Source organism: Frankia umida, from assembly GCF_023242945.1.
Taxonomy (GTDB): domain Bacteria; phylum Actinomycetota; class Actinomycetes; order Frankiales; family Frankiaceae; genus Frankia; species Frankia umida.
This window is the reverse complement of sequence record NZ_JALKFT010000002.1, coordinates 275164-330444: the sequence shown is the minus strand read 5'-3', so window position 1 is coordinate 330444 and position 55281 is coordinate 275164. Positions and strand designations below refer to the sequence as shown.

At 71.0% G+C, this 55281-nt stretch carries 65 protein-coding genes and 1 riboswitch (1 of these 66 only partly in view); of the genes, 8 read left to right on the top strand and 57 right to left on the bottom strand.

All coding sequences use genetic code 11. The features are described from left to right. From MXD59_RS03715 to guaB, 4 genes are all read right to left on the bottom strand, one after another. Positions 1–1667, bottom strand: partial view of a hypothetical protein gene (locus MXD59_RS03715; RefSeq protein WP_248823416.1) — the 5' portion only. Its footprint begins 1168 nt before the window's first position; 1667 of the gene's 2835 nt are visible here — the first part of the coding sequence; the start codon lies at positions 1665–1667; its stop codon lies beyond the left edge, outside the window. Positions 1668–1902: 235 nt separating this feature from the next. Further along, entirely contained in the window at positions 1903–3315 is a 1413-nt protein-coding gene (locus MXD59_RS03710) for a hypothetical protein (RefSeq protein WP_248823415.1), read from the bottom strand. A 72-nt stretch (positions 3316–3387) separates the two neighbouring features. Next, positions 3388–4521: a GuaB3 family IMP dehydrogenase-related protein gene (locus MXD59_RS03705; protein ID WP_248823414.1), complete on the bottom strand. Its 1134-nt coding sequence runs from the start codon at positions 4519–4521 to the stop codon at positions 3388–3390. A 115-nt stretch (positions 4522–4636) separates the two neighbouring features. Beyond that, a complete protein-coding gene (gene guaB / locus MXD59_RS03700) occupies positions 4637–6232 on the bottom strand; it encodes an IMP dehydrogenase (protein ID WP_283096272.1) in 1596 nt (531 codons plus the stop codon). A gap of 488 nt (positions 6233–6720) precedes the next feature. Here guaB and MXD59_RS03695 point away from each other — a divergent pair, with 488 nt between their 5' ends. Next, a complete protein-coding gene (locus tag MXD59_RS03695) occupies positions 6721–7128 on the top strand; it encodes a DUF5319 domain-containing protein (RefSeq protein ID WP_163547526.1) in 408 nt (135 codons plus the stop codon). 574 nt (positions 7129–7702) lie between these two features. Then, the gene (locus MXD59_RS03690; protein ID WP_163547527.1) at positions 7703–8035 is read left to right on the top strand and encodes a WhiB family transcriptional regulator; all 333 of its coding nucleotides are present in this window, start codon (positions 7703–7705) and stop codon (positions 8033–8035) included. Between the two features lie 214 nt (positions 8036–8249). On the opposite strand, the gene groL is transcribed toward MXD59_RS03690, so the two are convergent. Together groL and groES are read right to left on the bottom strand one after the other, a co-directional pair. Further along, the gene (gene groL, locus MXD59_RS03685; RefSeq protein WP_248823413.1) at positions 8250–9896 is read right to left on the bottom strand and encodes a chaperonin GroEL; all 1647 of its coding nucleotides are present in this window, start codon (positions 9894–9896) and stop codon (positions 8250–8252) included. A gap of 129 nt (positions 9897–10025) precedes the next feature. After that, positions 10026–10331: a co-chaperone GroES gene (gene groES / locus MXD59_RS03680; RefSeq protein WP_009740479.1), complete on the bottom strand. Its 306-nt coding sequence runs from the start codon at positions 10329–10331 to the stop codon at positions 10026–10028. A gap of 370 nt (positions 10332–10701) precedes the next feature. On the opposite strand from groES, the gene MXD59_RS03675 reads away from it, so the two are divergent. Beyond that, on the top strand, positions 10702–10989 hold the full coding sequence (locus MXD59_RS03675) for a hypothetical protein (RefSeq protein WP_248823412.1): 288 nt from the start codon (positions 10702–10704) through the stop codon (positions 10987–10989). 169 nt (positions 10990–11158) lie between these two features. On the opposite strand, the gene MXD59_RS03670 is transcribed toward MXD59_RS03675, so the two are convergent. Further along, positions 11159–11728: a MarR family winged helix-turn-helix transcriptional regulator gene (locus MXD59_RS03670; protein ID WP_248823411.1), complete on the bottom strand. Its 570-nt coding sequence runs from the start codon at positions 11726–11728 to the stop codon at positions 11159–11161. A 222-nt stretch (positions 11729–11950) separates the two neighbouring features. On the opposite strand from MXD59_RS03670, the gene MXD59_RS03665 reads away from it, so the two are divergent. Further along, entirely contained in the window at positions 11951–12586 is a 636-nt protein-coding gene (locus MXD59_RS03665) for an FMN-dependent NADH-azoreductase (protein ID WP_248823410.1), read from the top strand. A 22-nt stretch (positions 12587–12608) separates the two neighbouring features. Here the strand turns inward: MXD59_RS03665 and rimI are convergent, their stop codons facing one another. The 5 genes from rimI to glyA form a co-directional block, all read right to left on the bottom strand. Continuing rightward, positions 12609–13145 (bottom strand): ribosomal protein S18-alanine N-acetyltransferase, encoded by a 537-nt coding sequence (rimI, locus tag MXD59_RS03660; protein ID WP_248823409.1) that lies wholly within the window; start codon positions 13143–13145, stop codon positions 12609–12611. 134 nt (positions 13146–13279) lie between these two features. Next, positions 13280–14047, bottom strand: coding sequence for a tRNA (adenosine(37)-N6)-threonylcarbamoyltransferase complex dimerization subunit type 1 TsaB (gene tsaB, locus MXD59_RS03655; protein WP_248823408.1), 768 nt, complete (start codon positions 14045–14047; stop codon positions 13280–13282). A gap of 51 nt (positions 14048–14098) precedes the next feature. Continuing rightward, entirely contained in the window at positions 14099–14623 is a 525-nt protein-coding gene (gene tsaE, locus MXD59_RS03650; protein WP_504858334.1) for a tRNA (adenosine(37)-N6)-threonylcarbamoyltransferase complex ATPase subunit type 1 TsaE, read from the bottom strand. 78 nt (positions 14624–14701) lie between these two features. Beyond that, positions 14702–15850, bottom strand: a complete 1149-nt coding sequence (locus MXD59_RS03645) for an alpha/beta fold hydrolase (RefSeq protein WP_248823407.1) — start codon at positions 15848–15850, stop codon at positions 14702–14704. A gap of 180 nt (positions 15851–16030) precedes the next feature. After that, positions 16031–17293 carry a serine hydroxymethyltransferase gene (gene glyA / locus MXD59_RS03640; RefSeq protein ID WP_248823459.1) on the bottom strand — a complete coding sequence of 421 codons (1263 nt, stop codon included), beginning with the start codon at positions 17291–17293 and terminating at the stop codon, positions 16031–16033. Between the two features lie 27 nt (positions 17294–17320). Beyond that, positions 17321–17406, bottom strand: a riboswitch (ZMP/ZTP riboswitch). A gap of 213 nt (positions 17407–17619) precedes the next feature. Between glyA and MXD59_RS03635 the strand changes: the two genes are divergently transcribed. After that, entirely contained in the window at positions 17620–18003 is a 384-nt protein-coding gene (locus MXD59_RS03635) for a hypothetical protein (RefSeq protein ID WP_248823406.1), read from the top strand. Between the two features lie 9 nt (positions 18004–18012). On the opposite strand, the gene alr is transcribed toward MXD59_RS03635, so the two are convergent. From alr to MXD59_RS26835, 4 genes are all read right to left on the bottom strand, one after another. Continuing rightward, entirely contained in the window at positions 18013–19167 is a 1155-nt protein-coding gene (alr, locus tag MXD59_RS03630) for an alanine racemase (RefSeq protein ID WP_248823405.1), read from the bottom strand. Positions 19168–19285: 118 nt separating this feature from the next. Further along, positions 19286–20851 carry an NAD(P)H-hydrate dehydratase gene (locus tag MXD59_RS03625; RefSeq protein ID WP_248823458.1) on the bottom strand — a complete coding sequence of 522 codons (1566 nt, stop codon included), beginning with the start codon at positions 20849–20851 and terminating at the stop codon, positions 19286–19288. A gap of 94 nt (positions 20852–20945) precedes the next feature. Next, positions 20946–21302: a holo-ACP synthase gene (locus tag MXD59_RS03620; RefSeq protein ID WP_248813337.1), complete on the bottom strand. Its 357-nt coding sequence runs from the start codon at positions 21300–21302 to the stop codon at positions 20946–20948. Between the two features lie 183 nt (positions 21303–21485). Continuing rightward, positions 21486–22025, bottom strand: a complete 540-nt coding sequence (locus tag MXD59_RS26835; protein ID WP_308301635.1) for a PadR family transcriptional regulator — start codon at positions 22023–22025, stop codon at positions 21486–21488. A 600-nt stretch (positions 22026–22625) separates the two neighbouring features. Between MXD59_RS26835 and MXD59_RS03610 the strand changes: the two genes are divergently transcribed. Then, positions 22626–23195, top strand: coding sequence for an SWIM zinc finger family protein (locus MXD59_RS03610; protein WP_248823403.1), 570 nt, complete (start codon positions 22626–22628; stop codon positions 23193–23195). Between the two features lie 44 nt (positions 23196–23239). Here MXD59_RS03610 and glmS read toward each other — a convergent pair whose 3' ends face one another. From glmS to rplM, 4 genes are all read right to left on the bottom strand, one after another. After that, a complete protein-coding gene (gene glmS / locus MXD59_RS03605; protein WP_248823402.1) occupies positions 23240–25129 on the bottom strand; it encodes a glutamine--fructose-6-phosphate transaminase (isomerizing) in 1890 nt (629 codons plus the stop codon). Positions 25130–25219: 90 nt separating this feature from the next. Continuing rightward, positions 25220–26587, bottom strand: coding sequence for a phosphoglucosamine mutase (glmM, locus tag MXD59_RS03600; protein WP_248823401.1), 1368 nt, complete (start codon positions 26585–26587; stop codon positions 25220–25222). 109 nt (positions 26588–26696) lie between these two features. Continuing rightward, positions 26697–27104: a 30S ribosomal protein S9 gene (gene rpsI / locus MXD59_RS03595; protein WP_248813328.1), complete on the bottom strand. Its 408-nt coding sequence runs from the start codon at positions 27102–27104 to the stop codon at positions 26697–26699. Between the two features lie 94 nt (positions 27105–27198). Next, positions 27199–27642 (bottom strand): 50S ribosomal protein L13, encoded by a 444-nt coding sequence (rplM, locus tag MXD59_RS03590; protein WP_163549192.1) that lies wholly within the window; start codon positions 27640–27642, stop codon positions 27199–27201. A 338-nt stretch (positions 27643–27980) separates the two neighbouring features. Between rplM and MXD59_RS03585 the strand changes: the two genes are divergently transcribed. Then, the gene (locus MXD59_RS03585) at positions 27981–29669 is read left to right on the top strand and encodes a hypothetical protein (protein WP_248823400.1); all 1689 of its coding nucleotides are present in this window, start codon (positions 27981–27983) and stop codon (positions 29667–29669) included. A gap of 47 nt (positions 29670–29716) precedes the next feature. Here MXD59_RS03585 and truA read toward each other — a convergent pair whose 3' ends face one another. The 36 genes from truA to rpsL all read right to left on the bottom strand — a co-directional run bounded on the left by truA (position 29717) and on the right by rpsL (position 53121). Further along, positions 29717–30619 carry a tRNA pseudouridine(38-40) synthase TruA gene (gene truA, locus MXD59_RS03580; protein WP_248813324.1) on the bottom strand — a complete coding sequence of 301 codons (903 nt, stop codon included), beginning with the start codon at positions 30617–30619 and terminating at the stop codon, positions 29717–29719. A gap of 183 nt (positions 30620–30802) precedes the next feature. Then, complete coding sequence (gene rplQ, locus MXD59_RS03575) at positions 30803–31378, bottom strand: 50S ribosomal protein L17 (protein WP_248823399.1); 576 nt, start codon at positions 31376–31378, stop codon at positions 30803–30805. A gap of 117 nt (positions 31379–31495) precedes the next feature. Further along, positions 31496–32545: a DNA-directed RNA polymerase subunit alpha gene (locus MXD59_RS03570; protein WP_248813320.1), complete on the bottom strand. Its 1050-nt coding sequence runs from the start codon at positions 32543–32545 to the stop codon at positions 31496–31498. Between the two features lie 201 nt (positions 32546–32746). Continuing rightward, positions 32747–33376, bottom strand: coding sequence for a 30S ribosomal protein S4 (rpsD, locus tag MXD59_RS03565; RefSeq protein WP_163549196.1), 630 nt, complete (start codon positions 33374–33376; stop codon positions 32747–32749). A gap of 95 nt (positions 33377–33471) precedes the next feature. Next, positions 33472–33876, bottom strand: coding sequence for a 30S ribosomal protein S11 (gene rpsK / locus MXD59_RS03560; RefSeq protein WP_011435061.1), 405 nt, complete (start codon positions 33874–33876; stop codon positions 33472–33474). 78 nt (positions 33877–33954) lie between these two features. After that, the gene (gene rpsM / locus MXD59_RS03555; RefSeq protein ID WP_248813318.1) at positions 33955–34335 is read right to left on the bottom strand and encodes a 30S ribosomal protein S13; all 381 of its coding nucleotides are present in this window, start codon (positions 34333–34335) and stop codon (positions 33955–33957) included. A 214-nt stretch (positions 34336–34549) separates the two neighbouring features. Beyond that, positions 34550–34663, bottom strand: coding sequence for a 50S ribosomal protein L36 (gene rpmJ, locus MXD59_RS03550; RefSeq protein ID WP_003956441.1), 114 nt, complete (start codon positions 34661–34663; stop codon positions 34550–34552). An 80-nt stretch (positions 34664–34743) separates the two neighbouring features. Further along, positions 34744–34965: a translation initiation factor IF-1 gene (infA, locus tag MXD59_RS03545; RefSeq protein WP_006541558.1), complete on the bottom strand. Its 222-nt coding sequence runs from the start codon at positions 34963–34965 to the stop codon at positions 34744–34746. A gap of 317 nt (positions 34966–35282) precedes the next feature. Beyond that, a complete protein-coding gene (map, locus tag MXD59_RS03540) occupies positions 35283–36128 on the bottom strand; it encodes a type I methionyl aminopeptidase (protein ID WP_163549198.1) in 846 nt (281 codons plus the stop codon). A 169-nt stretch (positions 36129–36297) separates the two neighbouring features. After that, positions 36298–36951 (bottom strand): adenylate kinase, encoded by a 654-nt coding sequence (locus tag MXD59_RS03535; protein WP_175084840.1) that lies wholly within the window; start codon positions 36949–36951, stop codon positions 36298–36300. Next, positions 36951–38243 (bottom strand): preprotein translocase subunit SecY, encoded by a 1293-nt coding sequence (secY, locus tag MXD59_RS03530; RefSeq protein ID WP_248823398.1) that lies wholly within the window; start codon positions 38241–38243, stop codon positions 36951–36953. Before secY ends, MXD59_RS03535 begins: the two co-directional genes overlap by 1 nt. 250 nt (positions 38244–38493) lie before the next feature. Continuing rightward, on the bottom strand, positions 38494–38997 hold the full coding sequence (gene rplO / locus MXD59_RS03525; protein WP_163547646.1) for a 50S ribosomal protein L15: 504 nt from the start codon (positions 38995–38997) through the stop codon (positions 38494–38496). 2 nt (positions 38998–38999) lie between these two features. After that, positions 39000–39185: a 50S ribosomal protein L30 gene (gene rpmD, locus MXD59_RS03520; protein WP_163547645.1), complete on the bottom strand. Its 186-nt coding sequence runs from the start codon at positions 39183–39185 to the stop codon at positions 39000–39002. Next, positions 39185–39802 carry a 30S ribosomal protein S5 gene (gene rpsE, locus MXD59_RS03515; protein ID WP_248813311.1) on the bottom strand — a complete coding sequence of 206 codons (618 nt, stop codon included), beginning with the start codon at positions 39800–39802 and terminating at the stop codon, positions 39185–39187. Before rpsE ends, rpmD begins: the two co-directional genes overlap by 1 nt. Before the next feature lie 80 nt (positions 39803–39882). Beyond that, positions 39883–40257 (bottom strand): 50S ribosomal protein L18, encoded by a 375-nt coding sequence (gene rplR, locus MXD59_RS03510; protein ID WP_163547643.1) that lies wholly within the window; start codon positions 40255–40257, stop codon positions 39883–39885. A gap of 10 nt (positions 40258–40267) precedes the next feature. Continuing rightward, entirely contained in the window at positions 40268–40804 is a 537-nt protein-coding gene (rplF, locus tag MXD59_RS03505) for a 50S ribosomal protein L6 (RefSeq protein WP_163547642.1), read from the bottom strand. 12 nt (positions 40805–40816) lie between these two features. Then, positions 40817–41227, bottom strand: a complete 411-nt coding sequence (gene rpsH / locus MXD59_RS03500) for a 30S ribosomal protein S8 (protein ID WP_163547641.1) — start codon at positions 41225–41227, stop codon at positions 40817–40819. Positions 41228–41353: 126 nt separating this feature from the next. Further along, positions 41354–41539, bottom strand: a complete 186-nt coding sequence (locus MXD59_RS03495; RefSeq protein WP_009740515.1) for a type Z 30S ribosomal protein S14 — start codon at positions 41537–41539, stop codon at positions 41354–41356. A 4-nt stretch (positions 41540–41543) separates the two neighbouring features. Further along, entirely contained in the window at positions 41544–42128 is a 585-nt protein-coding gene (gene rplE, locus MXD59_RS03490) for a 50S ribosomal protein L5 (protein WP_163547640.1), read from the bottom strand. A 42-nt stretch (positions 42129–42170) separates the two neighbouring features. Beyond that, positions 42171–42497 (bottom strand): 50S ribosomal protein L24, encoded by a 327-nt coding sequence (rplX, locus tag MXD59_RS03485; protein WP_248823397.1) that lies wholly within the window; start codon positions 42495–42497, stop codon positions 42171–42173. Positions 42498–42499: 2 nt separating this feature from the next. Beyond that, positions 42500–42868: a 50S ribosomal protein L14 gene (gene rplN, locus MXD59_RS03480; protein WP_136446648.1), complete on the bottom strand. Its 369-nt coding sequence runs from the start codon at positions 42866–42868 to the stop codon at positions 42500–42502. Between the two features lie 94 nt (positions 42869–42962). Beyond that, complete coding sequence (gene rpsQ, locus MXD59_RS03475; protein WP_372511889.1) at positions 42963–43280, bottom strand: 30S ribosomal protein S17; 318 nt, start codon at positions 43278–43280, stop codon at positions 42963–42965. Further along, positions 43277–43534 (bottom strand): 50S ribosomal protein L29, encoded by a 258-nt coding sequence (gene rpmC / locus MXD59_RS03470; protein WP_163547638.1) that lies wholly within the window; start codon positions 43532–43534, stop codon positions 43277–43279. The genes rpsQ and rpmC overlap by 4 nt, the downstream gene beginning before the upstream one ends. Continuing rightward, on the bottom strand, positions 43534–43950 hold the full coding sequence (gene rplP / locus MXD59_RS03465; protein WP_163547637.1) for a 50S ribosomal protein L16: 417 nt from the start codon (positions 43948–43950) through the stop codon (positions 43534–43536). The genes rpmC and rplP overlap by 1 nt, the downstream gene beginning before the upstream one ends. 3 nt (positions 43951–43953) lie before the next feature. Next, the gene (rpsC, locus tag MXD59_RS03460; protein WP_248823396.1) at positions 43954–44964 is read right to left on the bottom strand and encodes a 30S ribosomal protein S3; all 1011 of its coding nucleotides are present in this window, start codon (positions 44962–44964) and stop codon (positions 43954–43956) included. Beyond that, complete coding sequence (gene rplV / locus MXD59_RS03455) at positions 44964–45389, bottom strand: 50S ribosomal protein L22 (RefSeq protein ID WP_163547635.1); 426 nt, start codon at positions 45387–45389, stop codon at positions 44964–44966. The genes rpsC and rplV overlap by 1 nt, the downstream gene beginning before the upstream one ends. Beyond that, positions 45382–45663, bottom strand: coding sequence for a 30S ribosomal protein S19 (gene rpsS / locus MXD59_RS03450; RefSeq protein ID WP_009740524.1), 282 nt, complete (start codon positions 45661–45663; stop codon positions 45382–45384). Before rpsS ends, rplV begins: the two co-directional genes overlap by 8 nt. A gap of 81 nt (positions 45664–45744) precedes the next feature. Further along, complete coding sequence (rplB, locus tag MXD59_RS03445) at positions 45745–46578, bottom strand: 50S ribosomal protein L2 (RefSeq protein ID WP_163547633.1); 834 nt, start codon at positions 46576–46578, stop codon at positions 45745–45747. A gap of 61 nt (positions 46579–46639) precedes the next feature. After that, positions 46640–46936, bottom strand: a complete 297-nt coding sequence (rplW, locus tag MXD59_RS03440) for a 50S ribosomal protein L23 (RefSeq protein WP_163547632.1) — start codon at positions 46934–46936, stop codon at positions 46640–46642. After that, positions 46933–47640, bottom strand: a complete 708-nt coding sequence (rplD, locus tag MXD59_RS03435; protein WP_248823395.1) for a 50S ribosomal protein L4 — start codon at positions 47638–47640, stop codon at positions 46933–46935. Before rplD ends, rplW begins: the two co-directional genes overlap by 4 nt. Next, the gene (gene rplC, locus MXD59_RS03430) at positions 47637–48338 is read right to left on the bottom strand and encodes a 50S ribosomal protein L3 (protein WP_163547630.1); all 702 of its coding nucleotides are present in this window, start codon (positions 48336–48338) and stop codon (positions 47637–47639) included. Before rplC ends, rplD begins: the two co-directional genes overlap by 4 nt. 17 nt (positions 48339–48355) lie before the next feature. After that, positions 48356–48664, bottom strand: coding sequence for a 30S ribosomal protein S10 (gene rpsJ, locus MXD59_RS03425; protein ID WP_007514815.1), 309 nt, complete (start codon positions 48662–48664; stop codon positions 48356–48358). A 239-nt stretch (positions 48665–48903) separates the two neighbouring features. Continuing rightward, positions 48904–50097, bottom strand: a complete 1194-nt coding sequence (gene tuf, locus MXD59_RS03420) for an elongation factor Tu (protein WP_163547629.1) — start codon at positions 50095–50097, stop codon at positions 48904–48906. A 76-nt stretch (positions 50098–50173) separates the two neighbouring features. After that, positions 50174–52270: an elongation factor G gene (fusA, locus tag MXD59_RS03415; RefSeq protein ID WP_248811716.1), complete on the bottom strand. Its 2097-nt coding sequence runs from the start codon at positions 52268–52270 to the stop codon at positions 50174–50176. A gap of 6 nt (positions 52271–52276) precedes the next feature. Next, entirely contained in the window at positions 52277–52747 is a 471-nt protein-coding gene (gene rpsG, locus MXD59_RS03410) for a 30S ribosomal protein S7 (protein WP_101832667.1), read from the bottom strand. After that, positions 52747–53121: a 30S ribosomal protein S12 gene (gene rpsL / locus MXD59_RS03405; RefSeq protein ID WP_009740532.1), complete on the bottom strand. Its 375-nt coding sequence runs from the start codon at positions 53119–53121 to the stop codon at positions 52747–52749. The genes rpsG and rpsL overlap by 1 nt, the downstream gene beginning before the upstream one ends. Positions 53122–53798: 677 nt before the next feature. Between rpsL and mug the strand changes: the two genes are divergently transcribed. After that, positions 53799–54386, top strand: a complete 588-nt coding sequence (gene mug / locus MXD59_RS03400; RefSeq protein ID WP_248823394.1) for a G/U mismatch-specific DNA glycosylase — start codon at positions 53799–53801, stop codon at positions 54384–54386. Here mug and MXD59_RS03395 read toward each other — a convergent pair. Further along, positions 54368–55114, bottom strand: coding sequence for an RluA family pseudouridine synthase (locus MXD59_RS03395; RefSeq protein WP_248823457.1), 747 nt, complete (start codon positions 55112–55114; stop codon positions 54368–54370). The two genes, mug and MXD59_RS03395, sit on opposite strands and share 19 nt — an antisense overlap. Positions 55115–55281 lie beyond the last annotated feature (167 nt).

Below are 55281 nucleotides of genomic sequence, written 5' to 3'. Positions count from 1 at the left end.
GCCGGCGGGGCGGGCGCGCCCGGTGCCGAGCCACCGGGCCGGTAGAGCGGCCGGACCGACGTCATCGTCTCCTCGACCCGCCGCGGCGACGAGCCACCACGCTCCGGTGACACCCGCGCGCCACCAGCGTCGGCTCCACCCCTGCCCGACATCCGCCAGCCCGAGCCGGCAGCGGCAGCCGGGCTTCCCTGACCGCCGGGACTGCCCTGCCCGCCGGGACTGCCCTGCCCGCCGGGACCTGCCTGACCGCCAGCAAGGACGTGCCCACCCGGACTCACCTGGCCACCCGGACTCACCTGGCCGCCGGGGCTCAGGGCGGAGGCACCTGGGCCGAGCGTGCTTCCCCCGGGCCGTGCGGGCAGCCCGGGTAGCGGCCCGGACAGCGGATCCATCCGGTCCGAGGCAGGCGCGGGCGCGCCGGACGGCGGCAGCGGACGCACGAAGCTGCCCGTGTCGGCGAGCGGATTACGCCAGCCGGAGTCATCGGGACCAGGCTGACGGGCCCGGCCGCGCGGCGCCATCGAGGGCTCTCCAGGTGCGGCCGGTGCGCCAAGCCCCAGGGGATCGGCGGCGCGCCAGGCCCCGGCGCCGCTCCCGCGGGACACCTCGGGTGCCGAGTACTCGGGTGCCGAGTAGCTGTCCGGACCGAAGCCTCGGGGCGGTGTGGACGGATAGGCCGGCGGCGGCTCGTCCAGCGCACCGCCTGCTGCCCGGGCCGCGGCATCGCCGTTGGGAAGCGGGCGCAGCCGCGGGGCGCTGTGGCCGTTCCACGGATCGGCGCGGCGCCGGATGGCCGCGCCCTCGCGACCGCCACTCGGGTGCGGTGCCTGCTGGGACGCCCCCGACGCACCCGCGCGCGCCGAGGCGGGCGCCTGCACGGGTGCCGCCGTGGCCACCGGCGGGGAGGCGGAAACCTGCCGGGACGCCGGGAGCTGTCCGCCGGGTCCGCCGCGGCCGGTCGCCGGCACCGGACGGGCCGAGATCGGGAAACCGCCGGTGAACGGGTCGGAGTACGCGGAATCGGAACCGGACCTCGCGACCGGCGGCGGTGGCGCGGGCAACGAGTACCGCGGCCGTTGCCCCGGGTCCGCCTCGACCGCACGGGCCGTGGCCGGACCCGACGTGTCGTCCAACCGGGTGCTCTCCGCACGGATGCTCTCCGGGCGGATGCTCTCCGGGCGGATGCTCTCCGGGCGGTGGTCGAAGCCGTTCTCCCCGTGGCCGCTCGGCGCACCCACCCGGGTGGCGGGGTCTGGCCCGGTCGGCGAGACGGACGGCAGATAGGACACCGCCGGGACGGACCTGGGTGGGTCAGCGGTGGGCGGTGCGACCGAGATTCCCGACGCGGAGGCGGCGGTCGCCCCGTCCCAGGTGCTGGTGACATCGAACGGGTCCGCGTGCCGACGCGCCCCGCCCGACACCGTCCCCGGGGGAACCGGGCCAGCGGAAACCGGGCCAGCGGAAACCGGGCCAGCGGAGACGGCGCCGGCGGACCTCGGACCGGCGGCGGGCTCGACGGGAGGCGTCGGGGGCGAGGGCCACAGCGCCGGCTCCCAGTGGGACGCCGCGGGCGCCGGTTCGGGCTCGCCGACCCTCTCGACCGCGAAGAAGTCGTCGCCACGACGGACCGGGGCGGGCCGGTTGAGGTCGGCGTCAGACGTCGTCACCGGACGATCACCCGCCACGCCGCGCCGGGCGATCCGGCGGCCCTGAGGCCGCGGTCACGCGCGAAAGCCGCGGTGCGCTGTGAGACGGTGCGATACATGATCATCGGGCGGCATCTCCTGCCCCCCAGGTCAGCAAGAAGATCGAAAAAAGCGTGCCGGTGCCTCGTCAGGAACCGGTTGGTGCGGCAAAAAATTGTGCCAACGATGTTGTCGAACGATTTTACACGGGAGTCTGTCATCGCTTGTCTCGGCAGGCGGCATAGATCTCCCGCACGATCCGCTGCGACGACTCGGACTGCACGCTCGCGCTGAATCGCCGGTACTCCTCCTGGGTGTACGTGGCCTCCAGCTTGTCCAGCGTGCAGGTGCAGTAGCTCTCGTTTCCGTTGCTGACGTCCAGGCAGGATCCGAGGTAGGCGTTTCGAACGTCCTTGTCGTACTGGGCGTGCCCGGAGGTCGTGGCGCCCGCGGTCTGCCCGGTGCCCGAGTCGCCGCCACCCAGCGCAAGGTAACCGACGAGGGTGAGACCCAGGCAGACCAGCGCCACGGTGGCGACGATCAGCACGATGGGTCGCTGACGGGCCTGCCGCGTCAACGCGGACAGTCGGCCCCCGATCCCCGCATCCGGGCCGACGGCCCCGGGGCGCGCCGGCGGGGTTCCCCCGGGCACCCGCCCGTCCGCGCGCCCCCGCGACGGCGCCCAGCCGGATCGTCCCTCCTCCTCGTCGCGGCCAGGCGGGAGGTGCGAGTCGTCGTCGAGGTCGTCGTCCCAGTGCGCGACGCCCGCGGCCCGCAGCGGTGTCGCGCCGGTGTGCGTGGCGGCGCCACCGACACGACGGATCTCACCGGTCTGCTCGCTGTCGGCGTTCCAGGGACTGGCCGGCCGGTTACCGGCCCGTCCCACCGGACCGGTCGACCCGATGTCGCCCAGCGGCCCACCGGCCACCCCCAGCCCACCGGTCGAGCCCAGCCCACCGGTCGAGCCCAGCCCACCGGTCGTCCCTGGAGCGCCTGCCACACCCGGAGTGCCCGTCGCGCCCAGACCACCGACCGCACCGGGACCCGCTGACGCCCCCGGCCCACCGGCCGCATCCGTACCCCGGCCCGAGCCCGCTGGCCCACCAGAGGCACCCAGCCCGCCCGGCGCACCCGGCCCGGCGGGCATTCCCAGCCCACCGGTCGTGGCCAGGCCGCCGGCGGCCGCGAGCCCGCCCGGTGCCATCGGCCCGGCGGTCCGGGGCTGCTCGCCCATCCGGGTCTGGTCACCGGGCCGGGGCTGGCCGCCGGTCTGCGGCTGCTCCGTCGTGAGGGCGTGTTCGCCGGTCAGGGACCAACGGCCGAACTGGGTCGCGCTGCCGTAGGCCGGCAGCGCGCCCGTGGCGGTTGCCTCGACCGGGCCCGAACCGGACGCACCGGCACGGGAGGTACCCGTGCCGGAGACCGCCCCCGGGGCGCCGGCTGACCCACCCACGGTCGGAGCGCCGGAGTGGGCCGACGGCGCCGAGGGCGCGCTCGTGCCCGACCAGGACGGCGCCGCGGCGGGGCCGACTGGTGGTGCGGTGGATACCGACTGCCAGGTCTGGGCGGCCTCGTCCCAGACGTAGGCGCCGTCGTCACTGACCCAGCGGCCATGCTCGTCGAGGCGCATCGGTCGTCCTTCGTGCCGGAGACGGACGACCCCAGGGTGCCATGCCCGCACCCCACCGGATTCGACCGGGTGTCAGGGCCGGCCGGCAGTGACCATGATCTCGGCCTTCTGGAACTCCTTGAGGGTGGCGTATCCCGTCGTGGCCATGGCTGCCCGCAGGCCTCCGGCGAGGCTGCCCGCGGTCGCGCCCACGGGGGCGCCGATGCCGTGCACGATCTCCTCCAGGGTCGCCGTACCCGCCACCGGGGACCAGTTCCCGGCGGGCAGGTCGGAGGACAACACGTTCATCGGCCAGACGCCGCCCTGGCCGGGCGCGTCCTGTGCGGTGGCGAGCACCGCGTCGACCATCACCGCGTCCGCCCCGCAGGCGACCGCCTTGGCGACGTCCCCGCCGGTGCGCAGGTCGCCGTAGCCGATCACGTGTACGTAACGGCCGCCCGACTCGTCGAGGTAGCGCATCCGCGCCCCGGCGGCGTCCGCGATCGCGGTCGCCAGGGGGACGCCGACGCCGAGTGTCTCGTGGGTCCGGTCACCGAGACCGGAGCCGACACCGACGATCACACCGGCGGCACCGGTCCGCATCAGATGCAGCGCCGTGGAGAACGACGCGCATCCGCCGACCAGCACCGGTAGGTCGAGTTCGCCGATGAACCGCTTGAGGTTGAGCGGCTCGGTCTGGCGCGACTGGTGTTCGGCGGAGACGGCGGTGCCGTGGATGACCAGCAGATCGGCCCCGGCGGCAAGCACATGCGCCGACAGCGCCCGCACCTTCTGCGGTCGCAGCGCCGCGGCGACGGTCACCCCGGCCTCCCGCAGCTCCCCCAGCCGACGGGCGATGAGGTCGGGGTCGACCGGGGTGGCGTAGAGCTCGCGCAGCCGGGCGTTGGCCACCGCGGGGCCCGCGGTGATGCCGAGGTCGGTCACCTCGGCGATCAGCGGCTCCGGTGCCTCGTACCGGGTCCACAGCCCCTCGACGTGCAGGATGCCCAGCCCACCGAGCCGGCCCAGCGCGATCGCGGACGCGGGTGAGGTGATGGCGTCCGCCGGCGCGGCCACCAGCGGCAGGTCGAACCGGTAGGCGTCGATCTCCCAGCCCAGCGACACGTCCCGCGGGTCACGGGTGCGCCGTGACGGGACGATGCCGACGGCGTCGAGACCGTACGCGACCCGCGCGTTCCTACCAATGCCGATCTCGACCTCTGCCACGCTTGCGGTCTCCTGACTCCAGCCGGTGGCCTGGCCCCGGCACGACGCGAAACAACACGGTGGACGGGGGCGCCCGCGGCACCACCCGTCCACCCGAGATGGGAAGGAGCTCTCGTCAGCGCACGGAGTTGTAGTTCGGCGCCTCGACGGTCATCTGGACGTCGTGCGGGTGGCTCTCGACCAGGCCGGCGGAGGTGATCCGGATCAGCTGCGCGTCGTCCTGAAGGCGTTGGATCGTCGGCGAGCCGGTGTATCCCATCGCGGCGCGCAGCCCGCCGATGAGCTGGTGCGCGACGGCCGCGAGCGAGCCGCGGTAGGGCACCTGCCCCTCGACGCCCTCGGGGACGAGCTTGTCGTCGGAGAGCACGTCGTCCTGGAAGTAGCGGTCCTTGGAGTAGGACCGCGCCACGCCGCGGCTGCGCATCGCCGCCAGCGAGCCCATGCCCCGGTATGCCTTGAACTGCTTGCCGTTGATGAAGATGAGCTCGCCCGGGCTCTCGTCCACGCCGGCGAGCAGGCTGCCGAGCATGACCGTGTCGGCGCCGACCGCGATCGCCTTGGCGATGTCCCCGGAGTACTGCAGGCCACCGTCGCCGATGACGGGCACGCCGTGGCGCCGGGCGACCTGGGCCGCCTCGTAGATCGCGGTGACCTGCGGCACACCGACACCGGACACGATGCGGGTGGTGCAGATCGAGCCGGGCCCGACCCCGACCTTGATCGCGTCCGCGCCGGCGGCGATGAGCGCGGCGGCTCCGGCGCCGGTCGCCACGTTCCCACCGATGATGTCCAGCGGGCGGCCGCCGGGACCGGCCCGCAGATCGGTCTTGAGCCGGCGGACCATGTCGGGCACGGCCCGCTGGTGCCCGTGCGCGGTGTCGACGATCAGGAAGTCCACACCGGCGGCGACGAGCACCTGGGCCCGCTTGTAGGCGTCCTCCCCGACGCCGACCGCGGCGCCGACGACGAGCCGGCCGTCCGCGTCCTTGGTGGCGTTCGGGTACTGCTCACGCTTGGTGAAGTCCTTGACGGTGATCAGCCCGCGCAGCCGACCCGAGTCGTCGACGATCGGCAGCTTCTCGATCTTGTGTCGGTGCAGCAGGGCAAGCGCGTCCTCGGGGGACACGCCGACCGGCGCGGTGATCAGCGGCATCCGGGTCATCACGTCCTGGACCCGGCGGGAGTAGTCACGCTCGAAGCGGATGTCACGGTTGGTGACGATCCCGACGAGCTGGCCGTCCGGCTCGGTCACCGGCACACCGGAGATGCGGTAGCGCGCCATGAGGACGTTGGCGTCCTCGAGGGTGGCCTCGGGGCCGCAGGTCACCGGTGCGGTGATCATGCCGGACTCGGACCGCTTGACCATGTCGACCTGCTGGGCCTGCTCGTCGATCGACAGGTTGCGGTGCAGCACACCGACGCCGCCCTGGCGGGCCATGGCGATCGCCATCCGCGCCTCGGTCACCGTGTCCATCGCCGAGGAGACCAGCGGGACGGCGAGGTTGATCGAACGCGACAGCCGGGTCGACGTGTCGGCCTCGGAGGGCACCAGGTCGGACTCGGCCGGCAGCAGCAGGACGTCGTCGAAGGTCAGCCCGAGCATCGCGAGCTTCGGCGGTACCGGGGCGGCGTCGGCACCCAGCAGGTCTGCTCGGGGCTCGACGGAGCCTGCGCCCGACGTGGACGAGTGCGTGGCGACAGGGGCGTTCATGGCACCTTCCGTTCCGGAGTGACCGGTGCCGCGGCGCTGCGGAACCGCCCGACGGCCACGGCCCCGCCGGGTGCCTGGGGTCCGGCCCGATCGCCCGGTGGACGAGACGGGAACGCGGGGCCTCGCGGACCCCGGGCCCGCGTGCGGCCATCGCTGGGAGGCATCCGGCCGTCGGGTCACGGCACATCCCCATCGTAGAGGGCGATGGCACCACTGGGCGGGCGCCGCGTGACCGAGATCGCGGCCGGGCCACGGTGTCGCCTCGCTACCCGCGACGGTGGCCGTGCCCTGCGCGGACGACCCTGGCCACCAGCGCGAAGAGCTGTGACCGCCGGTCGTGGGGACCCGCACAACCGGTGGGATGGGCGCGACCGACGGGGTTTTCGGGACGACGACGAGCCGCCGAACCTCTCACAAGCGCCGCACAACGGTGCCGAGACTCCGAATCGGGACCACTTAGCAGTCCGGGCAAGCGTAGCGTTGTCCTCGTGAGCGACGAGCCTGTCGACCCCTTCGCGGGTGACCCCGAGGATCCGGCCGCTGAGCTCGCGCGCCTCGACTCCGCAGACGATCTCCATCTGCTCGAACCGCTTTCCCTGCACGAGCGGGAAGAGGTCCTCGCGGAGCTGGGAGACCTGGACGTCTTCCGCACGTTGCTCGAGCCACGCGGATACCGCGGGCTCGTGGTCGACTGCGAGGGTTGCGCTGAGCCCCACTACTTCGACTGGGAGCTGCTGGCCGGCAATCTGCGCAACCTGCTCAACGAGGGCCGCACCCGGGTGCACGAGCCGGCGTTCGCGCCTGACTACTCGTGCTACGTGAGCTGGGAGTACGCCCGCGGCTTCGCCGATGGCGTCTACGAGGCGTCCGCCGCCTCGGAGGCCGACTCCCGCTGAGTTCCACCGCGCGGTCGCGATCGCGCGGTGTCCGCCGTCCCATGGTGTGGCCGGTCGTCCCGGGGATGTGGTGGCCGTTCCTCGCGGTGGGGTGCTTCCTCCTGCCCCGGGTGTGCCCGGGTGGGGGTCCACGTTCGGACGTCCGCGGTAGAACTTTCGAGCCAGCGCGACATCCGCCGCGCCCGGACCATCCGCCGTACCCGGACCATCCGATCTGACCGAGCGTGCGCCGGCGGCTCGGTTCCGTGACGCGCGCCGGGCATACCGGACGAGGACCTGGGCCGGGCGGACAGCGAACCGCGGCACAGCTCGCGCGAGGTCGTGTGACCAGCCGAGGTCGTGGGTAGGCGAAGGTCCTGGGTAGGCAGAACACCATCCGACCCGCTCCGCCCCTCGGCGTTGGCCGCGGCATGCCCCGACGGTGCGGCGCGGTCAGGCACGCCGCGACAGGTCGCGGACCGACGGTGGCCGATGCCGGGCCCAGGGTGAAATTTTCAAGATCCCCGGGAGGGTGACCGGTACTACGGTGACGCCGCGGCGCTCGCCGCTCAGGTCGAAAGGGGGGCTCAGGCCGATGACCGATGTTCGACGACTTCCCGGCCCCGGCGCGGAGAAGTGGGAGTGGCAGCTTCACGGCGCCTGCCGGGGCGAGAGTACGGAGTTGTTCTTCCATCCCGAAGGCGAACGCGGGCCAGCCCGGGCGGCACGGGAGGCGGCGGCCAAGGCGATCTGCGCCCGCTGTCCGGTCGTGCGTGCGTGCGGCGAGTACGCGCTGACCGCACGCGAGCCGTACGGCGTCTGGGGCGGGCTCAGCGAGTCCGAACGCGAGGCGATCCTCACCGGCCGCTCGCGGCGCGGGGTGACCCGCCGCGTACCGGCACGTCCTGGGCTCGCGCCGGCCTGCTGAGCGGCGCACCGATGAGCGGTGGGGGGCGGACCGGGAGCCGATATGGCCGACATCCCCGCCCGCCACCGCTGATCACCCGGGACGGGTGAGGCCCTGACTGGTTGTCACCCGACGAGGGTGGAAGCGGCGGCCGGTGCCCACCGAAACGGCGATGCGGCCCGCCTGAACCCCCTGCCGGGGGCCCAGGTCGGGCCGCATCGTTGTGCGTGGCCGGTCAGAAACCGGGGCCGTGCTGGTGGCTGTGGCCGTGGCCGTGGCCATGGCTGTGCCCGTGGTCGCCCGCGGACCTGGCCGGCTTCTCGACGACGAGGCTCTCGGTGGTGATGAGCAGCGCCGCGATCGACGCGGCGTTCGCCACCGCCGAGCGGGTGACCTTGACCGGGTCGATGATGCCGGCCGCGATCAGGTCGGTGTACTCGCCGGTCGCGGCGTTGTAGCCGTGGCCGGGCTTGAGCTCCCTGACCTTGTTGACGATGACCGCTCCCTCCTGGCCCGCGTTGCGCGCGATCCAGGACAGCGGAGCGTCGAGCGAGGAACGCACGACGTTCACACCGGCGAGTTCGTCACCGGTGCGACCGAGGCCCCCGTCGAGCACCGAGGCGACGTGCACGAGGGCGGCGCCGCCACCGGCGACGATGCCCTCCTCGATGGCCGCGCGGGTCGCCGAGACAGCGTCCTCGAGACGGTGCTTCTTCTCCTTGAGCTCCACCTCGGTGGCGGCGCCGACGCGGATGACCGCGACCCCGCCCGCGAGCTTGGCCAGCCGCTCCTGGAGCTTCTCGCGGTCCCAGTCGGACTCGCTGGCCTCGATCTCGCCCTTGAGGTTGCGCACGCGCTCGGCGACCGCGTCCGCGTCGCCGGCACCGTCGACGAGGATGGTGTTGCCCGCGTCGACGACCACGCGCCGGACCTGGCCGAGATCGGCGAGGGTCGCCGCGTCCAGGGACAGGCCGACCTCGGTGGCGATGACCTGCCCACCGGTGAGCACCGCGATGTCCTGCAGCAGCGCCTTGCGGCGGTCACCGAAGCCGGGCGCCTTCACCGCGACGACCTGGAAGGTCTTGCGGATCGTGTTCACCACCAGGGTGGACAGCGCCTCGCCCTCGATGTCCTCGGCGATGATCAGCAGCGGCTTGCGCTCCTGCACGACCTGCTCGAGCAGGGGCAGGATCTCGTTCAGCGCCGCGATCTTGCCCGGGTAGAGCAGGACGTAGGCGTCCTCGAGCACCGCTTCCTGGGAGTCGGTGTCGGTGACGAAGTACGGCGAGATGTAGCCCTTGTCGAACTGCATCCCCTCGGTGAGCTCAAGGTCGAGCCCGAGGGTCTGGCTCTCCTCGACCGTGATGACGCCGTCCTTGCCGATCTTGTCGATCGCCTCGGCGATCAGCTCGCCGACCCGGACGTCCTGCGCGGAGATCGCCGCCACCTGGGCGATGGTCTCCTTCGCGCTGACCTCGATGGCCTGCTCGAGCAGCGCCGCCGAGACGGCCTCGACCGCGGCCTCGATGCCAGCCTTGAGCGACAGCGGTGCGGCGCCCGCGGTGACCTGCTTGAGGCCGAACCGGACCATTCCCTGGGCCAGCACGGTCGCCGTGGTGGTGCCGTCACCGGCGACGTCGTTGGTCTTGGTGGCGACCTCCTTGGCGAGCTGGGCGCCAAGGTTGCGGTACGGGTCGTCCAGCTCGACCTCGCGCGCGATCGTCACCCCGTCATTGGTGATCGTCGGCGCGCCGTAGTTCTTGTCGATGACGACGTTGCGCCCGCGTGGGCCGATCGTCACCTTCACCGCGTTGGCGAGCGCGTTGACGCCGTCCTCGAGTGCGTGACGGGCATCCTCGTTGAACGTCAGAATTTTCGGCATACCTGAGGTGTCCTCCCGACATCGATTGCCGGTAGCACAACGAGAAGCGCGCCCCGCCGGTGCACCCGGCGGACACCGGGCGGCCACCAGCGGGGCGCGCCCCCCGTCGCGTCGCTACCGACGCACGGCCTACTTCTCGATGATCGCGAGGACGTCGCGCGCGGAGAGCACCAGGTACTCCTCGCCCGAGTACTTGACCTCGGTACCGCCGTACTTGCTGTAGAGCACCACGTCGCCGACCTTCACGTCGAGCGGGACGCGCTTGCCGTCCTCGAACCGACCCGGTCCGACCGCGAGAACAGTCCCCTCCTGGGGCTTCTCCTTGGCCGTGTCCGGAATCACGATGCCCGATGCGGTGGTCTGCTCGGCATCCGACGGCTGCACGACGATGCGGTCTTCAAGAGGCTTGATAGCAACCTTGGTGGCGGTCGTCACGATCGACCTCCCCCTTCCTACGCTGGATGAGAGAGCGACCCTGGCGGCCTGCCGTCGCGGGTGAACAGGCGCCTGTCGTCGCTGGCACTCTCACGTGCCGAGTGCCAACCTAGCACCCGCACCACGCACGTCAACCAAGAAGGGCGGATCTGTCAAGACTCAAAGGCCGACGCTGTGCCCGGGACGTACTCCGTGGACGTGGACCGACGCGCCCGTTCCGCCCGTGATCGTGGGGATCCGGGCGTCCAGGCACGCCGCGGATCCGGTCGCGTGCCCCGACCCCCACCACCGACCGCCCCCGTGAGCTGCGCGACGATCGGGGTGGACCGATACACCGCCAGCATCCGACGGGAGTCCGACGATGATCTGGATGTGGGAGGCCAAGGCCGCCCCCGGCCAGCTCACCCGACTACGGGACTGGGCGGTCGACGCCCTCGGCGACCGCGACGGTGAGGTGTATCTCAGCCACCAGCGGGCGGGCGACCTGGTCGTCGTGATCATCCGCACCACCGCGCCACCGATGCCCACCGAGCCACCGATGCCCACTGTGCCACCGATGCCCACTGTGCCACCGATGCCCACTGTGCCACCCGGCCTCACCACGGGCGCCCCGCACGCATGGCCGTTCGAGCAGGTGCACCCGCCGGCCGCCGCCTAGGACCGGGGCACGCCCGGCGACGCCCCGCTCGGAGATCACCGGTGCGCGGGGTGCGCCCGGGTCACGGTGGTGGTGTTCGCGTCCGATTCGCCGCCCGCGACAACCCAGGTAGGCGGATCCCGATCCGGAACCGGCCGCGGGGCGCCGGCGACTTCTCGTGGACGCCTGGTCAGCCGGTGGCGGCTGGACCGCCGGTGCCCTCCCGGGCGTCGATCTGCTGGCGGGCGATCTCGCAGGCGGCGGCGCCGTGGGTCGGGTCCACATCGACGAGTCGGGCCACGATGCGGCGCAGCAGCCGGACGAACTCCTCGCGCTCCGCGGGTTCCAGCGCGGCGAGAACATGCTGGTCAACCAGCAGTCGCTGCTGCTGGGCGGCCGTGTGGACGAGGGCGCCGCGTTCGGTCGCGACGAGGATGCGAGCGCGACGATCGGCCGGATCCGGCTGACGGAGCACAAGCCCGTCCCGCTCGAGTTCGTCGACCAGACGCACCATGACCGTGCGGTCGATGCCGAACCTGCGCGCGACCTCTATCTGGTTGCGACCCTCACCCTCCACGGCGGCGCCCAGCACCTGAAGCGCGCGCAGACCACCGGGCACCTGCGTGCAGGCCGAGGCGGCCGCCTCGAGGTAGCCGTACTGCGCCTGACCCATCAGCCAGCCGAGATCGTGCCCCAGGTCCTCGGGCAGACCCTCGGCCTCGGCGCCGTGCACCGCGGCAGACGCCCCGGCGTCGCTCATCGTGCCAGGGTACCCGCGTTCGCCAGCCCGATCACCCCGTGAGATAAGTGCGCTTGCAGACGATCCTATCTAAAGATAGTCTCGGCATCGATCTTCGCACCGGGTGAAGATCTTCCATCGAGATCTTTCCTGCGCGTGGTTGACGCGGCCTGACCTGGCTGGCCCGGCCTGAGCAACCGCGACGCGAACGTGACTCGGCAACCGTGACTCAAAGGACGGCTCATGGCCCACCTACTGCACGTCGACGCCAGCTTCGCCCGTGAGGGTTCGACCTCCCGGGCGCTGGGCGCTGTCTTCGCCGAGGCCTGGCAGGCCGCCCATCCCGGCGGCACCCTCGGCTACCGGGATCTCGCCCTCACGCCCCCGCCCCATCTGGACTGGGAGACCGTCTCCGCCGGCTTCCTGCCCTCCGACCAGCACTCGCCCACGCAGACCGAGGCCGTCAAGCGGCGCGAGGAGCTGGTCGCCGAGCTCGAGGCGGCCGACGAGTACCTGTTCACGCTGCCGATGTACAACTTCTCGGTGCCCTCGACGTTCAAGGCGTGGGTCGATCAGATCATCATCGTGGGCCGCACGCTGCGCCAGCCTCCGGAGCCCTCGGCGCTGACCGGTTCCCGCGTCACCGTGCTCGCCACCCAGGGCGGTTCCTACGCGGCGGGCACACCCAAGGAGGGCTGGGACCACCAGCTCCCCTACGTGGCACACATCCTGGAGTCACTCGGCGCGACCGATGTCGAGCTGATCCGGGTGGAGATGACGCTCGCTCCGGTCAACCCGGCGCTCGCGGAGTTCATCGACCTGAACACCCGCAGCCGCAGCGCCGGCGAGGCGGCTCTGCGCGCCCGCGCGGCAGCCTGACCGGGCCACCGGCGGCTGCTGGTCAGGGTTGCAGCAGGGCGCTGCCGGGGAGGGCACGCTCCCGGTCGTCGAGCAGAATGCCGTAGCCCACCGTGTCGATCGGCCGGGCCCGCATGACGAAGGCATCGCCGCCGGAGGGCTGGTAGTAGCCGCGCCGCTGACCGATGTCGACGAAGCCGAGCCGGTGGTAGAGGGCCCGGGCGGCGTGGTTGTCGGTGCGGACCTCCAGCCCGCAGGAGCGCGCCCCCAACTGGCGCGCCCGGCGCAGCAGGCTGATCATCAGACGGGCGCCGACTCCCCTGCCACGCAGGTGCGGGACGACTCCCACCGTCTGGATGTAGGCCCCGTCCTCGGAGATCGCCAGACCCGCGTAACCGACGATCGACGTCAGGTCGTGCGTGGCGACACCACGCGGGCGCGACAGCGCGGTCAGGTAGTAACGCTGATCGCCCTGGGCGAGCTCGGACCAGAACAGCTCGGCGCTCCACGCGTCGGCCACGAAGACCGTGCGCTCGAGGTTCGCGATGGTCTCGACATGCCACCAGCGCGTGGGCACCATGACAAGATCCACGACGGCCTGCGCGCCGGCCGGGGGTTCGCTGACCGGGAGCGGGGAGGTCCGGGGTCTGGTGACGGAGGATCCAGGAGCTGGCGGCTCGGTCGTGGCGGGCCGGGCCGGGCGGCCCGGCTGGGTCATGAGCTGACCGGCTTCGGGGCGTGCGGCTCGGAGGCGTCCGGTCGTCGCAGGTAGAGCGGGACCAGGGGCGGCGGGACACGCCCCGCCAGCAGATCGGCGCCGGCGAGGCCGACCAGCAGCTCCGGACGCGGGTAGCCCGCCTCCGGCACGGTGGTGTCACCGCCCGCGGCGGGTAGGGGAAGCTCCGCGAAGTCGGCGAACAGGTCCGCGTACAGGGCCCGACCTGGGCCGACGACCGCCGTGACGCCGTGAGCACGCAACAGCTCGGCGACCTGCGCCGGCCGGCCGACCGCGGGGTCGCCCACCCGCACGCCATCGTCGTACCGGGCCCAGTACACCTCCCGCCGACGGGCATCGGTGACCACGGCGGTCGCCCCGATCGTCGCGGCACCGATGCCGTCCAGCGAGCAGACGCCGTGCACGGGGATCTCCAGCGCGTCGGCGAACGCGGCGGCCGTGACCATCCCGACCCGCAGGCTGGTGAACGGCCCCGGCCCGGCTCCGACGACGACCGCCGCGAGGTCGCAGGGGTGCACGTCCGCTTCGTCGAGCACCGAGCGCATCGACGGCGCCAGCAGCTCGCCGTGGCGGCGGGCATCGACGGTGACGACGCTGCCGCGCGGCCAGACCTGCACCCCGGCGTCGCCGACGGCCTCATCCAGCCAGCTCGGGCCGCCGGGATTCGCGGCGGTCTCGGCCGCCGTCAGTTCAGCGAGGGCCACAGCACAGGCAGCCGTGGACGTATCAAGGGCCAGCACCAGCACCGCTCCAGCCTACGGAGGCGCCCGACCCACCGAGGCCGCGCCCCATGCCCGTCAGCTCGACAGGCCACGCAGACGTGCGGTCCAGGACGGGCCGGATGCCAGCAGCCGCACGGTTCGGACCTCGCCGGACTCGTCGGCGGTGGGCCGGGTCAGCACCACCTCCAGATGGTCCTGGGCGAGACCTTCGACCAGGCCCGCGCCCCATTCGACGACGGTCACCGACCGGTCGGCGTCGGCGTCGAGGTCCAGGTCGTCCGCCTCGGCCGCCGCGCCGAGCCGGTAGGCGTCCACATGGACGAGCGGGATGCGGCCGTCGGCGTAGATCCGCGACAGCACGTAGGTCGGCGAGGTGACCGTCTCCCGGACGCCGAGACCGGCCGCGATGCCCTGGGCGAGCACGGTCTTGCCGGCACCGAGCGGCCCTGAGAGCACGATCAGATCGCCGGGACGCAGCACGACGGCCAGCCGCGCGCCGAGCGCACGCATCCGCTCGGCCGTCGGGATCCGCACCGTCGGGATCTCCAGCGCCGGGGCCTGAACGCCGTCGTCGGCACCGCGTGTCGGGTTCACGCTCATGGCTCCATTCTCACCACTCGCGCGCACCTTCCCCGCCCACCGGCCGCGACAGCGGCTGCCGCGGGTCTTCGAACGGGCTCAGGCGGCGCCGAGCGGTCGGGCGGTCCGGCGGTGCGCGGCGGCGGGCCGGGCGACGGCGGGGCCGGTGACGGCACGCTCGACCAGTCGACGGATCGCCGCGTTCACCGCCGCGGGGCGTTCCAGCATGATGGCGTGCCCGGCGTTCTCCTCGACGAGCAGCTCCGCCTCGGGCAGGGCCGCCGCGATCGTGCGGCTGTGACCGACCGGGGTGACCAGGTCCGCGGCTCCGACGACGATCAGCGTGGGGGTGGTCGTGAACCGGTCGACGGCGGCGAGACGGTCGTTGTCGAGCAGGGTCGGCAGGAAGGCCGCGATGACCTCCACCGGAGTCCGGGAGACCATCTCCTCGAGGAAGGTGATGACGGCGGGCGACAGGTCGGTGCCGCCGAAGGCGATCCGGCGGGTCACCTCCCAGGACAGGTCGCTGCCGCTGCCGCGCAGGTGCTCGAGCACCCCGGACGCCCGCCGCATGCCGACGGCGACACCCGGCACCACCCGCCGCACGACCCCGGTCAGCAGCGCCGCCGGGCCCAGGGTGGCCCGGGCGAGCTCCGAGGCGCTGGTGGACAGCAGGGCGACGCCGATGATGCGCTCGCCGAACAGTTCCGGATGCTCCTCGGCGAGCCCCAGCACCGCCATGCCGCCCATCGAGTGGCCGATCAGCACGATCGGCCCGGTGGGGACCCGCTCGCGGATGACCCGGTACAGGTCATCCGCGAGCACGTCGATGGTGCAGTTGCCCACGACGGACGGACCGGAACGCCCGTGGGCGCGCTGGTCGAAGAACACCATCCGCCCGAGATCGGCCAGATCGCGCTGCTGCAGGATCCAGCTGTCGGAACACACGCAGAACCCGTGCACGAACACCAGGGTGAGCGGTGCGTCCGCCGGGCCGGTCTCCTCGACGTGCAGCGGTACCCCGTCGCCGGCGAGGACGGTGGTGACCCGGCCGTCGATCCGCGCGGCCTCGAACGACCTGGTGACCTCCGTACGCAGGCGACGACGGTGGATGGCCCGGCGCTCGGCGACGAGACCGGCGACAGCGGCCACCCCGACCACCCCGAGTGAGCCGGTGACCGCCCGTGCTGCTCGGGACCCCGCCACCGCACCGACCGACCTGACCATCCCCGCCTCCGTCCACCGCACAACCCGGCTCCTCCGGACTGCCCTGAACCGATGATGCCTCGCACATCCGACACAGGCAGGTTCGAGGGGACTCGTCCACGACCATGGTCCGGCGTGCACGGGTCAGACGCGGGGCCGCTCAGGGGCCGGTCAGCCCGCGCTCCGTAGCCGGTTGGCGACGGAGCGGATCATCGGGGTGGATCAGGCGAAGCCCGGCATCGGGAAACCGGCGGTCAGCTCGTTGACCTGGGCCCGAATCCGCTCGATCGTCGCGGTGTCGTTGGCCGAGGCCGCCTTGACGGCGTCGTCGATCCAACCGGCGATCAGCGGCATGTGCGCGGTGGTCAGGCCCCGGGTGGTCACCGCGGCGGTGCCGAGGCGGATGCCGGACGGGTCGAACGGCTTGCGCTTGTCGAACGGCACGGCGTTGTAGTTCAGCTCGATACCCGCGGCGTCCAGCGCCTTGGCCGCCGGCTTGCCGCCGATGTCCTTGCTGGTCAGGTCGATGAGGATCAGGTGGTTGTCGGTACCGCCGGTGACCAGGTCGAAGCCACGCTCGACCAGGGCCTCGGCCAGGGCGCGGGCGTTGGCGACGATGGCCTGGGCGTACTCGCGGAACGACGGGGTCGCCGCCTCCCGCAGCGCGACGGCGATCGCCGCGGTGGTGTGGTTGTGCGGGCCACCCTGCAGACCGGGGAAGACCGCCTTGTCCAGCGCCGTGGCATGCTCCGCGTCCGACATCAGCATCGCGCCACGCGGGCCGCGCAGCGTCTTGTGCGTGGTGGTGGAGATCACCGGGGCGTGCCCGACCGGGGACGGATGCGCACCCCCGGCGATGAGCCCGGCGATGTGCGCGATGTCGGCGACGAGCACGGCGCCGACCTCCCGCGCGATCTCGGCGAAACCGGGGAAGTCGATCGTGCGCGGGATCGCCGTGCCGCCGCAGAAGATGACCTTCGGACGCTCGGCCAGGGCGAGGTCACGCACCTCGTCCAGGTCGATCCGGCCGGTGTCGGCCCGCAGCCCGTAACGAACGCTGCGGAACCACTTGCCGGTCGCCGACACGCTCCACCCGTGGGTGAGGTGCCCGCCCATCGGCAGTGACAGACCCATGATCGTGTCGCCGGGCTGGGCGAAGGCCAGGTAGACGGCCAGGTTCGCCGGCGACCCGGAGTACGGCTGGACATTGGCGTGCTCGACCCCGAACAGCGCCTTCGCCCGGTCGACGGCGAGGGTCTCGATCGGGTCGATGACCTGCTGGCCCTCGTAGTAGCGCTTCCCGACGTACCCCTCGGAGTACTTGTTGGTCAGCACCGAACCGGATGCCTCGAGCACCGCGGTGGACACGTAGTTCTCCGAGGCGATCAACCTGATGGACCCGTGCTGGCGGGAGGCCTCGGCCTCGATCAGACCCGCGATCTCCGGATCGGCGACGGTCAGTTCGGGAAGGGGTGGGTTGTGCACAGTAACCTCCGGCACGTCTCGTTCGGCCGGAGGCACCCAGACGCGCGGCACCGACCCGCTCATCGCTCCCCGGTGGTCAGTTCCACCTCTGTGCGCCAGTCGCGACTACGCCTCGATCCTAGTCGCCGACCCCCGCCCGACGCACGACCCCCCGTCCCCGGCCGACACCGCACCCTCTGGACGACACCCCGCCCGCCGCCGAGCGGGCCACCGATCACCCGGACCTTCGACTGGGTCACGTCCGGGCCGGCCTGCCCGGCCAAGCGGGACGTCGTCCTCTACCGTGGAGTGACCGGCCCATCGATAGTGATCACGGAGGCAGATACATGAAGCTGTCATGGCGCAGGCATCAGGAGCCCGTCTCCGCGAACCCGAACCGGACCCTCACCGGCCCGGAGCGCGCCGCCGCGCTCGGCGTGGCCGACGAGTCCGAGCCCGAACTCGAGCTCGAGCCCGCCGTGGCCGCCTCGGTTGCGATCACGGCGACCAGCGCGGTCGGAGTCGGCTCCCCGGTGCTGGCATCGACGTCGGCCGCCCCGAGCGGGCCGAAGCCGGTGATGCTCACCCTCACCACCCGGGGCCAGATCGAACAGGCCGAGCAGGAAGCCGCCCAGGCCGCCGCCCAGCCAGTGCGGCGCCGCATGGAACGCGGCATGTTCGGCGGCAGCACCGCGACCGGCGGCGGCTGCTCCTCCGGCGGCTGCGGCTGACGCCGCGGATCAGCGGTACACGCGGGGCACGCGGGCGCCGATGCGGGTGACGATCTCGTAGTTGATGGTGCCGGCGGCGGTGGCCCAGTCGTCGGCGGTCGGCTCACCCTGGTCACCCGGGCCGAACAGCACCACCTCGTCGCCGACGGACACGTCGTCGTCGCCGACGTCGAGAACGAACTGATCCATGCAGACGGTGCCGGCGATGCGTCGCCGCCGTCCACCGAGAAGCACCTCGCCGCGGTTCGTCGCCGACCGGGGAACGCCGTCGGCGTAGCCCAGGGGGACCAGGGCCAGCGTCGCCGCGCGTTCGGTGGTGTAGCGGTGGGCGTAGGACACGCCGGTGCCGGCCGGCACCCGCTTGACCAGGGCGGCATGGCTGACCAGCGTCATCGCCGGGCGCAGGCCGAAACGAGCCGGCGGGCCGACCTCGGGGCCGGGTGAGAGCCCGTAGACCGACACACCCGGTCGGACCAGGTCGAAGTGGGCCTGCGGGCTGACCAGGGTCGCCGCGGAGTTGGCGAGATGGCGCACGACCGGGGTCAGACCGGCCTTGTCGGCGATGTCGATGGCCTCCTGGAACATCCCGATCTGGGCCTGCACGGTCGGATGCCCCGGGGCGTCCGCGAAGGCCAGATGGCTCCAGACGCCGTAGGCCGACAGGACGCCCTCGGCCTCCAGCCGGGCCGCGTCGTCGCACAGGTCGGGCCAGTCCGCCGGGGTCGCCCCGGCCCGGCCGAGTCCGGTGTCGGCCTTGAGATGCACGCGGGCGCGTCGGCCGACCCGGCGGGCGGCCGCGGCGATCCGCCGCAGCGCCCAGGGTGCGGAGGCCGACAGGTCGATGTCGGCCTCGATCGCCGCGTCGATGTTCTCCGCGGGTGTGCTGAGCCAGCACAGCACCGGCACGGTGATCCCGGCGGCGCGCAGCGCCAGCGCCTCCTCGAGGAAGGCCGTGCCCAGCCAGGTCGCCCCGGCCTCAAGCGCGGCCCGGGCGCACGGGAGCATGCCATGGCCGTAACCGTCGGCCTTCACCACGGCCATGGTCGCGGCCGGGCCGGCCCGGTCGACGAGGGCGGTCACCGAATCCCGCACCGCGTCGAGCTCGATGGCCGCGTAGGTACGGGCGGCGGGCCCGGCCCCGGTGTTGGTCGGCTGCTCACTCACCCGACCAACGCTACCGGCAGACCACCGACCGGCGTCCCAGCCACCACCCAGCCAGCCCGTCGGCCAGAGCCAGCCCGGGCCCGCGCCCAGCCCCGCCAGCGGGTCGGGTCGGGCTCCCTCAGCGGGCCGGGTCGGTCAACAGGTCGGTGACGGTGGCGGCGAGCAGGCGGGGCAGGTCGCTTGCGGCCAGCGGGAGGCAGCCGTGTACCCCGGCCCGTTCGGCGGCGCGGCCGTGCAGGTGGGCACCCACCGCCCCGGCGAACGCCACGGGCAGGCCGGCGGCGGCCAGCGAGCCGATCAGGCCGGTGAGCACATCCCCGCTGCCGGCGGTGCCGAGCCAGGGCGAACCGGTGGTGTTCACCCAGGCCGTCCCGGATGGCTCGACGACGAGGGTGCGCGCGCCCTTGAGCAGGATGACCGCGCCGGTCTCGGCGGCGACCCGCCGCACGGTCGCGAGCCGGTCGGCCGCCAGCTCGTCCGCGGCCTTCGCCGCGTCCCAGCCCAGGACCCGCCCGACCAGCCGGGCGAACTCGCCCTCATGCGGAGTGACCAGCACCGGTGCGACCCGCCGGTGCAGCCGGGTGCGGTCGGCGGCGAGCAGGTCGGCGAGCGGGTCGAGGGCACCGGCGTCGACGACGAGCGGCACGTCCTCGCCGAGCAGGGCGTCCAGCGACGCGCCGGTGGCCGAGGTGTCGCCGGCCAGACCCGGGCCGATCGCCCAGGCCTGCACCCGTCCGGCGGCCAGCAGGGCGGCCCGGTCACCGGGTGCGATGTCGGTGACCACGGCCTCCGGATGCGCCGCGCGGACATGGTCGCCGGCCCGGCCGTGGATGCGCCCCGAGGCCGGGTCCGCGCGTCCCACGCTGACGACCCGCAGATAGCCGGCACCGCCGCGCAGCGCCCCGCCGACGGCGAGCACGGCCGCCCCGGGGTAGTCGTCGCTGCCGGCGACAAGCCCGAGCACGCCCCGCCGGTACTTCGACGCCGTCTCGTGCGGTACTGGCAGCGCCGCGCGGACGTCCGCGTCGTCCAGCGCTCGCAGGTCCGGCTCGGGCAGCGTCAGACCGATGTCGACCAGCTCCACCGGGCCGGTGTGGGCGGCTCCGGGCATCAGCCACAGGCCACGCTTGTAGGTCCCGAAGGTGATCGTCGCGCTGGCGCGGATCGCGTCGCCCGCCACGGCGCCGGTGTCGGCGTCCACACCGCTGGGCAGGTCGACGGCGACGGTGCGCCGCGGCGGTGCGAGCGCGGCCAGGCGGGCGTGCGCCGGGCGCAGTCCCCCGCGTCCGCCGATACCGAGCAGGCCGTCGAGGACGAGGTCGGCGCGTTCCAGCAGCGCGCGGAGGGTGGGTTCGTCCGGCCCGGCGGACGTCGCGACGATCTGGCGGTGGCCACCGGCGGCCAGCAGCGCGGCGGTGGCCTGTGGATGTGTCGTTCCGGTGGCGATCGCGTCCACCCGCGCCCCCCGGGCCGCCAGCCGGGCGCCGGCCCACAGGGCGTCGCCGCCGTTGTCACCGGAACCGGCCAGGATGACGATCCGGGCGCCGTGGACCCGGCCGAGCCGTCGAACCACGTAGGCGACCAGCCCGAAGACCGCCCGCTGCATGAGTGCGCCCGGGGGGAGAACGGCGAACCGCTCCGCCTCGGCCGCCCGAACCTGCTCCACGGTGTGCGCGTTTCGCATGTCGCCCATGCTGCCCGCTCCCCGCCCGGTCAGACGTCCACATCGCCGGACGTCCACATCGCCGGACGTCCCCGCCGTGGCGGGACGAGCCGGGTCAGGACTCGGCGACGACCATGGCGACGGCGACCCCGCCGTCGTGGGTCAGCGACAGATGCCAGCTGGCGATGCCGAACCGCGCGGCCACGGCCGCCACAGTGCCCCCGACCCGCAGCGACGGACGACCGCCAGGACCGGCCAGGACTTCGGCGTCATGCCATTCCAGCCCGGGTGGGGCGCCGAGCACCTTGGCCACGGCCTCCTTGGCGGCGAACCGGGCGGCCAGACGTTCCGGCCTGGTCAGGGCGCGTTCAGCCGGGGTGAACAGGCGCATCGCGATGGCCGGTGTGCGCGAGAGGGTGGCGGTGAACCGGTCGATGTCCACCACGTCGACGCCGATGCCCACAACTGCCATCCGTCGAGGTTCCCACATCGGCGCGCCCGACTCGATCAGCGCCACCTGGACGATCACCCGTGGCCGACGGACATCCCGACCGCGCGGGTGACCGTGCCGACAGACGGGACCGGGCGCCCGCATCGGTCGGATGCGGACGCCCAGTGGGGGTCGTGCCGGGGTGCTCAGCTCGGTCGCGGTGGCTCACGTCGAGACCGACGGACCCGCCTGCCCGGTCTCGCCCTGCCCGGCCTCGGCCTTTCCGGTGGCCTCGGACGGCTGGTCGTCGGAACCATCCCCGCCGACCTCATCGCCGGCGAGGATGCGGTAGAGACCGCGGCGGGTCTCGGTGAGCAGCGCGCGGGCGGCCGCGAGCTGCTCGTCGTCGCCGGCCTGGGCGACCTGGACCACGGCGGCGCCGACCGCGAAGGCCAGCGAACGCAGACTGGTGAGCTCCTCGTCGGCGCCGTCGGCCGCGGTCTCCCAGGGCCGACGCTGGCCGGCGCGGGACTCGACGTGGGCGCGCCCGGCCTCGGTGAGGTGGAAGACGCGTTTGCCGTCGGCCTCCTCGGCCTGCACGAGACCCTCGTCGGCCAGCAGGGACAGCACCGGGTACACCGACCCGGGGCTCGGACGCCAGGTGCCGCCGCTGCGCTCGCCGAGTTCGCGGATCATCTGGTAACCGTGCATCGGCTCCTCGGCCAGCAGGGCCAGCAGGGCCTCGCGGACATCACCGCGCCCCACCCTGGGCCCGCGGCCGAAGCCGGGACCGCCGAAACCGCCCGGCCCGCCGAAGCCCGGGCCGAACCCGGGGCCAGGGAAACCAGGGAAGCCCGGGAACCCTCCGGGCCCCCAGCCCGCCCCACCGCGACGCCCCCGAGGGCGCCCCTCGCCGCCGTGCTCGCGCCGACCACCGGGGCCGCCAGGGCCACCGGGACCGCCCGGACCACCGCGGGCGGCGCGGCTGGTGCGACCTCGACCGGAGGACTCCCCTTCGGGGGCCCGCCGGTCAGCGCAACCGGCCATCGCCTCGAACACTTCCGACAGCCGCGCGGGATCGAACGGGAAGCCCCATCCGGCCCGGCCGCCCCAGGCACCTTGTGAGCCCCATGGGCCCGACATCGCATGCGAAGTCATGATTTTTCCTTTCGGAGTGATTGCGCCCCGCCCGGGCCAGACCCGCCGGGGCTGCGCTACAGAAAACCAACAACGACCATCTTGTCGCCGTGGCGTACGCTCACGATATATCGCGATCGTACGTCTGACAACCCCCGGGTCGAGGATCATCCGCCGCGGAGCCGACCGGCCGGCCCCGTTCGCGCGTGGATTCCGTAGGATTAGCCAGTGATCATTTCTGTGTCCGGGGAGAACGGGCACGACGGGGACCCTGTCACCCCGCTCGAGGCGGCCTTCGCCGAACGGGCGTGCGCGCAACGCGCCGGCACCGACGTGTTCATCGAGGGTGTGAACCTCGCCCTGCTCGGGCGGGTGGAGCAGCTGCGCATCCGGCCCACCAACGCCTCCGGCACGGTGGACGACGACGGCCCGCACGAGGTCCGCCTCGAGGCGGCCGACGACGGGCCGCGGACCGGCTGCACCTGCCCCGAGGGCGCCACCGGCACCTTCTGTCGGCATGCCGTGGCCGTCGCCCTGGTCGCCACGGGCTCGGCGGGTCTCGCCGAGGACGACGAGGACGACGACGAGGGCGAAGGCGGCGCCATCGAGGAGAGCTCGCTGTTCGCCGACGATCCGGTGCACGCCGCGATGCGGGTGTTCCTGAGCCGGGCGCCCCGGGCGGAACTGGTGGAGACCCTGCTCGACGCCGCCGACGAGAACGACGCCGTCGCCGACGCCCTGTGGGAGGCGACCGTCGCCTGGCACGGCCGCCAGCACGGCGCGACCCCCTCCGCCTGAGCCGCGGCCGGGCCGGCGAGGCACCGGCCCCTCGGCTGACGGGGTTACTCGACGGTGACGGACTTCGCCAGGTTGCGGGGCTGATCGACGTCCAGGCCACGGGCCAGGGCGAGCTCGCAGGCGAACACCTGCAGCGGCAGCGTGGTGACCAGCGGGGCGAACAGTGACGTCGTCTCCGGCACCCGGATCACATGGTCGGCGTAGGGCTCGACGGCGACGTCCCCGTCCTCGGCGATGACGATGGTGCGCGCCCCGCGGGCCCGGACCTCCTGGATGTTAGAGACGATCTTGTCGTGCAGGTTCGCTCGTCCACGCGGCGAGGGGACCACGACGAGCACCGGCAGACCCGGCTCGATGAGCGCGATCGGCCCGTGCTTGAGCTCCCCGGCGGGGAAGCCCTCGGCATGCATGTAGGCCAGTTCCTTGAGCTTGAGCGCGCCCTCGAGCGCCACCGGATAGCCGACGTGGCGACCGAGGAAGAGCACCGCCTTGGCGTCGGCCAGCTCCCGGGCGAGTTCGCGGATCGGTTCGAGCCGCCCGAGGGTGCGTTCCACCAGTTCGGGCATCCGCTGCAGGCGCTCGACGTAGGCCGCGACCTCGTCGCCGTAGAGCACGCCCCGCACCTGGGCCAGGTACAGACCGACCAGCAGGCACGCCGCCACCTGGCCGAGGAAGGTCTTCGTCGAGGCGACGCCGACCTCCGGCCCGCAGTGGGTGTAGAGCACCGCGTCCGACTCGCGCGGGATGGTCGAACCGTTGGTGTTGCAGATCGCGAGCACCCGGGCCTTCTGCTCCCGGGCGTGCTTGACCGCCATCAGCGTGTCGAGGGTCTCCCCGCTCTGGCTGATCGCGATGACCAGGGTCGAACGGTCGAGGACCGGGTCGCGGTAGCGGAACTCCGAGGCCATCTCGACCTCGCAGGGCAGCCTCGTCCAGTGTTCGATGGCGTACTTGGCGATCAGCCCGGCGTGGTAGGCGGTGCCGCAGGCGACGATGAAGACCTTGTCGACATCGCGGAAGTCCTGGGCCGAGAGGCGCTCCTCGTCCAGGACGATGGCGCCCTGCGGGGACAGCCGGCCACGCAGGGTGTCGGCCAGCGCGGTCGGCTGCTCGTTGATCTCCTTGAGCATGAAGTACGGGTAACCGCCCTTCTCGGCGGCGCTGGCATCCCAGTCGACGTGGTAGCGCCGGTTCTGCACCGGACGGCCCTCGAAGTCGGTGACGATCACACCGTCCCTGCGGGCCTCGACCACCTGGTCCTGACCGATCTCCATCGCCTCCCGGGTGTGGGCGATGAAGGCGGACACATCACTGGCGAGAAACGACTCACCCTCGCCCAGCCCGACGACCAGCGGACTGTTGCGCCGGGCCCCGACGACCACCTCGGGAAAGTCCCGGTGCACGACCACGAGCGTGAACGCGCCGGCCAGCCGCTGGCAGACCCGCCGCAGTGCCGCGGCCAGCGGATGGGACACCTCAGCCGGGTCCGGGTCCGGGTCCGGGTCGCCGGCGAGTTCGACCTCGAGCAGGTGGGCGACGACCTCGGTGTCGGTCTCGCTGGCGAGTTCGTGCCCACCGGCCTCGAGTTCGGCGCGCAGCAGGGCGAAGTTCTCGATGATGCCGTTGTGGATGACGGCGATCGCACCGGTGCAGTCGATGTGCGGGTGGGCGTTCACATCGGTCGGACCGCCATGGGTCGCCCAGCGGGTGTGGCCCATCCCGGTCGTACCGGGCATCGGATCCGGCTCGGGGTTCTCGGCGAGCAGCTTCTCCAGGTTCGCGAGTTTGCCCGCCCGCCGAGCCGTCCGCAGTTCACCCGCGCCCACCACGGCGATGCCCGAGGAGTCATAGCCTCGGTACTCCAGCCGCCGAAGACCCTGCAGAGAGATGTCCAGAGCCGACTGGTCACCGACGTACCCGATGATCCCGCACATGGCGCTCAGCGTACGCAGGTGCCGCCGGCTCCACCGGCACTCCCCCACCTGAGCCGGGAGTGTTGTCCGAGTGTGATCTCCCGAGCGGTGTCAGCTGACGATCGCCAGCGACCCCTGGACGACGGCGGCCAGCCGGTGCGCGATCTCGCGGGCCACCCGGTCGCTCTCCGCCTCGACCATGACCCGGACCAGCGGTTCGGTGCCCGAGGGACGCAGCAGCACCCGTCCGGCGTCGCCGAGCTGCTCCTCGGCCTGCGCGACCGCGACCCGCAGCGCCGACGACGTGGTCACCTGGGCGCGGTCGACCCCGCGGACGTTGACGAGCACCTGCGGCAGTCGGGTCATCGCCTTGGCGAGTTCGGCCAACGGCTGGCCGCTCTCCGCGACCCGGCCGAGCAGCCGCAGCGCGGTGAGCAGACCATCGCCGGTCGTCGCATGATCAGCGAAGACGACGTGACCACTCTGTTCGCCACCGAGGACGTAACCCCCGGCGCGCATCGCCTCGAGCACATACCGGTCGCCGACGGGTGTGGTCACCACGGCGATCCCGGCCTCGCGCATGGCGTGGTGGAAACCCAGGTTGGACATCACGGTGACGACGACCGCGTTACCGGTCAACTCGCCGCGCTCGGCCATGGCCAGGGCGCAGACAGCGAGAATCTGGTCGCCGTCGACGACCTCGCCGGACGCGTCGACGGCCAGGCAGCGATCCGCGTCGCCATCGTGGGCGATGCCGACGTCCGCGCCGTGCTCGAGCACGGCGGCGCGCAGACTCTCCAGATGGGTGGCGCCGCTGGCCTCGTTGATGGCGGTGCCGTCGCCGTCGGCGTGCAGCGCGATCACCTCGGCGCCGGCCTCCCGCAGCACCCGGGGGCCGATCGACGATGCCGCGCCCTGGGCGCAGTCCAGCACGACGCGCAGCCCGTCGAGCCGGTTCGGTAGCGCCCGCAGCAGGTGCTGGGCGTAGTCGTCCACAAGTGTGGGCACGTCGCGGACCCGGCCGACGTCACCGCCGACGGGGCGACGGGTGGGCGGATGGGCCATCCGTCGTTCGATGGCGTCCTCGACGTCGTCGGGCAGCTTCAGGCCGCCGGCGGCGAACAGTTTGATGCCGTTGTCGGGCATCGGGTTGTGGCTGGCGGACAGCATCACGCCGAAGGCCGCCCCGGTACCGGCAACGGCATAGGCGACGGCTGGTGTCGGCGCGACCCCGATCCGGGCGACGTCGGCACCCGAGGCGGCCAGACCGGCCACCACCGCGGCCTCGAGAAACTCACCGGACGGGCGGGTGTCCCGCCCGACAATCACCAACGGACGCGCAACGCCGGAGCGGCCGGCGGCTTCGCCAGGCCGCCCCAACAGTTCCGCCGCCGCGGACGCAAGCGCGAGGGCCTGCTCCGCGGTCAGATCGACGTTGGCGACACCCCGGACACCATCGGTGCCGAAGAGCCTCGTCACTGAGGGTCTCCCATGCTCGAAGGATCAGCGGAGACCCGTTCAGGCGACGGCGATGTCGAGCCCCCGCACCCGCCCGCTCGTGGTGAGCTGGGCGGTGCGGGGACACGGGTCAGCGCTTGCTGTACTGCGGAGCCTTACGGGCCTTCTTCAGGCCGTACTTCTTGCGCTCCTTGACCCGGGCGTCACGGGTGAGGAAGCCGGCCTTCTTCAGAGTAGGCCGGGACTCCTCATCCACCAGTATCAGCGCGCGGGCGACGGCGAGTCGCAGCGCACCGGCCTGACCCGACACACCGCCGCCGTGCAGGCGGGCGATGATGTCGAACGACTCCGTGCGCTCCAGCGCCTTCAGCGGCTCGTTGACGAGCTGCTGGTGCACCTTGTTGGGAAAGTACTCCTCCAGCGAACGCCCGTTGAGCGTCCACTGCCCCGTCCCGGGCAGCAGCCGCACACGGACCACTGCTTCCTTGCGCCGGCCCGTGGCGCGGGGATTGCCCTGTACGTCGGTCACGACAGCCACGTCGCGTTCCTTCCTCGGTTGATGCGTGGTTCCCGAAGCCGGCGACGGCAGCGGCCTCGCGGCGCCACCCGAACCGGCCGGAGGAGGTCCGCGGTTACTGCGCGACCTGGATGATCTCGAAGGGGGTGGGCTGCTGAGCGTCGTGCGGGTGGGTGGGACCCGCGTAGACCTTCAGCTTCGTGCCCTGGGCACGGCCGAGCCGGTTGTGCGGCAACATGCCCTTGATCGCCTTCTCGACGATGACCTGGGGCCGCGTGTCGAGCAGCTCGCCGTAGGAGGTGCTGCGCAGACCGCCCGGGAAACCCGAGTGACGGTGGTACTGCGCCTGCTCGCGCTTGTTGCCGCTCAGCGCCACCTTGCCGGCATTGATCACGATGACGAAGTCGCCGGTGTCGATGTGCGGGGCGAAAATCGGCTTGTGCTTGCCCCGCAGCAGTGTGGCGGCCTGGGTCGCCAACCGGCCGAGCACCACGTCGGTGGCGTCGATGACGTGCCAGACGCGCTGAACATCCGCGGGCTTGGGCTGGTACGTGCGCACAGGTCTGCCTTCTCGTTCGGACGACACTCCCTCCGCACGACCCCGAGAGGGCCGAACGGGCGGGACTCGTCAAGAATGTGGAGCGCGCAGACGGGACGTGTCACGCGCAGCAGTCTTTGAGGTTACCAGGCTGCCGGGAGAAGCCGTCTCGCGGCCCTCCACCCCCGCCATCCGGCGTGATCCGTGAGCCTACCGACCCGGACGCGTCGACGTCGCCGACGGTCGGCGTCGGACCGGTCTCGGGCCGGCGCCGGCCCGGGCACACCCGGGTATCGGCGACGCCCACGGACTTTCCGCTCGGACCGACGCACCGACAAACCCTGGCTATTCTGGCCGGGATGACTGAATCGGATGGCGGGGGCCAGGCAGGGCGCCCGATCCCTGACCTTCCAGACCACGACTCGCCGGAACACTCCCCCTCGGGCTGGAGCTCCACCGCCTGGACCTCGCCGGGTGCGGACCCGTCGGCCCCCGCGACGCCTCGCCCAGCCGCACCTGGGCCCACGTCGGCGGGCCCGGCGACCGGCCCCACCTCGCCGGGCCCGGCGACGTCCGACCCGGCGACGTCCGGTCTGGATCTGCACGGTCGCCACGTCACGTATGACGGGTGGGCGCCCCCGACCGACGATCCCCTGTTCGGCGGCCCGCGCAACTACGCGTTCTCCTTCGACCACCTCCCCACCTCGACCGGCCACCTCCCTCCCTCGACCGGCCACCTCCCCACCTCGACCGGCCACCTCCCCACCTCGACGGCGCCGTCCCAGCCCACGACGGTCGATCCCTCCACCGCCGGTCTGCCGTTCACCACGGGTCTGCCGTTCACGACGGGCCAGGAGCTCGCTGGGGGACACGAGCTCGCGGGAGGGCAGGAGTCCACCGCGGGTCAGCTGGCCGCGGCAAGCGAGGTGTCACCGGCGACGATGCCGACGCCGGTGACCCGACCGGGTACGACCCGCACCGGCACCGGGTATGGCACCGCGGCGGTCCAGGAGTCGGCCGCGGATGGCTGGCCGAGCCGGCATGAACGTCCGGCGTCCCGGGCCGGGGCCGGCGAGAACGCGCCCCCCGCCGGCCTGCGCGCGACCGGACCGACCTCGGGCTATCGCGGATTCGCGACGTCCGGGTCCGAGTTCGGGTCCGGGTCCGTGGCCTCCGGCAGCCCGCTGGGGTACGGCCCCGACGGCTTCGGCTCCGAAGGAGGCGGCGCCTGGGGCGACGATCCGCAGGGCGGTGACCCACGGGGTGAGGCGTCCGACGGGTTTGGTCCGCAGGACGAGTTCGGTCCGGCCCCCGACGAACCGGGGAGACGACCTCCGCGGGCCTGGCGGATGCTGCTGGTCGTGGCCGGTGCCGTCGTGGTGCTGATCGCGGCGGTGGCCGTCGTGGCACTGCGCGGCGGGGACGACGGCGGATCCCCGGGGGCGCAGCCCACCACGGCGGTCTCGCTGGCACCGATTCCGGCGAACTTCCTCGAGAGTGTGAGCACCGACGTCGACCCGATCCGCGCGGACGAGTTCTTCACCGACGCCTCCATCGACCGGGATGGACGTCGCTATCAGCGGATCGCCACCCGGCTCGACAGCGGCTGCCCACAGCTGACCGGCCAGTTGACCACGCTGTTCGCCGGCACCCACTGCGCGCAGGTGGTGCGCGCGCTGTTGCTGAGCACGCCCGCGGCCGGCACCCGCCAGGTCCTCACCGGTGTGACGGTGTTCCGCCTCGACACGAGCACGACGGCGACCCAGGGCGCCCAGGTGCTCAACCAGGGCAGCGGTGGCATCGCGCCGCTGCCCATCCCCGCGGGCAGCATCAGGGACGCACGGATCACCGGCCCCGGCGGCAACAACTCCTGGCGCGGGGCACAGAGCCACGGTCACTACCTGGTCTACACCCAGGTCGCCTACGTCGACGGCACCGCGGGAGCGGCCACCGACGTCCCGCTCCGGGCCGCCCAGACCGACCTCGCCGCACTCGCCACCGAACCCATCGGTGACCGCGCCGTCCTCGGTCACGGCCCACGACGCTGACCCGGTCGGGTTCAGGGTCGGTCAGCGCCGTCCGGTGTGGTGGCGGCTCAACCAGACGGGGTGGTCGGGACACGTACGGCCCGGGTCACCTCGGCCCGGGCGGCCAGCGCCGCATCCGGGGGGTAGCGCACCTCGACCAGGGTCAGGCCGTGCGCGGGGGCGACCGTGACCGCGGGGTCGCGTAGTCCGCGGCGCAGCACGGCCAGCGGCCAGTTCGGCGGCCGGCGGCCATCGCCGACCGCGAGCAGCGCCCCGACCAGGGCTCGGACCATCGAGTGGCAGAAGGCATCCGCCTCGACGTCCGCGGTCAGCACACCGTCGCGGCGACGGGACACGTCCAGGCGCAGCAGGGTACGCACACTGGTCGAGCCCTCCCGGCGCCGGCAGAACGCGGCGAAGTCATGCTCGCCGAGCAGCGCCAGGGCGGCGGTGGCCATCGCCCCCGCGTCCAGCGGTCGCGGCCAGGCCAGGGTGTCGAAGCGGCGCAGCGGCTCGGCGCCGAACGCCGCGTCGGTGATGCGATAGACGTACCGGCGGGACAGTGCGGAGAACCGGGCGTCGAAGCCGGCTGGCGCCGGCGCCAGCGCGGTGACCCGGATGGCGCGGTCAAGCACCCCGTTGAGCCGGCGGGCAAGACCACCCAGTGGCACCTCGTCGGGCAGGTCGACATGCGCCACCTGCCCGAGCGCGTGCACCCCGGAATCGGTCCGTCCGGCGACGGTCAGCCGGACCGCGGACAGCCGGGCGACCCGCATGAGCGCGTCCTCGACGTCGCCCTGGACGGTCCGCTGCGCGGGCTGGCGGGCCCAGCCGGCGAACGGCGTGCCGTCGTAGGTGATGCCCAGCCGCAGCCGGACCAGACCCGCCCCGGAGCCGACGACCGGCGGCAGGCTGTGCACGGCTCGCGGTGGGGAGCCGCTGCCCAGGTCGGCTCCCGTGTCATCGGCCATTTCGTACTCCCCCAGCGATGGGCACTGCCTGGACGGTGCGCGGCACCGTGGTCGTCGCAACAGCGAAGGCCCGCCACCCGTTTCCGGGCGGCGGGCCTTCGGCCATCGTCACGACCAGCTTCGCCGCGGTCGTGCGCGACACTCGAACCAGCGGTCAGAACAGGTCAGAACGCAGCTGACACCTTAGGAGGTGGTGTCAGGGGTATCGGTCTTCGCAGCCTCGGTGGCCGGTGCCTCGGTGGCCGGTGCCTCGGCCGCCTGCGCGGCGACGGCGGCGGCGGTCGGAGACTCCTTGGCCAGGTCCTCGGCGGCCTCGGCGGTGGCGCCGGTCGGCTTGGTGCGCTCCGCGAACTGGGTGCCGCGGGCGCGCTCGGCCTCACCGACGGCCTGCTGGCCGACGGTCAGCGCCTCGACCAGTTCGATGCGGGCCAGCGGAGCGTTGTCACCCTTGCGGTTACCGAGCTTGATGATCCGGGTGTAGCCGCCCTCGCGGTTGGCGTACCGGGGACCGATCTCGGTGAACAGGGTGTGCACGACCGAGTTGTCCCGGACGTGGCGCATCACCCGGCGACGGGCGTGCAGGTCACCGCGCTTGGCGAAGGTCACCAGCCGCTCGGCGTACGGACGCAGCCGCTTGGCCTTCGCCTCGGTGGTGGTGATGCCGCCGTGCTCGAACAGCGCGGTGGCGAGGTTGGCCAGCAGCAGCCGCTCATGTGCGGGACTGCCACCGAGCCGGGCGCCCTTGGTTGGCGTGGGCATGATGAGTGCTCCTCGTTCCTTTCACTGTCCCGCCAGGCTGCCCGCCCGTAGGACGGCGGCATGCGGCCACCGGATGTCGTACGAGGGCCCCCGCATCGCGCGGGGGCCCTCGGAAGGTCAGTACTGCTCGGTCTCGACGAACTCGGCGCCGTCGTCGTGCGGGTCGGAGAACGGCGCGTTGTAGGTGTCGGTGCCGTAGGTGTCGACAGCCTGCCGCGGGTCGAACCCGGGCGGGGAGTCCTTGAGCTGCAGGCCCATGGCCCCCAGCTTCGTCTTCACCTCGTCGATCGACTTCTGCCCGAAGTTGCGGATGTCGAGCAGGTCGGCCTCGCTGCGCGAGACCAGTTCGCCGATCGTGTGGATGCCCTCACGCTTGAGGCAGTTGTAGGAGCGGACCGTCAGGTCCATCTCCTCGATCGGCAGCGCCAGGTCGGCCGCCAGTGCCGCGTCCGCGGCGGACGGGCCGATGTCGACGCCCTCAGCCTCGGCGTTGAGCTCCTGCGCCAGCCCGAACAGGCCGACGAGGGTCTTGCCAGCGCTGGCCATCGCGTCCCGCGGGGAGATCGACGGCTTGGTCTCGACGTCGACGATGAGCCGGTCGAAGTCGGTGCGCTGCTCGACACGGGTGGCCTCGACCTTGTAGGTCACCTTGAGCACCGGCGAGTAGATCGAGTCGATCGGGATACGCCCGATCTCCTGACCGGCCTGCTTGTTCTGCGCGGCACTGACATAGCCACGGCCCCGCTCGACGGTCAGCTCGATCTCGAGCTTGCCCTTGTCGTTCAGGGTCGCCAGACGCAGCTCGGGGTTGTGCACCTCGACGCCGGCCGGGGGAGCGATGTCCGCCGCGGAGACCTCACCGGGGCCCTGCTTGCGCAGGTACATCACGGTCGGCTCGTCGTTGTCGGAGCTGACGACCAGTTCCTTGAGGTTCAGGATCAGGTCGGTCACATCCTCCTTGACGCCGGGCACGGTGGAGAACTCGTGCAGCACCCCGTCGACGCGGATGCTGGTGACCGAGGCACCGGGGATGGAGGACAGCAGGGTCCGGCGCAGGGAGTTGCCCAGGGTGTAGCCGAAGCCCGGCTCCAGCGGCTCGATCACGAAACGTGACCGGAACTCGGAGATCGGGTCTTCGACCAGGGTGGGACGCTGAGCGATCAGCATGGTGGTGGTGATCCTTCCGCCCACGGCGCCCGCCATATGACGCCGCGTAGTGCGAGCTGCCCGAGTTCGGCAGCCAGCGGACGGGACATCGGTCCGCCCCGTCCGCGGGTCCGGCGCCTGCGGCGCCGGCGAACACCCGTCGCCTCTCCAGTGTGCACCGCGAAACGGTGCATGGCAGAGGCGACCGGGTGCGGCCAGGCTCTACTTGGAGTAGAGCTCGACGATCAGCTGCTCCTGGACCTGGGTGTCGATGACCTGCCGAGCCGGCAGCGAGTGCACCAGGATCCGCATCTGGCTCGGGATCGACTCCAGCCACGCCGGCACCGTCCGGCCCTGACCGGCGGTCTCCCGCGCGATCACGAACGGGGTGAGCTCCCGGGCCTTCGGCGCGATCTCGACGATGTCGTTCTCGGTGATCCGGTAGCTGGGGATGTCGACCTTGCGCCCGTTGACCTGGACATGGCCGTGCCGCACCGCCTGGCGGGCGGCGTCCCGCGACGGCGCGAAGCCGCCCCGGTAGACCACGTTGTCCAGCCGCGACTCGAGGATCTTCAGCAGCTCGTCACCGGTCTTGCCGGAGCGCCGGTTCGCCTCGTCGTAGTAGCCACGGAACTGCTTCTCGAGGATGCCGTAGATCCGCGCGCACTTCTGCTTCTCGCGCTTCTGCAGCAGGTACTCGGAGTCCTTGGTCCTGCCACGACCGTGCTCGCCCGGCGGGTACGGCCGGATCTCGATCGGGCACTTCGGGGTGTCGCACTTGCTGCCCTTGAGGTACAGCTTCGTCTTCTCGCGGCGGCAACGCTTGCAGTCCGCGCCGGTGTAACGGGCCATCTATTCCTACTCTCTCGTTTCCTGGCGCGAACTCGTACGCGACCCCGCGACACCGACCGGGGTGAGTCCCCGGTCGCGGTCGCCGCGTCGCATGGTCACACCCTGCGCCGCTTGGGCGGGCGGCACCCGTTGTGCGGGGTCGGGGTGACGTCCTGAATCGCCCCGACTTCCAGACCCGCCGCCTGCAGCGATCGGATCGCGGTCTCACGACCGGAGCCCGGGCCCTTCACGAACACGTCGACCTTGCGCATGCCGTGCTCCTGCGCCTTGCGGGCCGCGTTCTCGGCGGCCATCTGCGCGGCGAAGGGAGTCGACTTGCGGGAGCCCTTGAAGCCGACATGGCCGGCGGAGGCCCAGGAGATCACGTTCCCGGACGGGTCGGTGATCGAGACGATCGTGTTGTTGAACGTGCTCTTGATGTGAGCGTGCCCGTGGGCAACGTTCTTCTTTTCCTTGCGCCGGACCTTCTTTGCGCCGGCGGCGCGGGTCTTGGGAGGCATCTTCGCGTCTGGTCTCCGTGTGCGAGAGGTCGTCGATCAGTGGTCGTCCGCGGCCTGGCCGGCCGGGCGGCGCACCGACTACTTCTTGCCGGCCTTCTTCTTGCCGGCGATGGCGCGACGCGGGCCCTTGCGGGTACGCGCGTTGGTGTGCGTGCGCTGACCGTGGACCGGCAGGTTACGCCGGTGCCGCAGGCCCTGGTAGCAGCCGATCTCCATCTTGCGCCGGATGTCCTGCTTGATCTCCCGGTTGAGGTCACCCTCGACCCGGTAGTTCGCGTCGATCCATTCGCGCAGGCGGACGATCTCGTCCTCGCTGAGGTCGCGCACCCGCGTGTCCGGGTTGATCCCGGTGGCGGCGAGCGTGTCCCGCGAGCGACTGCGGCCGATGCCGAAGATGTAGGTCAGAGCGATCTCGACCCGCTTTTCACGGGGAAGGTCGACGCCAGACAGGCGTGCCATGAACCGATGTTTCCTTCCTGCGACCGGAGGTCTTGGGCGACACCGTCCCGAGCGGCTCCCGCCGCCTGGGCCCCGGCCTCCGGGCCGGGGGTGGAGGCGCCCCCGTGGGGGCGCCTGGTATCGCGTGGAGGTGGTGGTCAACGCCCGCCGTGGGCCACGAACGACACGCGTCGGCGTGTCAGCCTCGGGAAGCGTCGACCACCTCACCAGGGACTCAGCCCTGGCGCTGCTTGTGACGGAGATTGTCGCAGATGACCATGACGCGACCGTGGCGCCGGATCACCTTGCACTTGTCACAGATCTTCTTGACGCTTGGCTTGACCTTCACGGCTGTTGCGAACCTCCTGCGCAGCCGCGGGCCGCGCGTGGCGATGGAGACGGGATGGCGTGGAGCTGGACGAGCTGGTGCTACTTGTACCGGTAGACGATCCGGCCGCGGGACAGGTCGTAGGGCGAGAGCTCGACCACGACGCGGTCCTCCGGCAGGATCCGGATGTAGTGCTGGCGCATCTTTCCGCTGATGTGGGCGAGAACTCGATGACCGTTCTGGAGCTCAACCCGGAACATGGCGTTCGGGAGCGGCTCCACCACTCGGCCCTCGATCTCGATGGCCCCGTCCTTCTTCGGCATGTCCTCCGCTGTCCTGACGTCGACGAGTAAGCCGGCGGTACGGCCGCGACCGGTCGGGCGATCCCAGGCGAAAACCCGGAAAAGCCCAGGTCACAGACCCGAGCACCCGGAAGGGAGCCCTGTCCTGTCGACCACACTGCCACCGACCGCAACTGCCACGTTTTCACCGACTGCTATCGACGCGGTGGAGCACACCGGCGTGAGAAGACCGCCAACTGAAGAGTGTACGTGGCCCATCCGTCAAGGGCCAACAAGGCTCGACCAGGCCGCGTGGACCACACCGATCCCACGATCCTGGCCGGAGCCCGTACCGGGACTCAGCCGATCCCGCTGGGCGCGTCGGCGGGCTGCCCACAGGCCACGCCGAGCGCGGCGAGGCGGGCCACGCCACCGTCCGGCTCGGTGAGCACCCAGGGCCCACGTGGCGTGATCGCCACCGAGTGTTCGGTGTGAGCCGCGAGGCTGCCGTCGCTGGTGGCGACCGTCCAGTCGTCGGCGAGCACCCTGGTGTCCGGCCTGCCCATCGTGATCATTGGTTCGATGGCCAGCGCCAGGCCCGACACGAGCTTGATGCCCCGCCCGGGCCGGCCGTAGTTGAGCACGTGCGGCGGCTGGTGCATCTCGGTGCCGATGCCGTGCCCGCCGTAGTGGTCGACGATGCCGTACTCACGCGGGCGGATGTGCCGCTCCACCGCGTTGCTGATGTCGGTGAGCCGGCCGCCGAGCTGCGCCGCCGCGAGCCCCGCCCACAGCGCACCCTCACACGTCTCGATCATGGCGAGGACCTCCGGGGGCACCTCGCCGACCGGGACGGTGATCGCCGCGTCGCCGTGCCAGCCGTCGACGATCGCACCGCAGTCGATCGAGATGATGTCGCCCTCGTGCAGCACCCGCTTGCGGCTCGGGATGGCGTGGACGACCTCGTCGTTGACCGAGCTGCAGATCGAGGCGGGATAGGGCGGCTGGGCGTAGCCCTTGAACGACGGGATACCCCCCTCGCCGCGGATGGTCTGCTCGGCCAGAGCGTCAAGGTCGGCTGTGGTGACCCCGGGGGCGACAGCCTCCCGCAGCCGGGCGAGCGTCCTGGCCACGAGCAGGCCGGCAACCCGCATCCTGGCGATCTCGGCCGCTGACTTGATCTGCACGTGTTCTCGTCGCGCCACGCTCTCGTCCCGGTCCGTGTCCGTGTACTGGTCTGCTTCCTGATGCTAACCGCCGTACCCGCACCTGCCCGGCCGATGCCCGGCCACCGGGCCGCCTGACCGCCGCGCGGCCCACTCGGGGATCGCTCCCCCGCGGGCCGCGCGTCGTGCTGGCCAGTCGCCGTGGTGACTAGTCGCCGTAGTGGCGCAGTCCGTCCAGCGCGCGGTCGGTGACGTTGTCCACCGGGCCGGTGGCGTCGATGCCGATCAGGATGCCCTTCTCGGCGTAGTAGGCCACCAGGGGCGACGTCTGGTCGGCGTACACCTCGAGGCGGTGGCGAACGGTCTCCGACCGGTCGTCGTCGCGCTGGAACAGATCGCCGCCACAGCGGTCACAGACATCCTCGACCGACGGCGGGTCGAAGTCGAGGTGCCAGATGTGCCCGCAGTTGCGACAGGTCCGCCGCCCGGACAGCCGCCGCACCACCTCGTCGTCGTCGACGACGAGCTCGAGGACGACGTCCAGCTTGGTCCCCATCGCGTCGAGCATCTGACCGAGCACCTCGGCCTGCGGCACGTTGCGGGGGAAGCCGTCGAGCAGGAAGCCCTTGACGGCGTCGTCCTCGGCCAGGCGGTTACGGACCATGCCGATGGTGATCTCGTCCGGGACGAGGTCACCGGCGTCCATGTACGCCTTGGCCTTGACGCCCAGTTCCGTTCCCTGTCGCACGTTCGCTCGGAAAATGTCCCCTGTGGAGATCTTGGGGATCGACCGCGCCTGGGCGATGAACGCGGCCTGAGTACCCTTTCCGGCACCGGGCGGTCCCACCAGTACGAGGCGCACTACCGGAGGAAACCTTCGTAGTTGCGGAGCATGAGCTGGCTCTCGATCTGCTTCACCGTTTCCAGCCCCACCCCTACCATGATCAGGACCGAGGTGCCCGCGAACGGGAACGGCTGGTCCTTGGTCAGGTTCAACAGTGCCAACGGAAGTACCGTGATCACGCCGAGGAACAGCGACCCCGGCAACGTGATCCGATCAAGTACGTGTTTGAGGTACTCCACTGTCGGGTTGCCCGGTCTGAGCCCAGGGATGAACCCGCCGTACTTCTTCATGTTGTCGGCCACCTCCGTCGGGTTGAAGGTGATCGCAACATAGAAGTAGGTGAAGAAGATGATGAGTGCGAAGTATGTCACCAGGTAGAGCGGATGGTCGCCGCGTGAGAGATAACGCTGCTCGAAGTCCTGGAAGCCCTGGTTGCTCCACACCTGACCGATCAGCTGCGGCAGCTGGAGCAGGGAGGAGGCGAAGATGACCGGGATGATCCCGGCCTGGTTGACCTTGATCGGCAGATAGGTGGAGGTCCCGCCGTACATCCGCCGGCCGATCAGCCGCTTGGCGTACTGCACCGGGATGCGGCGCTGGGACTGCTCCACGAACACCACGAACACCACGATGGCGAGCCCCAGCAGGATCACCAGGCTGAACACCACGCCACCGGCGACCTGGAGGATGCTGCTGCCCTCGGAAGGCAGCCGCGCCGCGATCGACGTGAAGATGAGCAGGGACATGCCGTTACCGACACCACGCGCCGTGATCAGCTCACCCATCCACATGATGACCGCGGTACCGGCGGTCATCGTGATCACGATGGTGGCGATTCGGAACAGACTCGTGTCCGGGATGATGGCCGCCGAGCAGCTCGGGAACAGCCGGCCGCTGCGCGCCAGGGCCACGATGCCGGTGGCCTGCAGGACGCCCAGGGCGATCGTCAGGTAGCGGGTGTACTGGGTGAGCTTCTGCTCCCCCGAACTGCCTTCCTTCTTCAGCTGCTCGAGCCGTGGGATGACCACGACGAGCAGCTGGATGATGATGCTCGAGGTGATGTACGGCATGATGCCGAGCGCGAAGATGGACAGCTGGAGCAGCGCACCGCCGCTGAAGAGGTTGATCAGCGAGTACACGTTGCTGCCTTCGGCACTCGCCGCGCTCAGGCAGGTGTTGACCGCGCGGGTGGACACCCCGGGTGACGGCATGACGCTGCCGAACCGGAACAGCACCACGACCCCGACGGTGAACAGCAGCTTCTTACGCAGGTCAGGAGTGCGGAATGCCCGTGTGAAGGCGGTGAGCACGGCTCCTCCTGCTGGAGATGGCGGACCGACGGGGAGGGCGGACATTCTGCCCGGAACGGAGCACCGAACTCGGCACCCGGCCGACATCGGTGAGGCGACTGTAACAGGACACGAGGTCCCCTCGTCCGGACATCACGTCCGGTAAGCAGCAGTAGCCGGAACGAACGGTGTGCCAGGCGGGTGCGACCGGCATCCGGGTCCGGACACACGTCGGGCGGGGGTCGCTATACGCCACCCCCGCCCGCCCGTCTCAGCTTTCGGTGACACTCCCGCCGGCGGCCGCGATCTTCTCCCGCGCGGAGGCGGAGAACGCGTCCGCGGTGATGTGCAGCGCGACGCCGAGGTCGCCGTCACCCAGCACCTTCACCGGCAGCTTGGCGCGTACCGCGCCGCGGGCCACCAGGTCGGCCTTGCTGACCTGGCCGCCGTCGGGGAACAGCTCGGCGAGGATGGCGACGTTCACCACCTGGTACTCGACCCGGTTCGGGTTGTTGAAGCCCTTGAGCTTGGGCAGCCGCATGTGCAGCGGCATCTGACCACCCTCGAACCGGGCGGGCACCTGCTTGCGGGCCTTGGAGCCCTTGGTGCCACGTCCGGCCGTCTTGCCCTTGGAGCCCTCACCACGGCCGACCCGGATCTTCTTGCGATGCGCTCCGGGTGCCGGGCGAAGGTGGTGCACCTTCAGGCCGCGGCCACGCTCGGCCTCGCCCGCCGTGGCGCCAGCATCGGCCTCGGTCTTCGACAGTTCGGCCATGGCTACGCGTCCACCTCCTCGACCCGAACCAGGTGGGTCACAGTCCTGATCATTCCGAGCACCTCGGGACGGTCCTCCCGGACCGTCGACGAGTTGATCTTACGCAGTCCGAGGGTGCGCAGCGTCGCCCGCTGGTTGTGGGTGCCGCCGATACCGGAACGGATCTGCGTGATGCGCAGCTTGGCCATCACGCACCCGCCCCGGCGGCTGCCGCCGCACGGGCCCGCAGCATGGCGGGCGGAGCGACGTCCTCGAGCGGCAGGCCACGGCGAGCCGCGATCTCCTCGGGCCGCATGAGGCCACGCAGGGCGGCCACTGTCGCGTGCACGATGTTGATCGGGTTCGACGAGCCGAGCGACTTCGACAGCACGTCGTGGACGCCGGCGCACTCGAGCACGGCACGCACCGGGCCGCCGGCGATCACGCCGGTACCCGGCGAGGCCGGCTTGAGCAGCACGACACCGGCCGCCTCCTCACCCTGGACCGGGTGAGGAATGGTCGAGCCGATCCGCGGCACCTTGAAGAAGTGCTTCTTGGCCTCCTCCACACCCTTGGCGATGGCGGCCGGCACCTCCTTCGCCTTGCCGTAGCCCACGCCGACCGTCCCGTCGGCGTCCCCGACGACGACCAGAGCGGTGAAGCTGAACCGACGACCGCCCTTGACGACCTTGGCCACCCGGTTGATCGCGACGACCCGCTCGACGTAGGCGTTCTTCTCCTGGGCCGGGCCGCCGCCCGACCGGTCCCGGCGTTCCCGACGGTCCGAGCCGCCGGAGCTGCCGCCGCGGCGCTGCTGGCCTGGCATCTACAACATCTCCCTGTTCTGACTGTCCTGAATATCCCGCGTGATCGCGCGGGCCGGCGTGGCCGGTGCCTGGGCGGTCATCAGAAGTCCAGGCCGCCTTCCCGGGCCGCGTCGGCGAGGGCCGCGATGCGGCCAGCGTAGGTCCGTCCACCACGGTCGAACACGACGGCGTCGACGCCGGCCGCCTTCGCCCGCTGGGCGACCAGCTCGCCGACCTTGCGGGCCTGGGCGCTCTTGTCGCCCTCGCCCTCGCGCAGTGTCACGTCCAGGGTGGACGCCGAGGCGAGGGTGTGCCCGGCCACGTCGTCGATGACCTGGGCGTAGATGTGCCGGGAGGAGCGGGTGACGACGAGCCGGGGGCGCGACGGTGTGCCCGCCACCTTCTTGCGCACGCGGGAATGCCGACGGAGCTTCGAGATCCGTCGCTTCGCGCTGACGCCAAGGCTCACTGGCATGATCTATCTCCTACTTCCCGGTCTTCCCGACCTTGCGGCGGACGACCTCACCCTGGTAGCGCACACCCTTGCCCTTGTAGGGGTCGGGCTTGCGCAGGCCGCGGATCTTCGCCGAGACCTCACCGACGAGCTGCTTGTCGATCCCGTGGACGACGAAGCGGGTCGGGGTCTGCACCTCGAAGCGGATGCCCTCGGGGGCCTTGACCGGGACGGGGTGGCTGTAGCCGAGCGCGAACTCGAGGTCCGAGCCCTTCGCCTGGACGCGGTAACCGACGCCGACGATCTCCAGGGTCTTGGAGTACCCGGCGGTGACGCCGGTGACCATGTTCGAGACCAGCGTGCGGGTCAGACCGTGCAGCGAGCGGGACCGACGGTCATCGTCGGGACGGGTCACAACAAGCTGACCCTCCTCCCGATTGACCGCGATCGGCTCGACGACGGTGTGGCTCAGGGTGCCCTTGGGCCCCTTGACCGTGATCGTGGGCCCCTCAACGGTGATGTCGACACCGCCAGGGACGGGAATGGGCAGGCGCCCGATCCGAGACATCGCTCGCCCTCCTTACCAGACGTAGGCGAGGACTTCCCCGCCCACGCCCCGCTTGTTCGCCTGCTTGTCGGTCAGCAGCCCCGACGAGGTCGAGATGATCGCGACACCCAGTCCCCCAAGAACCTTGGGGAGGTTGGTCGCCTTGGCGTAGACCCGCAGGCCCGGCTTGCTGATGCGCTTGATACCGGCGATCGAGCGCTCGCGGTTCGGCCCGTACTTCAGATCGATGACCAGCGTGTGGCCGACGCCGCCGGCCGAGGTCGCGTCCTCGACGTGCCAGCTGGAGATGTAGCCCTCCTGCTGGAGAATCTCGGCGATGTGCGTCTTGATCTTGCTGTGCGGCATGGCCACGCGGTCGTGGTACGCCCGGCTGCCGTTGCGGACACGAGTGAGCATGTCCGCGATGGGGTCGGTCATCGTCATGGGGTTACGCCTTTCTCACGGGGGTTCCCATCGGCTCCGAAGCGCTGCTCCGGCGGCCGGGTGTCGGGCCTACCGCGATCGGGAGGACGTGCGGGGGTGGTACGGAGGGAAGCCGAATGCTTCGAACTACCAGGAGCTCTTGGTGACGCCCGGCAGCTCGCCACGGTGTGCCATCTGACGCAGGCAGACCCGGCAGAGTCCGAAGACCCGGTACACCGAGCGGGACCGCCCACAGCGCTGGCAGCGGGTGTATCCACGCACGGCGTACTTCGGCTTGCGATTCGACTTCTCGATCAGTGCCTTCTTGGCCATCTGTCTAGTTCTCCCGGAAGGGGAAGCCCAGCGCCCGCAGGAGCGCCCGGCCCTCGTCGTCGGTGGTCGCGGTGGTCACGACCGTGATGTCCATGCCCCGAATCCGGTCGATCCGGTCGATGTCGATCTCGTGGAAGATCGACTGCTCGACCACGCCGAACGTGTAGTTACCTCGGCCGTCGAACTGCTTGGGCGACAGGCCGCGGAAGTCACGGATACGCGGCAGGGCGATGCTGACCAGCCGGTCGAGGAACTCCCACATCCGGTCGCCGCGCAGGGTGACCTTCGCGCCGATCGGCATACCCTCGCGCAGCTTGAACTGGGCGATGGACTTGGTCGCCCGACGCACGGCCGGCTTCTGGCCGGTGATGGCCGCCAGGTCCCGCACGGCGCCGTCGATGAGCTTCGCGTCGCGGGCGGCGTCGCCGACACCCATGTTCACGACAACCTTCACGACGCCGGGGATCTGCATGACGTTGGCGAAGGAGAACTCCTGTCGCAACGCCGGGGCGATCTCCTCGCGGTACCGCTGCTTGAGCCGCGGCACCGGACGGGCATCCGCGGTCCGGTCTTCGGTGGTGACAGTCATGTCTGAACTCGATTCCCCACTGCTCTCGACTGCTCGTCCGGCCTACAGCTCGGTGCCGGTACGCCGGGAGATGCGGACCTTGGTGCCGTCCTCGTTGATCCGGTAGCCGATGCGGGTGGGCCTGCCATCCGACGGATCAATGATCTGCACGTTGCTGGCGTGGATCGGGGCCTCCTGGGTGATGATGCCCCCGGCCTGCGAACCACGCGCGCTCTGCTGGACGCGGGTGTGCCGGGTAATCCGGTTCGCACCCTCGACCAGGACCTTGTTCCGCTCCGGATACGCCCGGATGACCTTGCCCTTGAGGCCACGGTCCTTACCGGTGATGATCTGGACCGTGTCACCCTTCTTGATCTTCAGGCTGGCCACGGTCACAGCACCTCCGGCGCCAAAGAAATGATCTTCATGAACTTCTTGTCCCGCAGCTCGCGGCCGACCGGCCCGAAGATACGGGTGCCCCGGGGCTCGCCACCATCCCGGATGAGCACCGCCGCGTTCTCGTCGAACCGGATGTAGGAGCCGTCCGGCCGGCGGCGCTCCTTGGTGGTGCGCACCACGACCGCCTTGACCACGTCGCCGCGCTTCACGCCGGCGCCGGGCAGGGCATCCTTGACCGTGCCGACGATGATGTCGCCGATCCCCGCGTAACGACGCCCAGAGCCGCCAAGTACCCGGATGCAGAGGATCTCCCGCGCTCCGGTGTTGTCGGCGACCCGAAGTCGCGACTCCTGCTGAATCACTTTCTGCTCCTGATCACCCGGTACTACTGATCACCCGGTACCACTGACCAACCGGTACTGCCTGGCCGAGGGGCGTCGCCCCGGGTCGTGAGAACTACTTGGCCTTCTCCAGCACCCGGACGACCCGCCAACGCTTCGTGGCGGACAGCGGCCGGGTCTCCATCAGCAGGACGCGGTCGCCGACACCGGTGGTGCCGCTCTCGTCGTGCGCCTTGATCTTCTTGGTGCGGCGGATCGTCTTGCCGTACAGGGGGTGCTGCACCCGGTCCTCGACGGCGACGACGACGGTCTTGGTCATCTTGTCGCTGACGACCAGGCCCTCACGGACCTTGCGGAAACCACGCTCGTCCGCCGTGGCGGTCTCGGAGGTCTCCTGCGAGGAGTTCTCGGTCTCGTCTGCCACTGCCCTCACGCCTTCGTCGCGTCGTCGTCAGCCGCGCCGGCGGCCAGCGCCGGATCGTCGGTGATGCCCAGCTCGCGTTCGCGCATCACCGTGTAGATCCGGGCGATGTCACGCCGCACGACACGCAGCCGGCGGTTGTTGCTCAGCTGCCCGGTCGCCGCCTGGAACCGGAGGTTGAACAGCTCCTCCTTGGCCTCCCGAAGCTTGTCGACGAGGTCCTCGCCGGACAGGCCGCGCAGCTCGTCCGCGGTAGCGACAGCCATCACGCACCACCTTCACGAACCACGAAACGGCACTTCATCGGCAGCTTGTGGATGGCTCGTCGCATCGCCTCGCGAGCCACCGGCTCGGCGACTCCCGACAGCTCGAACATCACGCGTCCGGGCTTGACGTTGGCGACCCACCACTCGGGCGAACCCTTACCGGAACCCATCCGGGTCTCGGCCGGCTTCTTGGTCAGCGGGCGGTCCGGGTAGATGTTGATCCAGACCTTGCCACCACGACGGATGTGCCGGGTCATGGCGATACGGGCCGACTCGATCTGGCGGTTCGTCACATAGGCCGACTCGAGGGCCTGGATGCCGTACTCGCCGAAGGTGACCCGCGTGCCGCCCTTGGCCGCACCGGTGCGCCCGGGGTGGTGCTGCTTGCGGTGCGCGACCTTCCGAGGAATCAGCATGATCTACTCCTCCGCCTTCTCCGACGTGCCCGCGGCCGGCGTGGCGGCCGTCTCGGCGACGGTGGCGGTCGTGTCGGTGGTGGCCTCGCTCGCCGCCGCGGTCACGGTCGCCTCGGGGGCGGCGGTGGCGGTGGCGGTGGTCGTCTCGGTCCCGGTCGCCTCGGCGGCGGTGGTCTCCGCCGGTGCCGCGTCGGTGCCGGTGCCGGCGGCCTCGGTGGCCGGCGCGTTACCGCCGCCACGTCCGCCCCGACGCTCGTTGCGGGCGGCGGCGCGACCGGCGTCCGTCCCACCCTGGGTGGTACCGGACGAACCCGAGCGCGGCCCGCGGCGCGGCCGGTCCCGACGGGTCTGGCGCAGCAGCGCGTCCTGGGCCTCGCGCTCGGCGCGGCTCTGCACGATGTCGCCCTTGTAGATCCAGACCTTGACGCCGATCCGACCGAAGTTCGTCCGGGCCTCGTAGAAGCCGTAGTCGATGTCCGCACGCAGCGTGTGCAGCGGCACCCGACCCTCGCGGTAGAACTCCGAACGGCTCATCTCGGCGCCGCCCAGGCGACCGGAGCACTGCACCCGGATGCCCTTCGCGCCGCCCTTCATCGCGGTCTGCATCGCCTTGCGCATCGCGCGGCGGAAGCTGACCCGGCTGGACAGCTGCTCGGCGACGCCCTGGGCCACGAGCTGCGCGTCCACCTCGGGGTTCTTCACCTCGAGGATGTTGAGCTGCACCTGCTTGCCGGTGAGCTTCTCGAGGTCACCGCGGATGCGGTCGGCCTCGGCGCCCCGGCGACCGATGACGATGCCCGGGCGGGCGGTGTGGATGTCCACCCGCAGCCGACCCTGGGTGCGCTCGATGTCGACCCGGCTGATCCCGGCCCGCTCCATGCCCCGCGACATCATCTTGCGGATCTTCACGTCCTCGCCGACGTACGCCTTGTACAGCTTGTCGGCGTACCAACGGGACGTGAACTCCGACGTGATGCCAAGTCGGAACCCGTGCGGGTTGACCTTCTGCCCCACTACCGGGCCCTCCTAGTCGTCTTGGCACCCCGGCCGGCCGCGGCGAGCGGCTCGCGGCTTTCCACCACGACGGTGATGTGGCTGGTGCGCTTGCGGATCCGGTAGGCCCGGCCCTGGGCGCGGGGCCGGATGCGCTTGAGCGTCGGCCCCTCGTCCACGTAGACCTCGGCGACCCACAGTGTGGCCGGGTCGAGGCCGTTGTTGTTCTCGGCGTTCGCGGCGGCGCTGGCGACGACCTTGTAGACGTCCTCGCTGGCCGCCTGGGGGGCGAAGCGCAGGATGTCGAGGGCCTCGCCGACCGAGCGGCCGCGCACCAGGTCGATGACCCGGCGCGCCTTCATCGGGGACACCCGCACGTACCGGGCGGAGGCCTTGGCCCCCGGCAGGCCGGCGCGGCTCAGGCCGTCGACGAGATCGTCAGCCACGACGTGACCTCCGGTCCTCCTTGACGTGCCCGCGGAAAGTCCGGGTCGGGGCGAACTCGCCGAGCTTGTGGCCGACCATGCCCTCGGTGATGAACACCGGGACGTGCTTGCGGCCATCGTGCACGGCGATCGTGTGCCCCAGCATGTCGGGGATCACGGTCGAGCGGCGCGACCAGGTCTTGATGACGTGCTTGGTGCCCTTGGAGTTCTGCACGTCCACCTTCTTGAGCAGGTGGTCGTCGACGAACGGGCCCTTTTTCAGACTGCGTGGCATGGCTGTGTCTCCTCCTTCCTGCTCAGATCAGGTGGGACGACGGGTGGCTCACGGTAACCGTGATCCGGATGGGTGAGGTCACTACCGCCGCCTGTTCTGCTTGCGCCGACGCACGATCATCGCGTCGGAGGCCTTCTTGTGGGCGCGGGTGCGGCCCTCCGGACGACCCTTCGGGTTGACCGGGTGACGACCACCGGAGGTCTTGCCCTCACCACCACCGTGCGGGTGGTCGACGGGGTTCATCGCCACACCGCGGACGGTGGGACGACGGCCCTTCCAGCGCATCCGGCCGGCCTTGCCCCAGTTGATGTTGCTCTGCTCGGCGTTGCCGACCTCGCCGACGGTCGCCCGGCAGCGCACGTCGACGTTGCGGATCTCGCCCGAGGGCATCCGCAGCTGAGCGTACGGTCCGTCCTTCGCGACGAGCTGCACGCTGGCACCGGCGCTACGGGCGATCTTGGCGCCGCCGCCGGGGCGCAGCTCGATGGCGTGGATCACGGTACCGGTCGGGATGTTGCGCAGCGGCAGGGCGTTGCCGGGCTTGATGTCGGCGCCGACCCCGGAGCTCACCTGGTCGCCCTGCTTGAGCTTGACCGGGGCGATGATGTAGCGCTTCTCGCCGTCGGCGTAGTGCAGCAGTGCGATCCGGGCGGTGCGGTTCGGGTCGTACTCGATGTGCGCGACCTTGGCCGGCACCCCGTCCTTGTCCCGGCGGAAGTCGATGAGCCGGTAGGCCCGCTTGTGGCCGCCGCCCTGGTGCCGGGTGGTGATCCGGCCGTGGGCGTTGCGACCGCCCTTGGAGTGCAGCGGGCGGACCAGCGACTTCTCCGGGTGGTCCCGGGTGATCTCGACGAAGTCGGCCACGCTCGAGCCACGACGCCCTGGCGTCGTCGGCTTGTACCTACGAATACCCATGGCTTCCTACCGTCCCTGGCCCGTCGAGGACGCACCCGCGGACGCGACGCAGCGCGCGCGCTCAGGCACCGGGGCCTCCGAAGATCTCGATCGTGTCACCGGGAGCAAGACTCACCAGGGCCCGCTTGGTCGCGGACCGCTGTCCCCAGCCGTGCTTGGTCCGCTTGCGCTTGCCCTGCCGGTTGATGGTGTTCACCCGCAGGACCCGCACGCTGAAGATCTGCTGGACGGCAAGCTTGATCTGGGTCTTGTTCGCGTCCGGGTGGACGATGAAGGTGTAGACGTTCTCGTCGAGCAGGCCGTAGCTCTTCTCCGAGACGACCGGCCGCAGGATGACGTCACGCGGGTCGGGAATCACTTGTTCTCCTCCGCCCCGGCCACGGTCCGCGGGGCCGGCCGGCTGTTGCGCTCGAGGAACGCGGCCAGCGCCTCCTCGGTGAAGACGACGTCGTCGCTGACCAGGACGTCGTAGGTGTTGAGCTGACCCGGGTCGAGCAGGTGCACCGTCTCGACGTTGCGCAGGCTCTTCCAGGTCAGTTCCTCGGAACGGCTGACGACGACGAGCACCCGGCGGGTGTCGGCGATCGTGCGCAGCGCCGTCACGGCGGACTTCGTCGACGGCTTCTCACCGGTGACCAGCGAGGCGACGACGTGCACCCGGTTGTTGCGGGCCCGGTCAGAGAGCGCACCGCGCAGCGCGGCGGCCTTCATCTTCTTGGGCGTGCGCTGGTCGTACTTGCGCGGCGTCGGGCCGTGCACCACGCCACCGCCGGTGAACTGCGGCGCCCGCAGTGAGCCCTGCCGGGCGCGCCCGGTGCCCTTCTGCCGGTACGGCTTGCGGCCACCGCCGCGCACCTCGCCACGGGTCTTCGTGTCGTGGGTGCCCTGGCGGGCAGCCGCGAGCTGGGCGACCACGACCTGGTGGATCAGCGGAACGTTCAGCGTCACGTCGAACACGCCGCCGGGCAGCTCCACGCTGCCGCCGCCGTAGACCTCGACCGTGCGGGTCGTGGTGTCCGAGGTGGTCGCATCCGACTCGGATGCGGTCTGGACCGCGGTCATGCCGAGACCTCCTCGCCGCTACCGGCCGCGACCGGGGTGAAGTCGCCGGGCGCCGGGCGCTTGGCCGCGCTGCGCACGAAGACCAGACCGCCGTCGGGGCCGGGAACCGCGCCCTTGACCAGCAGGAACCCACGCTCGGTGTCGACGGCGTGGATGGTGAGCCCCGGCGTGGTGGTACGTGCGTGGCCCATACGACCGGCCATCCGCAGACCCTTGAACACGCGACCGGGGGTGGCGCAGCCGCCGACCGAACCCGGCGAACGGTGTTTGCGCTCGACGCCGTGCCCGGCGCCCAGGCCCTTGAAGCCGTGGCGCTTCATGACACCGGCGAAGCCCTTGCCCTTGGAGGTGCCGGTCACGTCGACGACCGTGCCGACGGTGAACACCTCGGTGCTCAGCTCCTGGCCGGCCTCGTACCTGGTCGCGTCCGCGGTGCGCAGTTCGACCAGGTGACGCCGCGGGGTGACGCCGCTGGTGGCGAAGTGCCCGCGGGTCGGCTTGTTGATCCGACGCGGGTCGATCTCGCCGTAGCCGAGCTGGACGGCCGCGTAGCCGTCGGATTCAGGCGTCTTGACCTGCGTGACAACGTTGGGTCCGGCCTTGATGACGGTGACCGGCACGACGCGGTTGTTCGCGTCCCATACCTGGGTCATCCCGAGCTTCGTGCCCAGGAGCCCTCTGTAGTTGCGGATGAGCATGACTGCGCCGGCCCCTCTTACAGCTTGATCTCGATGTCGACGCCGGCGGGCAGGTCGAGGCGCATGAGCGAGTCGACCGTCTTCGGCGTCGGGTCAAGGATGTCGATCAGCCGCTTGTGCGTCCGCATCTCGAAGTGCTCGCGGCTGTCCTTGTACTTGTGCGGCGACCGGATGACGCAGTAGATGTTCTTCTCCGTCGGCAGCGGCACCGGTCCCGCGACCTGCGCACCCGTCCGGGTCACCGTCTCGACGATCTTCCGCGCCGAGCTGTCGATGACCTCGTGATCATAGGCCTTGAGCCGAATGCGGATCTTCTGTGCCGCCATGGTGGGCTTCGCCTGTCCTGTCTGTCTCGTTCGGCCGGTACCGCTACCGGGTCACCGCCCGTAGATCTCCGCCGCGCCGGGGGGCGCGGGGCGCCCGCCGCCGGCGGTGCGGGAATCTGCCGGTCTACCGCTGTCTCGTACCGGTCCCCCGCCGACGAAGTCGACGGCTCGGCCCGGGCTGGCAGTGCTGCTGTGCCGGGTGGGTGGGTCCGCACTCGCGGACCCACCCACCCGCCGTACTACTTGAGAACCTTCGTGACCTGGCCCGCGCCGACGGTCCGGCCACCCTCGCGGATGGCGAAGCGCAGACCTTCCTCCATGGCGATCGGCTGGATCAGCTCGACCGTCATCTCGGTGTTGTCGCCCGGCATGACCATCTCGGTACCGTCCGGGAGGGTCACGACGCCGGTGACGTCCGTGGTGCGGAAGTAGAACTGCGGGCGGTAGTTCTTGAAGAACGGCGTGTGGCGGCCGCCCTCGTCCTTGTTCAGGATGTAGACGCGAGCCTCGAACACCGTGTGCGGGGTGATCGACTTCGGCTTCACGACGACCTGGCCGCGCTCGACGTCCTCACGCTTGATGCCGCGAAGGAGGAGTCCGACGTTGTCGCCGGCCTGGCCCTCGTCGAGCAGCTTGCGGAACATCTCGACACCGGTGACGGTCGTGGTGGTCGTCTCCGGCTTGATGCCGACGATCTCGATCGTCTCGCTGACCTTGACGATTCCACGCTCGATGCGGCCGGTGACAACAGTGCCACGACCGGTGATCGTGAAGACGTCCTCGATCGGCATCAGGAACGGCCGGTCGATCTCACGCACGGGCTCGGGGATCGACTCGTCGACCGCCGCCATGAGCTCGAGCAGCTTGGCGCCCCACTCCTTGTCACCCTCCAGCGCCTTGAGCGCGGAGACGCGGATGACCGGGACGTCGTCGCCGGGGAACTCGTACGAGCTGAGCAGCTCGCGGACCTCGAGCTCGACGAGCTCGAGGATCTCCTCGTCGTCGACCATGTCGGCCTTGTTCAGCGCGACGACGATGTAGGGCACACCGACCTGACGAGCGAGCAGCACGTGCTCCTTCGTCTGCGGCATGGGGCCGTCGGTCGCGGAGACCACCAGGATCGCGCCGTCCATCTGCGCGGCACCGGTGATCATGTTCTTGATGTAGTCCGCGTGACCCGGGCAGTCGACGTGCGCGTAGTGACGCGAGTCGGTCTGGTACTCGACATGCGCGATCGAGATCGTGATGCCGCGGGCCTTCTCCTCCGGCGCCTTGTCGATCTGGTCGAACGGCGTGAAGGGGTTGAGGTCCGGGTATGCGTCGTGCAGGACCTTGGTGATCGCAGCGGTCAGCGTGGTCTTGCCATGGTCGATGTGACCGATGGTGCCAATGTTGACGTGCGGCTTGGTCCGCTCGAACTTCTGCTTCGCCACGGGTGTCCCTCCAAGGACGGGTGGTGTCGTGCTGTGTTGTCGTCAGGTGGGGGTGTTGCTCACGCCGCGGAGACGGTCACTCCCCCCGCGCCTTGGCGATGATCTCCTTGGCGACGTTCGCGGGAACCTCGGCGTAGGAGTCGAACTGCATCGAGTAGCTGGCCCGGCCGGACGTCTTCGACCGCAGGTCGCCCACGTAGCCGAACATCTCCGACAGTGGAACCGTGGCTCGCACGATGCGCGACCCGCCGCGCTCCTCCATCGCCTGGATCTGACCACGCCGCGAGTTCAGGTCGCCGATCACGTCACCCATGTGGTCCTCGGGCGTCGTGACCTCGACGGCCATCAGCGGCTCGAGCAGAACCGGATCGGCCTTGCGGGCCGCGTCCTTGAAGACCATCGATCCGGCGATCTTGAACGCGAGCTCCGAGGAGTCCACGTCGTGGTACTGGCCGTCCAGGAGGGTGACCTTGACGTCGACCAGCGGGTAGCCGGCGAGCACGCCGAACTCCATGGCCTCCTGGCACCCGGCGTCCACCGAGGGGATGTACTCCTTGGGGATGCGACCGCCGGTGACCTTGTTCTGGAACTCGTACCCGCCGCCGTCACCGCCGGAGGGCTCGAGGCTGATGATCACACGAGCGTACTGGCCGGAGCCGCCGGTCTGCTTCTTGTGCGTGTAGTCGACCTTCTCCACCTTGCGGCGGATGGTCTCCCGGTACGCGACCTGCGGCTTGCCGACGTTCGCCTCGACGCTGAACTCGCGGCGCATCCGGTCGACCAGCACGTCAAGGTGCAGCTCGCCCATACCCGCGATGATCGTCTGGCCGGTTTCCTCGTCGGTGCGGACCTGGAAGGTCGGGTCCTCCTCGGCGAGCCGCTGGATCGCGGTGCCCAGCTTCTGCTGGTCGGCCTTGGTCTTCGGTTCGATCGCGACGTGGATGACCGGAGCCGGGAACGTCATCGACTCCAGGATCACCGGCGCGGTCGGGTCGCAGAGCGTGTCACCGGTGGTGGTGTTCTTCAGCCCCACCACGGCGACGATCTGGCCCGCGCCGACACCGTCGCGGTCCTCCCGGTGGTTGGCGTGCATCTGCAGGATGCGCCCGATGCGCTCCTTGCGGTCCTTGGTGGAGTTCAGGACCGGGGAGCCACCGTTGATCCTGCCGGAGTAGACCCGGATGTAGGTCAGCTTGCCGACGTACGGGTCACTCATGATCTTGAAGGCGAGCGCGGAGAACGGCTCGCTCTCACTGGGCTCCCGGCGGACCTCGGCGGCCTCGTCGCTGACCGAGTGGCCAACCGTGGCACCGATGTCGAGCGGGTTCGGCAGGAAGTCGACCACCGCGTCCAGCATCGGCTGGACACCCTTGTTCTTGAACGCCGACCCGCACAGCACCGGGTTGATCTTGCTGGCGAGCGTGGCGCGCCGCAGCGCGGCCACGAGCTGCTCCTCGGTGGGCTCCTCGCCCTCGAGGTAGAGCTCCATGAGCTCGTCGTCGTTCTCGGCGACGGTCTCCACCAGCTTGTCGTGCCATTCCTGCGCGGCCTCGGCGTGATCGGCCGGAATGTCGACGGAGTCGTACGACGCGCCCTTGTCCTCCGACTGCCAGAGGAGACCCTTCATCCGGATCAGGTCGATGACGCCGCGGAAGTCCGACTCCACACCCCAGGGGAGCTGGATGACGGCGGGCGTCGCGTCAAGCCGGTCGACCATCATGTCGACGCAGCGGTGGAACTCCGCGCCGACCCGGTCCATCTTGTTGACGAAGGCGATCCGCGGGACGTCGTAGCGGTCGGCCTGCTTCCAGACCGTCTCGCTCTGCGGCTCGACCCCGGCGACGGCGTCGAACACCGCGACCGCACCGTCAAGGACCCGCAGCGAGCGCTCCACCTCGACGGTGAAGTCGACGTGGCCAGGCGTGTCGATGATGTTGATGGTGTGGTCGCGCCAGATACAGGTGGTGGCGGCGGAGGTGATGGTGATCCCCCGCTCCTGCTCCTGCTCCATCCAGTCCATCGTGGCGCCACCCTCGTGGACTTCACCGATCTTGTAGTTCACACCGGTGTAGAAGAGGATGCGCTCGGTGGTGGTGGTCTTGCCCGCGTCGATGTGGGCCATGATCCCGATGTTGCGGGTCCTGGCCAGGGAGGAGTCTGCGTCAGAAGGCATCTCGAGCTACCAACGGTAGTGGGCGAAGGCCTTGTTGGACTCCGCCATCTTGTGGGTGTCCTCCCGGCGCTTCACGCTGGCGCCGAGACCGTTGCTCGCGTCGATGAGCTCGTTCATCAGCCGCTCGGTCATCGTCTTCTCGCGACGAGCTCGGGAGTAGCCGACGAGCCAGCGCAGCGCGAGGGTCGTGCTACGACCGGCCCGCACCTCCACCGGCACCTGGTAGGTGGCGCCACCAACACGGCGGCTGCGCACTTCCAGCGTGGGCTTCACGTTGTCCAGCGCCCGCTTGAGTGTGACGACCGGGTCGTTACCGGTCTTGTTCTTCGCACCCTCAAGCGCGCCGTACACGATGCGCTCGGCGACGGACTTCTTGCCGCTCATCAGCACCTTGTTCACCAGCGCGGTCACCAGCGGCGACCCGTATACCGGGTCGACGACGACGGCGTGCTTGGGCGCGGGCCCCTTGCGCGGCATCAGCCCTTCTCCTTCTTCGCGCCGTAACGGCTGCGAGCCTGCTTGCGGTTACGGACGCCCTGCGTGTCGAGGGCGCCACGAACGATCTTGTAGCGGACACCCGGCAGGTCCTTCACTCGGCCGCCACGCACGAGGACGATCGAGTGCTCCTGCAAGTTGTGGCCGACGCCCGGGATGTAGGCGGTGACCTCGATCCCGCTGTTCAGCCGGACACGTGCCACCTTGCGCAGCGCGGAGTTCGGCTTCTTCGGAGTGGTCGTGTAGACGCGGGTGCACACACCACGACGCTGAGGGCTCCCCTTGAGTGCCGGGGTCTTGGTCTTCTCGACCTTGTCCTGCCGGCCCTTGCGGACCAGCTGCTGGATCGTGGGCAACGCCGCTCCCGTTCCTGTCACGCCTCGTCGTACTGCCTTGGGCAACCAGACCGGTACCCGGCCTACCTGCATGTCCGCCTGCGCCCTGCACCCGAGCTGCCGGGAATCACCCCGATACCGCCTGGTGTCGTCTGCTGACTCCGACCGGTTCCCCGACCCACGCGGTCGGGTGTGTCGCACCCTCCGACCGTGCGAATCCAGCAAAAGGATCCAGCTACGGTGTGGAAAGCACGCCTAACCCGCCCAGCCGCGTCGCGGAACCGAGCCCGACAGTCGCCGACGGCCGCCTGAGCGCTGGCATTTCACCAGCCTGCTCGGCACCACGGCGCCACATCGAAGTACGGGACGCACGCCAGAGCCACGCGGGCTCCGGCCACAGGCGTCAACAGTACTCCACGGCTGCACCGGGTGTCGAACAGGGTGCCGCCCGACCTCCGGCGCAGACACCGACATGCCCGCCGCGACAGGATCGCGGCTGGTGAGGAGCCTGGCGAACACCAAGAGCCAGCAATCCACTACCCGCATCACGGGGCGGCCGGACTCTTACGCCATCAGCACCAGGAGGACAGACACTCTGTTAGCTCGCGGCCGACCAGCGGCCGGCCCAACAGCCAACCAGCAGTCGCTGGCACGCTGTACCAGACAGCACGATACCGGCAAACGAGGGGCCGCGGAACATGTCTGACCCAGTCGAGGCAAGGCCGACGGGCGCACCGCGGCCGACACGCGCGCGGATCCTGGCCGCGCAGGGCAGCATCGTTCCCGATCTGCTCGCCCCGCGAACCGTGGTGCTGCTCTGCGGCATCAACCCGTCCCTGGAGTCCGGGGCGACCGGCTTCCACTTCGGCACCCCGAGCAATCGGCTCTGGCCGGCCCTGCAGCTGGCCGGCTTCACCCCACGTCGCCTGCACCCGAGCGAGACCGGTGAGCTGACCAGCCGTGGCATCAGCATCACCAACCTGGTCCAGCGCTCGACGGCCCGCGCCGACGAGATCGACGACGCCGAGATCCGCGCCGGCATACCCCGCCTCACCGCCCTGGTCGAACGGATCGAACCGGATTTCGTCGCCTTCCTGGGTCTGGCCGCCTATCGGGTCGGTTTTCGCCGTCGCCAGGCCAGGGTGGGCCGCCAACCCGAGCGTCTCGGGTCCGCCGGGATCTGGCTGCTGCCCAACCCCAGTGGGCTCAACGCCCACTACCAGCTTCCCGACCTGGCAAGGGCCTACGGCGAGCTACGCCAGGCCGCCTACCCGCAGCCTTCCTGAGCCCCTGGGGCGATGTCCCCACCCCAGGGGACGAGAACTGGCAGTTCGGCTGTCAGGGGCCCCGGGAGCAGCCCTGCGGTCGGCGTCCAGAAGTCGTCGCCGGGTGGGGCCTCGAGCCGTCGGCGCTGCCCGCCGACGTCGAGGGCCAGTCGCCAGGAGTGCAGCAGCGCCCGTCCGGTGGCGGCGCGGTCGAACAGGGGATCACCGTCGATCGGATGACCGATCCAGGCCAGGTGGACGCGGATCTGGTGGCGGCGCCCGCTGACCGGGGTGGCCGCCAGCAGCGTGAACTCGCCGCCCTCCCAGACCCGGACGAACGTCGTGACGGAAGGGTAGACCCGGACATGGTCGAACACCGCCCCCGACCGCACCGTCCAGCGCAGCGCGTCACCCGCCGGCTCGGCGAGGATGTCGGCGCGGTTGGCGGCGATGCGGACCCGGTTCTTGCGCCCCACGCTGAGCGGAAGGTCGATGATGCCGGCCACGGGCAGACCGCGGGTCCGGGTGAGCGCCAGATAGCACTTGTCGACGGTGCGCCGGGCGAACTGGCGGGTCAGGTCACCGTGAAAGCGTAGTTCGCGGGCGAACAGGATCAGCCCCGAGGTGACCTTGTCGATGCGGTGGACGGGGAAGAGCTCCTCGCCCAGCGCCGCGGCCAGGCGGACGAGGTCGGTGTCGTGGCGCTCCCCCATGACCGAGATCCCGGCGGGCTTGTCGAGCGCCAGCATCGTCTCGTCCTCGTGCACGAGGTGCCGCGCGCGCAGGCTCGCCCAGGTCCCCGTCTCCGCTGCCAAGGTCCCCACTCCTGTTCCCCTACGTGACGGCTTCCCACCACATGACGGCTTCCCACCACGTGACGACGGCGGCCCGGTTCCCTCCGGGGAGAGAACCGGGC

Bases quoted from the DNA above. Each gene is read 5' to 3' on its own strand.
- MXD59_RS03710 (WP_248823415.1), bottom strand. From the start codon at position 3,315: ATGCGCCTCGACGAGCATGGCCGCTGGGTCAGTGACGACGGCGCCTAC.
- guaB (WP_283096272.1), bottom strand. From the start codon at position 6,232: ATGAACGCCCCTGTCGCCACGCACTCGTCCACGTCGGGCGCAGGCTCC.
- MXD59_RS03690 (WP_163547527.1), top strand. From the start codon at position 7,703: ATGACCGATGTTCGACGACTTCCCGGCCCCGGCGCGGAGAAGTGGGAG.
- groL (WP_248823413.1), bottom strand. From the start codon at position 9,896: ATGCCGAAAATTCTGACGTTCAACGAGGATGCCCGTCACGCACTCGAG.
- MXD59_RS03675 (WP_248823412.1), top strand. From the start codon at position 10,702: ATGTGGGAGGCCAAGGCCGCCCCCGGCCAGCTCACCCGACTACGGGAC.
- MXD59_RS03670 (WP_248823411.1), bottom strand. From the start codon at position 11,728: ATGAGCGACGCCGGGGCGTCTGCCGCGGTGCACGGCGCCGAGGCCGAG.
- MXD59_RS03665 (WP_248823410.1), top strand. From the start codon at position 11,951: ATGGCCCACCTACTGCACGTCGACGCCAGCTTCGCCCGTGAGGGTTCG.
- rimI (WP_248823409.1), bottom strand. From the start codon at position 13,145: ATGGTGCCCACGCGCTGGTGGCATGTCGAGACCATCGCGAACCTCGAG.
- tsaE (WP_504858334.1), bottom strand. From the start codon at position 14,623: ATGAGCGTGAACCCGACACGCGGTGCCGACGACGGCGTTCAGGCCCCG.
- MXD59_RS03635 (WP_248823406.1), top strand. From the start codon at position 17,620: ATGAAGCTGTCATGGCGCAGGCATCAGGAGCCCGTCTCCGCGAACCCG.
- MXD59_RS03625 (WP_248823458.1), bottom strand. From the start codon at position 20,851: ATGCGAAACGCGCACACCGTGGAGCAGGTTCGGGCGGCCGAGGCGGAG.
- MXD59_RS03620 (WP_248813337.1), bottom strand. From the start codon at position 21,302: ATGGCAGTTGTGGGCATCGGCGTCGACGTGGTGGACATCGACCGGTTC.
- glmS (WP_248823402.1), bottom strand. From the start codon at position 25,129: ATGTGCGGGATCATCGGGTACGTCGGTGACCAGTCGGCTCTGGACATC.
- MXD59_RS03585 (WP_248823400.1), top strand. From the start codon at position 27,981: ATGACTGAATCGGATGGCGGGGGCCAGGCAGGGCGCCCGATCCCTGAC.
- truA (WP_248813324.1), bottom strand. From the start codon at position 30,619: ATGGCCGATGACACGGGAGCCGACCTGGGCAGCGGCTCCCCACCGCGA.
- rplQ (WP_248823399.1), bottom strand. From the start codon at position 31,378: ATGCCCACGCCAACCAAGGGCGCCCGGCTCGGTGGCAGTCCCGCACAT.
- MXD59_RS03570 (WP_248813320.1), bottom strand. From the start codon at position 32,545: ATGCTGATCGCTCAGCGTCCCACCCTGGTCGAAGACCCGATCTCCGAG.
- rpsD (WP_163549196.1), bottom strand. From the start codon at position 33,376: ATGGCCCGTTACACCGGCGCGGACTGCAAGCGTTGCCGCCGCGAGAAG.
- rpsK (WP_011435061.1), bottom strand. From the start codon at position 33,876: ATGCCTCCCAAGACCCGCGCCGCCGGCGCAAAGAAGGTCCGGCGCAAG.
- rpsM (WP_248813318.1), bottom strand. From the start codon at position 34,335: ATGGCACGCCTGTCTGGCGTCGACCTTCCCCGTGAAAAGCGGGTCGAG.
- infA (WP_006541558.1), bottom strand. From the start codon at position 34,965: ATGCCGAAGAAGGACGGGGCCATCGAGATCGAGGGCCGAGTGGTGGAG.
- rplO (WP_163547646.1), bottom strand. From the start codon at position 38,997: ATGGCCGAACTGTCGAAGACCGAGGCCGATGCTGGCGCCACGGCGGGC.
- rpmD (WP_163547645.1), bottom strand. From the start codon at position 39,185: ATGGCCAAGCTGCGCATCACGCAGATCCGTTCCGGTATCGGCGGCACC.
- rpsE (WP_248813311.1), bottom strand. From the start codon at position 39,802: ATGCCAGGCCAGCAGCGCCGCGGCGGCAGCTCCGGCGGCTCGGACCGT.
- rplR (WP_163547643.1), bottom strand. From the start codon at position 40,257: ATGCCAGTGAGCCTTGGCGTCAGCGCGAAGCGACGGATCTCGAAGCTC.
- rplF (WP_163547642.1), bottom strand. From the start codon at position 40,804: ATGTCTCGGATCGGGCGCCTGCCCATTCCCGTCCCTGGCGGTGTCGAC.
- rpsH (WP_163547641.1), bottom strand. From the start codon at position 41,227: ATGACGATGACCGACCCCATCGCGGACATGCTCACTCGTGTCCGCAAC.
- MXD59_RS03495 (WP_009740515.1), bottom strand. From the start codon at position 41,539: ATGGCCAAGAAGGCACTGATCGAGAAGTCGAATCGCAAGCCGAAGTAC.
- rplE (WP_163547640.1), bottom strand. From the start codon at position 42,128: ATGACTGTCACCACCGAAGACCGGACCGCGGATGCCCGTCCGGTGCCG.
- rpmC (WP_163547638.1), bottom strand. From the start codon at position 43,534: ATGGCTGTCGCTACCGCGGACGAGCTGCGCGGCCTGTCCGGCGAGGAC.
- rplP (WP_163547637.1), bottom strand. From the start codon at position 43,950: ATGCTGATTCCTCGGAAGGTCGCGCACCGCAAGCAGCACCACCCCGGG.
- rpsS (WP_009740524.1), bottom strand. From the start codon at position 45,663: ATGCCACGCAGTCTGAAAAAGGGCCCGTTCGTCGACGACCACCTGCTC.
- rplB (WP_163547633.1), bottom strand. From the start codon at position 46,578: ATGGGTATTCGTAGGTACAAGCCGACGACGCCAGGGCGTCGTGGCTCG.
- rplD (WP_248823395.1), bottom strand. From the start codon at position 47,640: ATGACCGCGGTCCAGACCGCATCCGAGTCGGATGCGACCACCTCGGAC.
- rplC (WP_163547630.1), bottom strand. From the start codon at position 48,338: ATGCTCATCCGCAACTACAGAGGGCTCCTGGGCACGAAGCTCGGGATG.
- rpsJ (WP_007514815.1), bottom strand. From the start codon at position 48,664: ATGGCGGCACAGAAGATCCGCATTCGGCTCAAGGCCTATGATCACGAG.
- fusA (WP_248811716.1), bottom strand. From the start codon at position 52,270: ATGCCTTCTGACGCAGACTCCTCCCTGGCCAGGACCCGCAACATCGGG.
- rpsG (WP_101832667.1), bottom strand. From the start codon at position 52,747: ATGCCGCGCAAGGGGCCCGCGCCCAAGCACGCCGTCGTCGTCGACCCG.
- mug (WP_248823394.1), top strand. From the start codon at position 53,799: ATGTCTGACCCAGTCGAGGCAAGGCCGACGGGCGCACCGCGGCCGACA.
- MXD59_RS03395 (WP_248823457.1), bottom strand. From the start codon at position 55,114: ATGCTGGCGCTCGACAAGCCCGCCGGGATCTCGGTCATGGGGGAGCGC.